Consider the following 56,720-nt stretch of genomic DNA (forward strand, 5'->3'; position numbering starts at 1 on the left):
TGCCCACGGCGATGAACACCGCATCGGCCTTGGCCACGGCCGCGGCGGCGTCAGTCTCGAAGAACAGCCGGCCAGCCGCCACATTGCGCGCCACCAGGCCCTCAAGACCCGGCTCAAAGATCGGAATGCCGCCGGTCCGCAAGCGCTCGATCTTGCCCGCGTCCTTGTCGATGCAGGTCACCTCGTGACCGAAGTCGGCGAAGCACGCCCCGCTCACCAGGCCCACATAGCCCGTGCCGATCATCGCTACTTGCATGGCAGGTTCCCGTCATTGACATGCGCGCCGCAGCCGCGAGGCCGGGCGGTCAGGGCGCTGATCTAGCCGAAACTCGACCTGCGCCGCCAGATGGGGCGTCCTGCCGGGGCGGCAAAACCTCGCCGAGACCGGCTCAGATTTCCTGGTTGTAGCCGCCGACCTGCGGATGCTTGCCCAGGCGGGGCTTCACCTCCTTGTGGAACAGGGCCCGCATGTCGTCCGCCGAGCTGGTGCTTTCCACCACCACGACGATCTCGGGCTTGTTCGATGAAGCCCGGACCAGAACCCAGGAACCGTCCTCCAAGGCCACGCGCACGCCGTTGACCGTGATCAGGTCGACAATCTTGCGTCCCAGGATCGTGCCGCCTTCGGCCCGCAGGGCCTCGTATTCGGCGACGATCTTGTCGACCACCCCATACTTTTCCTCATCCGGGCAATGGGGGGACATGGTCAGCGAGGTGTAGGCGACGGGCAGGGCCTTTTTCAGGTCCGACAGCTTCTTGTCGGGATTGCGGTCCAGCATGGCCAGGATGGCGGCGGCGGCCACCAGGCCATCGTCATAGCCGCGGCCGATAGGGTCGTTGAAGAAGAAGTGACCGCTCTTTTCGAAGCCGGCCAGGGCCTTCAGCTCAGCGGTCTTGCGCTTGATATAGGAGTGGCCGGTCTTCCAGTAGACGGTCTTGGCGCCATTGGCGGCCAGCACCTCGTCGGTGGCGTAGAGACCGGTGGACTTCACATCGACGACGAAGGTGGCGTCCTTGTGCAGCGCCGACAGGTCCCGGGCCAGCATCAGGCCGATCTTGTCGGCGAAGATCTCCTCGCCTTCGTCATCCACCACCCCGCATCGGTCGCCGTCGCCGTCGAAGCCCAGGGCGCAGTCGGCGCCGTACTGGCGCACGGCCTTGGCCATCTCGTGCAGCATTTCCTGGTCTTCGGGATTGGGGTTGTAGCGGGGGAAGGTCCAGTCCAGCTCGCAGTCCATCTCATAGACCACCGCCACCCCCATCCTGCGCAGGCCTTCGGCGGCGAAGGCCCCGGCCGTGCCGTTGCCGCAGGCGCAGACCACCTTGAGCGGCCGCTTCAGGCTGAGGCCCGCCGCCACATCGGCGATGTAGCGCTCGGCGACGCCGTCCACATGGGTCAGGCTGCCTCCGGGCCGCAGCTCCCAGGCGCCGCCGAGCACGATGTCCTTCAGCCGGCCCATTTCGTCGGGACCGAAGGTCAGGGGTCGCTGGGCGCCCATCTTCACCCCGGTCCAGCCATTCTCATTGTGGCTGGCGGTGACCATGGCCACGCAGGGGGCGTCCAGGTCGAACTGGGCGAAATAGGCGATGGGCGAGAGCGCCAGGCCAATATCCAGCACCTCGCAGCCGGCCTGGATGAGGCCCAGCGTCAGGGCCTGCTTGATCGACAGGGAGTAGGACCGGAAGTCGTGGCCGACCACGATCTTCGTCTGGCCCATCTGCTGGATCAGCGTGCCCAGGCCCATGCCGAGGGCCTCGACGCCCAGCAGGTTGATGTCAGGGCCAAACAGCCATCGCGCGTCATATTCCCGAAAACCCGTGGCTTTCACCAGGGGTTGGTTCTCATAGGCAAGCGTATTGGGGACGAGATCGGCGCGAGGGGCGAGAAGCATCTGGACTCCGCAGGTGGGTGGTCGACAGCTCGAAAGACGACCGGCCGTCAGGCCAGCTTAACGCAAAGCCGTATCGCCGGTTCGCGACGGTGGCTACATCACGCCCGCCCGAAGCAGGTCATGGACATGCAATATGCCCACGGGCCGGTCGTTCTCCACGACGAAGAGAACCGTGACCGACGGTGCGGGATCGCTCATCAAAGCCAGGGCTTCGGACGCCATCATGGCTGGCGGCGCGGTCTTCTTCGGGCCTGCGGTCATCACCTGGCCAGCGGTCTGGCTCAGCAGGCCCTCGATGTGCCGGCGCAGGTCGCCATCGGTGATGGCGCCGGCCAGTCGTCCCTGATCATCGATCACCCCGACAATCCCCCAGCGTTTCTCGGTCATCACCAGCAGCGCCTCGGGCATCGGCGTGTCGTGGGACACCAGGGGCAGTTCGCCGGCCCCATGCATCAGGTCGCCGACCGTGCGCAGCATGGCGCCCAGCTTGCCCCCCGGATGGAAGGTCTTGAAATCCTTGGCGGTGAAACCCCGGCGCTCCAGCAGGGCCACGGCCAGCGCATCCCCCAGCGCGATCTGAAGGGTGGTCGAGGTGGTCGGTGCGCTGACCTCGGCGGTGGCTTCGGGCGCATCGGCCAGCCGTAGCACCACGTCGGCCGCGTGGCCGAGCGCGCTGCCCGGCGCGGCGGTCAGGGCGATCAGCGGAATCCTGAACCGCTTGGCGTAGTCCAGAATGTCGGACAGTTCACGCACTTCGCCGGACTTGGAGAGGGCCAGGACGGCGTCCTCCTGGCCGATCATGCCCAGGTCTCCGTGGCTCGCCTCCGAAGCATGGACAAAGAAGGCCGCCGTGCCGGTGGAGGCGAAGGTGGCGGCGATCTTGCGCGCCACATGCCCAGACTTGCCGATGCCGGTGCAGGCGATCCGGCCCTTGGCGGCGTAGAGGATGTCCACAGCCTGGACGAAGGCCTCGTCCAGCGCTTCGGCCTGCAGGGTCAGGGCCGCCGACTCCGCGGCCAGCACCCGGCGGCCCACGGCCACAGCGTCGAAGTCGGGCCTCATGGCTGGGCCGCGATGGCTTCGGCCTGCATGCCGCGCATGGTTTCCCGCGCCTGATTGATGCGCTGCTGAGAGGCTTCGGTCTGACGTTTCATGGCGGCCTGCATCTCCGGCGTCTGCTGGACCGGCATGTGGCCGAACGGACCGGGCGAGCGGGCGCCTATGCCCTGGGGCCAGACGAGCGCCAGGGCGATGATCATCGCCGCGACAATGGCCATCAACGGAAAGAAGAAACGATCAAGCATTGGCTCCGATATAGCCGCTCCCGGCGCGCTCGGCCACGCCCAAGGCGGCCTGCCGGCTTGACGGGGGTGAAGCCGCGTCCTAGCCGGACGGGCGACCCCCGCCGCCCCGGAGATGCCCCATGCCGACCCTCGTCCTGCTTCGCCACGGCCAGAGCCGCTGGAACCTCGAGAACCGCTTCACCGGCTGGGTCGATGTCGACCTGACCGCCGAGGGCGAGGCCCAGGCGACCAAGGGCGGCGAACTGATCAAGGCTGAAGGCGTCCAGTTCGACCGGGTCTACACCTCGGTCCTGACCCGGGCGATCCGAACCAGCTGGCTGGCCCTGGCCGCCGCCGGCCAGGCCTATGTGCCCGAGGTCAAGGACTGGCGCCTGAATGAGCGCCACTATGGCGGCCTGACCGGACTCAACAAGGCCGAGACCGCCCAGAAACACGGGGATGAGCAGGTAAAGGTCTGGCGGCGTTCCTATGACGTCCCGCCGCCGCCGCTCAGCCACGACAGCGAGTTCGATTTCGCCGGCGACCGTCGCTACGCCGGCGCCGTCCTGCCCGACACCGAAAGCCTCAAGACCACCCTCGACCGGGTCCAGCCCTACTGGGAGGGTGAGATCGCCCCGCACCTGAAGGCGGGTGAAACCCTGCTGGTGGTCGCCCACGGCAATTCCCTGCGGGCCATCGTCAAGCTGCTGTTCCGGCTGGGGGACGAGGCGGTGATCGACGTGGAGATTCCCACGGGCAATCCGCTGCTGATCCAGCTGTCGGAAGACCTGACCCCGGTGGCGGCCCGCTATCTGGACGAGTCCCGCGCCCAATCCCTGCCCCTGGCGCCATGAGCCAGGCCGACCAAGCCCACATGCGGCGCGCCATCGCCCTGGCGCGTCCCCACCTTGGTCAGACGGCGGAGAACCCGTCGGTGGGCTGCGTCATCGTCCGAAATGGGGCGGTGGTGGGCGAGGGCGCAACCGGGCTGGGCGGACGGCCCCACGCCGAGGAGATCGCCGTGCAGGCCGCCGGCCCGGCCGCCCAAGGGGCGGTGGTCTATGTCACCCTGGAGCCCTGTGGCGCCCGCTCCTCCGGCGCGCCCTCCTGCGCCGCGCGCCTGACCCAGGCCGGGGTCGCCCAGGTGGTCATCGCCTGCGCCGACCCGTCCCCCTATGCCGACGGCCAGGGTGTGGGCCAGCTAAGGGCGGCCGGACTTGAGGTCCGGCTTGGCGTCCTGGCCGAGGAGGCCCAGGATCTCTACCGCGGCTACGCCCCCGCCAGGACCCGACGCCCAGGGCATTAAGCGTCGGAAGGGCCTCGTTAATCTTGCAGGGTTAGCGTGGACTCTCCCCGTCGCAATGGCCCCAGATGTTGTCCCCCCGTCCCGCCTCGATCCCCGAACTCCGGCGCCTGACCCAGGCAGAGGTCGATGCGGTTTGCGCGCGGCACGACCGCCTGTGGACCTCCCGGCCAGGGGGCGCCCGTGCGGTATTCTCGTGGAAGGACCTGTCGGGCCTGGATCTGCGGGGGCGCAATCTCTCCGACGCCGACTTCACCGGCGCCTGCCTGAACGAGTGCCAGATGCAGGGCGCCCGGTTGGACAACGCCAATCTGTTCGGCTGCGACATGCAGGGGGCCAATCTGACGGAGGCGTCCCTGCGCCGTGCGGATCTTCGCGGCGCCTGCCTGCGGGGCGCCAACCTGACCGCCGCCGATCTGTTCGAAGCCGATCTGCGCGAAGGCTCCATCGCCGCAGCGGACCGGGACAAGGGCCTGCGAATTCTCGAACATCTGGCGCGGCCCGGCGAGGTTCAGGGCGCGGTGCTGGCCGGCGCGAACCTGGAACGCTCGCGCCTGTCGGGCGTGATGGCCGCCCGGGCTGACTTTTCCGACGCCATCCTCAAGGACGCCAAGCTGGTCCGCGCCAACCTGAAACAGGCCAACATGTCCGGCGCCAATCTGCAGGGGGCCGACCTCTCCGGCGCCGATCTTGCCGGCGCCGATCTGCGCGACGCCATCCTGGTCGGCGCCAAGACCTATTCCTGGAACGTCAGCAAGGCCGATATGGAAGGCGTCCTCACCGACGCGCCGTCGGGGCTTGCGGTCTCGGACCTGCCCTACAAGACCATGATCCGCGAACATGCCCGCTGGTGCGAGACCGGCGGCGGGGAGGGCAGTCCCTCGGTGTTCGACGGCGCGGACCTGAGGGCCCTGGAGACAATCCGCGGGTTCAACCTGACCGCCCTGTCGGCCAAGGGCGCCGTCTTCTACGGTCTCGACATGGAAGGCGTGCAGCTCCAGGGCGCGCAGCTCGACGGCGCTGATCTGCGGGCCTGCAATCTGCGCCGCGCTGATTTGCGGGGGGCGCGGCTGATCAACGCCAAGCTCTCCGGCGCGGACCTCCGGGACGCCCAGATGGGCCCGCTGCTGATCGGCTCCGACCGGCTGCTTCCCTGCAACATGACCGGCGCAAAGCTGAAAAACACCGACTGCGCCCGCGCCGATCTGCGCCAAGCCATTCTTCAGGACGCCGATCTCTCCCGGGCCAACTTCTCCGGCGCTCAGTTGAAGCAGGTCAATATCAGCGGCGCGCGAAGGGCCGGGGCCCGCGGCCTCGCAGACGTCATTTAAAATATCGTCGGTCTCTTAACCCTTGAGTCTCTGTTCTGCGTCTAAAGGTCGCGGGTCGCCGAACAGTCAGGAGCGTTTCAGTGTCAGCCGCCATCGCACTGTCAGGCCGCCGGAAACTGTCCCGCGGCGAGATCGAGATGATTCTCGCCGCGCATGAGCGCTTCATCAGCGGTCGCCCAGGGGGCAAGCTGGCTGCCCTGCGCTTCATTGACTTCACCGGCGTGAACCTGGCTGGCCGCAACCTGCAGGACGCCGATCTGTCGTCCTCGATTTTCGACAGCGCAAACCTGTCCTGCGCCGACCTGTCCCGGGCCAATCTGTTCGGCTGCGATCTGCGCAAGGCCGACCTTCGTCGGGCCAACCTGACCCGGGCCGATCTGCGGGGCGCCTGCCTGCGGGGGGCCGATCTGAGCGAGGCCGACCTGACCCAGGCCGACTTCCGGGTGGGGCAGGTGGCCATGCCGCACCCTTCCAAGGGCCTGACCTCACTCACCCACCATCAGCGCAGCGGCGAACTCGATCACGCCAATCTCAGCGGCGCCAATCTTGATGGCTCGCAGCTCGAGGATGTCTCGGCCTTCGCCACCGACTTCACCGACTGCTCCATGCGCGGGGCCAAGCTCAACCGCGCCAACCTGAAGGACGCCAATCTGGAAGGCGCCATCATGGACTGGGCCGATGTATCTGGCGCCAATCTGGAAGGTGCGCGCCTGGTGGATGCGGTCTTGACCGGGGTGGAGATTCGCAGCGCGCGCACCTCGGGCGCCAATATGGATGGCTGCCTCTCGTCGCCAAGCCAGACGGCTATCGATATGGCTGACGAGCTGCATGCAATGGCCCTCGGCAACCAGGCCTGGTGCAAGACGGGCGGCAAGGAAGGCAAGCCGGCCAAGTTTGACGGCCTGGATCTACGGCCCCTGGACCAACGTCTCCGGGGCCTGCGTCTGTCCGTGATGAGCGCCCGCGGGGCGGTGCTTGTGGGCATGGATCTTTCAGGCGTCCATCTGCAGGGCGCCAATCTCGAAAACGCCGACATGCGCGGCATCTGCCTGCGGGGCGCCGATCTGCGCGGCGCCAAGCTGGCCGGCGCAAAGCTGACCAAGGCCGATCTGCGCGAGGCCATTCTTGGCCCATTGCCGCTGAGCGCTGACCGGGTCAACCGCGGGGACCTCCACCACGCCAAGCTGCGGTACGTAAAGGCCCAGGGCGCCGATCTCACCGGCGCCATTCTCGACGAGGCTGATGTTCGAGGCTGCAACTTCGCCGGGGCCCTGATGCGCGGCGCGAGCCTGCGGGGCGCCGACATGTCCCTGGCCCTTGGCCTCGAGCCGCCCGGAAGCTGACCTCGACCTACGAAAAAGGGCGGCGCGTCGCCGCGCCGCCCCCTCTTGGCCTGCGGACTGAGCCTCAGGCGGCCTGCTCGCCCTCGATCAGGGTCGAGCTGACGCCCGTGGTGATCTGGATCTGACGCGGCTTCAGCGCTTCAGGCAGTTCACGACGCAGGGTGACGGACAGAAGGCCGTCGGCCAGGGCCGCCTCGCTCACCACCACATAGTCGGCCAGTTGGAACCGACGCTCGAAATCGCGCTCGGCGAGACCGCGATGCAGGAAGCTGCGCGCCTCCTCATTGGCGGTCTTGCGGCCCTGCACGGTCAGGAGGTTCTCCTTGACCTCGATGGCGAGTTCGTCCGCGCGGAAGCCGGCGACCGCAATCTCGATCCGGTAGGCGTTCTCGCCCGTGCGTTCGATATTGTAGGGGGGATAGCCCGAGGCGGCGTCGGCCGCAGCGGTCTCAAGCAGGCCAGCCAGTCGGTCAAAGCCGACGACGGAGCGGTACAGGGGGGAAAAGTCGAGGGTACGCATGTGCGTCACATCCTTCTTGTCTAAGCAAGGTTGCGGTTATCGACCTGCGGCGAGCCGGTGTGGCCTCGTCAGCGGTCGGAAGGCCCGGACATCCAGCACCTTCGAGAAGGAATTTGGGGAGAGGTTCGCGGGTTTCAAGGCCTTGTTGGTCTCGAACCCTTGCCACATGCGCCCATGCCTCTAGGGTCTCCGCCTCAACGACTTGCCGGAGCTCCAGACCATGTTTCACGACAAGTTCCCCGCCCTTATCGCCGGCGCCCTCGGGGCGCTGATCCTGGGACAGGCGGCCCAGGCCGAGGACGCCGCCCTGCGCGAGGCCGTGGCGGGGCCCCAGCGCAGCGAAGCTCATCAGGCCCGCGACGCCGCCCGCAACCCCTATGACAGCCTCACATTCTGGGGGCTCAAGCCGGGCCAGACGGTGATCGAGATTTCGCCGGGCAGCGGCTACTGGACGGAGATCCTGGCGCCTTACGCCAAGGCCACTGACGGCGCCTATGTGGCCGGGGTCACCGATCTGGACGACCCAGCGGTGACCGACGCCGGCCGCCGTGGCCGCGAGGCCTTCGCCGCCCGCTACGCTGACGCAGAGGTGTTTGGTGACATCACCTATGCGGGCTTTGGCGCGGTCTCGGGCCCCCTGGGCGAGCCCGGTTCAGCCGATATCGTCCTGACCGCCCGCAACATCCATAACTGGATGTGGCGTGACGGTATGCTCGACAAGGCCCTGGCCGACTTCTACGCCGTGCTCAAGCCCGGCGGCGTGCTGGCGGTTGAAGAGCACCGGGCCGATCCCCGGCCGCAGGTCGAGGGCGCCCGTGACGGCTATGTGGCGACCGCGGTCGTTGTCGCCGCCGCCGAGAAGGCGGGCTTCCAACTGGCGGAGTCCAGCGAGGTCAACGCCAACCCCAAGGACACCAAGGACCATCCGTTCGGGGTCTGGACCCTGCCGCCGGTTCGTCAGAACGCGGCCCGGGGCGAGACCGCCAGCCCTGATTTCGACCGGACCAAGTATGATGAGATCGGCGAGAGCGACCGCATGACCCTGCGCTTTATCAAGCCGTCCTGATCCGTGTTGTTGTCGAGACTGTCCCGGCGGGGCCTGCTGCTCTCCGGCCTTGCGGCCGGCGGGGCGGCGGCCCTGACCGGCTGCAACCGCCAGGATGAGGCGGCGCCCGCCGAGCCCGCCTCGGCCATCAGCCTTGAGGAAGCCGTGGCTGGCGACTGGCGCGAGGCCCAGGACAAGGCCCGCGACGCCTGGCGTCATCCGGCGGAGACCCTCAACTTCTTCGGGCTCAAGCCTGGGATGACAGTGGTGGAGATCTGGCCCGGCGCCGGGTGGTACACCGATATCCTGGCGCCGTTCCTGGCCGCTTCGGGCGGCAAGCTTTACGCCGCCAACCTGCAGCCGAACGACCCCACCGCCGTGGAGGTCGTCGAGGCCTATCGCCAGAAGCTGCGAGCCCGTCCCCGTCTCTACGGGGATGTGGAGATCACCGCATTCGGCGCCACCAGCGGGGCCATGGCGCCGGCCGGCTCGGCTGATCTGGTGCTGACGGCCCGGAATATCCACAACTGGATGGCTGCCGGCATCGTCGACAAGGCCTTCGCCGACGCCTTCGCGGCCCTAAAGCCCGGCGGCGTATTCGGGGTCGTGGAACACCGGGCCAATCCCGGGGGCGTTCAGGATCCCGCCGCCGCCGACGGCTATGTGGAGCAGGCCTATGTGGTCCGTCTGGCCCAGGAGGCGGGGTTCATCCTCGACCAGGCCAGCGAGATCAACGCCAATCCCCGGGACACCAAGGACCATCCCTTCGGGGTCTGGACCCTGCCGCCCGTCCGTCGCACCTCGGCCCGGGGCCAGCCCGCCGATCCCGCCTTCGACAGCAGCCCCTATGAGGCCATTGGCGAAAGCGACCGGATGACCCTGCGCTTTATCAAGCCGACCTGAGTCCGATCAGAGCTGCTGACGGTAGTTGTCGATGATCTGCGCATTGGTGACGGGCAGCTTGCCGAGGTTCAGCTGGTCGGACACCATCTCCGCGCCGCTGGGCAGTACGCTGCGGTCCAGTCGTGCGTCCGGGTCCCAGAGTCGCCCGCGCATGATAGCCTTGGGACAATGGAGGAAGGCTTCCTCCACCCTGATCATCAGCACCAGGCGGGGCAGGCGGCCGAACTCTTCGAACTGGGCCAGCAGCGCCGCGTCATCGGTGGCGGTGGCTGTTCCATTGATGCGGAACACGTCATCGAAGCCGGGGATCATGAACATCAGCCCGACCTTGCCGGTCCCGGCCAGCAGGTTGCGCAGGATGTCGAGGCGATTATTGCCGGGCCTGTCGGGCAGGAACAGAGTCTTGCCGTCCTCGCTCACATGGACGAAGCCCGGCTCACCGCCCCGGGGGGAGACGTCCACCGCTCCGTCCGGACCGGCCGAACTGATCACACAGAAGGGCGCATGGGCGATGAAGGCCCGGCCATGTCGCTCCACATGATCCAACACCTTGTCCAGGACCACCTTGCCGGGGGCGCGATAGAGCTCATCCAGGTCGGCGAGGGCGAGCAGTCGCATGGGGCTTCCTCGTGGTCTTGAGAATTATTCGCAAATGATGATCGATCTTGGGCTGCATGTCACGGGGGCGGGGCCGGTTTGTTTACATCGCGCCGGGGCCGGGCCAAGGTCCAGCTCCCCCGAGAGGTCCGATGGCGACGATTGAACAGCTGACCACCCGCATCGCTGAGACGCTCCAGTCCGGCGATCCGCTGCCCCATGTGGTCAAGATCGATCTCAAGGGGGCGGGCTTCATCCATATCGACGGCGCGGCGGTGACCAATCAGGACGCCCCGGCCGACCTCGTGGTGACCATCAGCCTGGACGACGTGGTCGCCCTCGGCCGTCGGCGGCTGGATCCCATGACCGCCTTGATCAGCCGCCGCATGCGCATGTCTGACATGAGCCTGGCCATGTCCATGCAGGCCCAGATCCAGACCCTCTTCGCCCAGGCCGCCTGAAGGACTGACCATGACCGAACCGGCGCCGCTGATCGACATTCCCGCCGCTCCGGTTCCCACGGGCGGGAAGGCTGAGTGGGTCTCAGGCGCCGGGGGCGTCCGGCTTCGGGCGGCGCTCTTCCCGGCCAGGGGCCCCGCGCGCGGGACGGTGGTGCTCAGCGGTGGACGGACTGAGCCGATCGAAAAGTATTTCGAGGTGGTGGAAGACCTGACCCTGCGCGGCTTCGTGGTCCTGGCCCATGACTGGCGCGGCCAGGGGCTTTCGCACCGGGATCTGGCCGACGACCGGCTCAAGGGACATGCGGTCGGTTTTGAGCCCTTTTTGGACGATTTTGACGCGCTTTTGGCCCATTTCGAAGACCGTCTCCCGAAGCCCTGGCTCGCCGTCGGCCACTCCATGGGCGGCTGCCTGACCTTGCTGGCCCTGGCCAAGGGACAGGCCGACCGGTTCGCCGGGGCGGTCCTGTCGGCGCCGATGCTCGGCGTCCGGGTCGGCCGCTATCCCAAGGCGGTGCGGCTGCTGGTGGGCTGGAACCGGCTGACCGGGCGGGCGGGGGCCTATTGCATGGGCGATCCGGGCAAGCCCTTCGATGACACCTTCGATGACAATGTGCTGACCCACGACCGGGTGCGCTTTTCCCGCGCCCGCGCTCAGGTCGCCGCCCATCGGGACCTGGCGCTCGGCGCGCCGACCTGGGGCTGGCTGGACTTCGCTCTGCGGGCCGCCGATGTGTTCGCCAGGCCCGCCAACCTGGCGACGGTGAAGATCCCCGTCGTGATCTGCCAGGCCGAGCAGGAACGTCTGGTGGACAATGGGGCCCAGGATCAGGTGGCCCGCAGCCTGCCCGACGGCAAGCTGGTGGTGGTCAAGGGCGCCCTGCACGAAATCCTGATGGAGACCGACGACAAGCGCGCCGTCTTCTGGGCGGAATTCGACGCTCTGACGTCGCGCGTGCTCTAGGCCGTCGTCGCCGAGCGCTTGAGGGCCACCAGGGCTTCGTCCAGGCAGGCCTGGTCGCCGGCGATCACCACCTGGCCTCCAGCCTGACCCACCGGCGCCCCGCGCCAGTCGGTGACCAGACCGCCCGCGCCCTGGATCACCGGAATGGCGGCCTCGATGTCCCAGGCCTTGAGGCCCGCCTCGATCACCATGTCCATCGAACCGGCCGCGACCATGGCGTAGGCATAGGCGTCGAGGCCCAGCCTCGCCAGGCGCGAGGCCGCGCGCACCTGGGTCCAGGCGCCGAGCTCGGCGCCATTGAAGCACCCCTCAGGGTCCGTGGTGGAGATGGTGGCGTCGGTCAGCTTCGGACAGGCGCGCACCTTCAGGGGGCGGGAGCCGCCGCGCGACACCAGCCGTGAGCCGCCGGCGTGACCCAGATAGATCTCGTCCAGATAGGGCTGGCCGATGGATCCCAGAACGGGACGTCCCTCGTGGCGCAGGCCGATGAGCACGCACCACAGGGGAAGGCCGGAGATGAAGGCGCGGGTGCCGTCGATGGGATCGAGGACCCAGACGAACTCGGCGTCCGGGCGATCCTCGCCATATTCCTCGCCAATCACCCCGTGCTCGGGAAAGTGCTGGGTGATCAGCCGGCGGATCGCCGCCTCGGCGCCGCGGTCGGCGGCGGTGACCGGATCGAAGGCGTTGAGGCCGGGGGGCCCGCCCTTGTCCTCCAGGCCATGGTCGGCGCGGAACAGGGGCAGGGCCACGTCAGCGGCGGCCTGATTGAGCTCGAGGATCACGGTCTCGAGGGCGGAGAGGCGTTCAGGGGTCAGCATGACCCCGGTTTAGCGCGCCCGGCCGCCCGGTGAAATCCCGCCGACCGGCGGGACCACCGGCTCAGCCGTGTTCGCTGTCGCCATTGAGGGACTTGGCCAGATCCAGCAGACGGCGGCGCGGCCGTTCGCCCAGCTGGTAATACGCCCGGATCAGATCCAGGGTCTCCTTGCTGGCCAGGACCTCGCCACCGCTTTCGCAGGCCGCGGCCCGTTCCTGTTCGGCGGCCGAGAGACCGTCGTAGAAATAGGCGACCGGCACCTCAAGGGCTTCCGACAGCTGCCACAGGCGGGCGGCCGAGATTCGGTTGGCGCCGCACTCGTACTTCTGAATCTGCTGGAACCTGACTCCGCAGGCCCCGGCCAGTTGCTGCTGCGTCAGGCCGAGCAGGCGGCGACGACGGCGAAGACGCTTACCCAGGTGGACGTCAATTTCATTGCCCATGTCTCTTGCCCCCTTGTGGTTAAGAAGCGGAGCCGTCCCGAACAGAGACGGTATGGGTCGAACTTGGCAAGTCGCGCGCCAAGCGACTGTGGTTCGCGTTGCACAGGGCCGTGCCGCAAGACTAGTAGAGGGCATGGCGCGCGCCCAAGCCCCCCTGGTCCAGATTTTCGCCCAACGCCTGTCCTGGCGTATCGAGGTCGCGGCCTATGATGCGATCACCCTGTTGGCCCGCCTGTTTCCCATCGACGCCGTTTCGGATTTCGGCGCGGCGGTCCTGGGACGCCTGGGCCCGCTGACCAGCACCCACCGGGTGGCGGTGCGCAATCTGCAGATCGCCTTCCCAGCGCTTTCCCCCGCTGAGATCGACGCGCTGGCCGCCGAACAGTGGCGCCAGATTGGGCGAACCTTTGCGGAGTTTCCCATTATCGACCGCATCGTCGCGGCTGGCGACCGGATCGAGATCGTCAACGCAGAGCGGTTGGCCGAGATCGCCCGCACCGGCGAGCCGGTGGTCTTCGTTTCTGGCCATCTCTCCAACTGGGAGATCATGCCTGCGGTCATCGCCCATTCCGGCGTGGTCTGCCACATGACCTACCGGGCGGCGAACAATCCCTATTTCGACAAGCGGATCCGCGACAATCGCTTCCGCTACGGGGTCCGGCTGTTTGCGCCCAAGGGCGGGGACGGGGCCCGCGAACTGCTCGACGCCCTGGGGCGCGGGGAGTCGGTGGCCCTGATGAACGACCAGAAGTTCAATGGCGGCGTCGCAGCCCCCTTCTTCGGCAAGCTGGCCCACACCGCGCCTGGCCCCTCGCGCCTGGCCCTGCGGTTCGACACCGTCCTGCAGCCCATGTCGGTGCAGCGCCTGGGCAAGGCCCGCTTCCGGGTGATCGTCCATCCGCCGATCAAGCCGGTCGCCACCGGCGACCGGGCCGGCGACATCGCGCAGTCGATAGGTCGGATCAACACCTTCATGGAAGAACGCATCGCCGAGCGGCCGGCCGAATGGTTCTGGGTCCACAAGCGCTGGCCCAGCGAGGCCTACGCCCGCAAACGGCGCTGAGGCGCTCAGGCCGCGCGGAAGCCCACAAGGCTCATGGGATTGAGGTTGCGCTCGCGCCACTTCATCCGCCAGCAAAGATGCGGCCCGGTGGCGCGGCCCTCGGCGCCCACCGCCCCGATCACCTGGCCCTGGGTCACCGACTGACCGGTGGCCACGTCCAGGCGCGACATGTGCAGATAGGCGCTGATCAGTCCCTGGCCGTGGTCGAGCATGACGAGGCCGCCCTCATAGTGCAGGCCGGTCTCGGCGAAGGCGACGAGGCCCCCGGCCGGGGCCAGGATGGGCGTTCCTCGCGGGGCGGCCATGTCCACGCCATAGTGCGGCCGGGCCGGCACGCCGTTCAGGACCCGCTGACCCCCGAACCGTCCCGACAGGCGGTAGGTCGACAGGGGCAGGATGAAGCCCTCGCGGAAATCGGCGCGGGCCGCCTGGCTGGCGAAACCCGCCTGCTTGCGCAGCGCCTCGGCGCGGATGCGGGCCAGCAGCTGAGGGTTGGTCGGAGAGACCTGACTCTGTGGCAGGCCATTGATCCGCTGGACGTCGAAATCGCCCGGCTGCACCGTGAGCCTGCGCACCGCGTCAGCCCCCTGGCCTGAGACCCGCAGGACCTGCTCAGCCGGCGCGTCCCGGTCGAAGCCGATGACGAACCAGCCCTCTGCGGAGGCCAGACCGACCTGGGTGTCATCGAGAAACACCGCGGCGTCCGGCGCGGTCCGCCCGACCGCCACGCCCCCCTGCACAAACCGTCCGTCCAGCTGCAAAGGCGCCTGTCGACCCTGGGAGCCGGCCGCCCGCGGCGCGGCGAGGGCGGCAAGGCCCGTCAGCAGGGCCGCGCGACGATGGAGGGGCCGTCTCAGCTGTTGGTTTCCTTCCAGCGGGCATAGGCCTCGGTCGGCCCGGCATAGGCCTCCTGCAGCGCGGGGCTCCAGTAGCGCAGGGCCTCCAGCGGGATTTTCAGGCCCGAGACGGCGCAGACCACATGGCGGCCGGGCTTGAGGACGACGAATTCGCCGTCGCCATAGTGGAGCACAGCAAGCTCGGCGGGCTTGCCGGAAAGGTCACGATCATGGGCGTTCATCACGCCAATGTAGCGCGCTGTCGGGGCCTCGAACAGACCACCCCTAGAAGAGATCGCCCTGGGCGGAGGAGGTCGCGGTCGGCTTTTTCGGCCGGGCCTGGCGCCCGGCGTCGGGCGCGGGGCGCGGGGCGGCGGCGGGATCCCCATCGACCACGGCGCTGCGACGGGTGTCGGCGAAGACCAGCGAGACGGTTTCGCCGGCCTCCAGCGCCGCCCCCTGGCGGGCCAGGCTGCCGTCGGCCCGATGCACGCGGGCGAAGCCCCTGGACAGGGGCCGGTCGGGATTGAGCGACTGGCGAAGCTTCTCCACCGCCGCCAGCCGTTCCCCCAGGCGCTCGGTGGTCCGGGCGACGGCCGGCGTCAGCCGGGCGCCCAGGGCGTGCAGCTGTTCGCCCTGGGCCGCCTGGGGGCGAGCCAGAAGGACGGGGGTCAGGCGGACCGTCAGGCGGGCGAGATCGCGACCATGATCGGCGGCGTTGCGCTGAAGTCCGGCGCCGAGGCGGGCGCCGAGCACCCCGAGCTTCTGGCGCTGCGCCTCCTGGGGCCGCAACAGAAGCCCCGCCGACAGGCGGGACGCCACCTGGACCAGGCCCCGCTCATGGGCCGCAGCGTTCTTCTGCAAGCCCGCGCTCAGGCGGCCGGCGGCCAGGTTGAAGCGCTGGGCGGCCATCTCCATCAGGTCGGGAACCCGGGCCAGGCTGCGGCCGGCGCTCTGCACCCGGCCCTGGCGGTCCTCCACCACCTTGCCGCCGCAGCGGTGCAGGCGGGCGTGCAGGTCGCTTAAGGACGCCCGCAGCTCGGCCAGGACGGGCGTGGCCATCTCGGCGGCCGCCGTGGGCGTCGGCGCCCGGCGGTCGGAGACGAAGTCGATCAGGGTGGTGTCGGTCTCATGCCCCACCGCCGAGATGATCGGAATGTCGGCGGCGGCCACAGCGCGGACCAGGGCCTCGTCATTGAAGGCCCAGAGGTCTTCCACCGACCCGCCGCCCCGGGCGACGATGATGATGTCGGGCCTGGGCAGGTCGCCGGTGGTCGGCAGGGCGCAGAAACCGCGGATGGCCGCGCTCACCTGGGAGGCGGCCTGCTCCCCCTGAACCACCACCGGCCAGACGATGACCCGGCAGGGCCAGCGGTCGCGGATGCGGTGCAGGATGTCGCGGATCACAGCGCCCGTGGGGCTGGTGACCACGCCAATGACGGCGGGCATGCCCGGCAGGGGGCGTTTGCGGGCGGTCTCGAACAGTCCCTCGGCGGCCAGCTTGGCCTTCAGCCGCTCCAGCTGGGCCAGCAGGGCGCCGACGCCGGCGGCCTCCATGGTCTCGATGACGATCTGATAGCGGGAGCCGGCCGGGAAGGTGGTGATCTTGCCGGTGACGATCACCTCCAGCCCCTGTTCGGGCCGCACCGACAGGCCGCGCACCGACCCCTTCCAGACCACCCCGTCAATGGCCGCGCGCTCGTCCTTCAGGGTCAGATAGACGTGGCCGTTGCCATGGTGGGTGACCTTGGACAGCTCCCCGCGCAGGCGGACAAAGCCGTAGCGATCCTCCAGCGTCCGCTTCAGCGCGAAGGCGAGTTCCGAGACCGAATAGGGCTGGGCGTTGGAGTCAGGCGCGGCGTCGCTCATGGCGCGAAGCTAGCCCGTCTCGCGGTGGGGCAAAACCGGGCGCGGGGAAAAACTGGCCGGGGAGACTAGATGCGAGTGCGAGGCTAGACCTCTCGAATTGAGAACTTGATGTTCCGCGAGGTCAGGATTTCAGCGACCAGAGCCCCAATAGCTTCTGGATGGTCGCTGGCTCTGATCTGAAGCGTCATGCCGCCTTCTACGGGAATGGTCCGAACTGCTCTGACGCCGCGCAACGAGAACAACAATTGCGTTAGCTCATCGGCGCGGCTCAGCGGTACGCCGACAAGGTCAATAAGTAGCTCAAAGTCGCTACTAGCCAAGGGGTTGCGGGGGGCTAGCGCATTTTCATTGGAGTAAGGCGCGCCGTAGGCGCGAGCGTTCATTGATGAACGTGTCGTGCGCTCGATCATCGACACGCGAAACAACAGCTCGTCGAGCCTCTTAGTTATAAACTCTGTGTCAGACACCTTTTGAACTTCCATAGTTGCCGGCGTTATGCCGCTTAGGTGTTTAAGAAACGTGGAGTAATCTGGATTTTCTTGTGCGGCTTTGGAGGTAGACAAAACTCTGCTTGCCAACTCTCCACGAAACGCGACCATTTCAGCGTATCTAAGACTTCTAGGATATTCAAGATGATCGATAGAGGATATGTCGAATGAAAACGGAGTCTCGTCGTCCTTTACAATGATTGTTGGTTTGTCGAATGCGAGGCGCATACCCAACTCGAACATAACATTTGGATTTCTGGCGCTGACGTCGCAGACGACGAGTCCATCCTCATAGAGGTTATTTATTATGCGCTGATGTATAACCCCAGATGCCGTGTCTCGACTGACTAATCTTGCATCGAAACCAGCGTCCGCAATGGCCTCCCTCAGTATTGCTTCGACCGCCGCCCAGTGATCGGCCCCATAGTCGTGAAAGGCTGCGATCGGCATTATAAGTCCGCACATGGGACGATCCGTAGATTCGATCGCGGGGCTAGCTGCCTTGGGAGACGTTTTCGTATTCAATTCTCGATCTCCTACACAACGCCTCCAACTTTTCGGCCCGCGCCGAAATGGGAGAAGAGCGAGTGGTCATTCATTCGCTTCGTCCAATCTATCCCTTGAAAGCCTCGATTATTGCATTGTCAATTTATGGGCTGTTTGGGACTGGGGGGCTGAGAGTTGAAAAACGACCGCAATGATCATTGTCCAGGCGTCAGCCACGTCCAAATAGCCCCTCGCTCGGTCGCATCGGAGGTGGCCGTAAGCTGCGCCGGAGCGGTGCGATATGACGAAGGACGTGAAGGTTCAGGCGGCCGGAGTGCTTCGGGACGATCTCGTCGCGTTCAAGGACGCCTGAAAGCGTGCCAAGGCCGGCGATGACTTGCAGGCACGGGTGATCGCCTGCGCGCTCATGCGAGAGACGGCGTTCTAGCTCTGGAAATACCCCGCCGCCCGCAACCGGCGACGGTGGGCGAGAAACAGCGTGCCGGTGCTGACGCCTAACGAGAGAGCCCAAATCAAGGCATCGGGGCTGTCCCCCCAAGCCGCCAATGCCGGCCAGGCGAGCGCCCTCTCCACCGCAAGCAAGGGCAGGAGGCTAACTCCAGCAAAAACGATGTAGCTGATGAGAGCCAGCGCCTTTGGTGGTGGGCGACGCCACTCTGCAATCTTCAGCAAGGCGCTGAAGTAGGCCCAGGCGAACGCCGCAAGCGAGGTCAGGTAGAAGGCGCCTTCTATCGCGCCGACGAGCATGGGATGGGGCGGCGACATGCAGCGTCCAATCTCAAGACCACCCGGCGCCCAAGCGGGTCTGGAACCCACCTGAGCGCCGGGCCGATCTCAGATCGTCGTCAGATATACCGGCGCAGGGAGCGGGCCAGGTCGGAGCCGCCGGCGCGCTTCTTGGACTGGGCCGGCTGGTAGGCCACCCGGGCGTGTTCGGTGCAGTAGGGGCCATCGCTGCAACGGCGGCCGCAGAAGGTGAAGCCGTCGCTGGACGGGTCGCCGATCGGCCACTTGCACATGTGGGCGCCCAGGGTCAGCACGGTGGCCGAACCTGGCGCCTCGTCCACATAGCGGACCGGCGCCTGGGCCGGAGCGGCGGCCTCGGCCTCCACCGGCTCGGCGATGCGGCGCGGCGCCGAAGGGGCGGCGGCGGCGGCCCGCTGGGGCCTAGGCGCCTTGAACACCGGGCGCGCCGGCTTGGACGGGATCGCCCGTCCCGACAGGCCCAGGCGATGGACCTTGCCGATCACCGCGTTGCGGGTGACGCCGCCCAGTTGTTTCGCGATCTGGCTGGCCGAAAGGCCGTCTTGCCAGAGCTTTTTGAGTGTATCGACTCGCTCGTCAGTCCAACCCATCAGAGCCTCCCAAAACGGCCGCCTGTCTCGGTGGCCACCCCGCGCGGCCGGCCGAAACAATATCTTGTGGGGCGGGCCTTCGCCTGACCCCACGGACTACCAGATATCGTAAAGACTTCCTTAAGAGCCACAATAGGCGCCCCTGGTTCCATCCACAGGAACTACATATAGCGTCGGAAGGTCGCAGACTTGCAGGCTGCGCCCTGTGAGCGCACATGTGGCGCATGAACGATATGTCGCCCGTCCGCGCCGCCGAAATCTCCGCCGCTGTCCCGCCGGCGCCGCGGGCCTATCACGGCTTCAACTGGCCCGGCTTCCGCACCCTCTATCTGCGGGAGGTCAAGCGGTTCTGGAAGGTGGGGACCCAGACCCTGGGCGCGCCGGTGGTGACGTCTCTGCTGTATATGATGGTCTTCGTCGTCGCCGTCGGCGGGACGCGGCCGAATGTGGGGGGCGTGGCCTTCGCCACCTTCATCGCGCCGGGCCTGATCATGATGACCATCCTGAACAACGCCTTCGCCAATGCGTCCTCCAGCCTGCTGCAGGCCAAGGTCAATGGCCTGGTGGGGGACTTCATGACCCCGCCGCTGACCCCGCTGGAGCATGTGGCGGGCTTTGCGCTCGGCGCGGCCACCCGGGGCCTGCTGGTCGGCGCGGTGACCTGGATCGCGGTCATGCCCTTCGCCAACCTGCCGCTCACCCACCTGTGGGCGGTGCTCTATTTCGCCGGCGTGGCCTCGATGATCCTCGGCCTGCTGGGCATCATGGCCGGCCTCTGGGCGGAGAAGTTCGACCATATGGCTGCGGTCACCAACTTCGTCATCATGCCGATGACCTTCCTGTCGGGGACCTTCTATCTGGTCGACCGGCTACCCGAGCCGTTCCGCACGGCGAGCCATTTCAACCCGTTCTTCTATCTGATCGACGGCTTCCGCTATGGCTTCATCGGCCAGGCCGAGGGCTCCCTGCTGACCGGGGTGGGCATGACGGCGGGCATCGCCATCGCCTTCGCCTGTGTCTGCCTGTGGATGTTCGAGAGCGGCTACAAGCTGAAGACCTAGAGCGCGTTCCGTAAAAGTGGACTCCGGTTTTACGGTTGAAACGCGCTCCAACCTTGGACTCTGGAGCGTGAGGCGCTCCGACGGTTCCATCTGATTGCATCACGCTCTAGGGGCTGGTCGCCGGGACACAGGCTCGGGCCCGTCTTGCCGCGCCCCCGCGAAGTCATTGACAGAGCGCCGTTCGCGCCGGAAAACATCGAGCCTTCCAGTCCCCGTCGCCCGGCGTGCGGGGACGTTTCCTTTGGAGGCCTCCTCCCGTGACTGAAAAGACCGCGACGTCCGCCGCGACCGTTCCCAGCGACCACATCATGGGCGTGTACAACCGCGCTCCGCTGGCGTTCGAGCGAGGCGAGGGCGCGCGACTGTTCACGGCGGACGGCGAGGCCTATCTGGACTGCATGGCCGGCATTGCGGTGAACGCGCTGGGCCACGCCCATCCGCGTCTGGTCCAGGTCCTGAAGGACCAGGCCGAGAAGCTCTGGCACGTCTCCAACATCTTCAAGATCCCGGGGCAGGAGGCGCTGGCCAAGCGCCTGTGCGCCGAGACCTTCGCCGATGTGGTGTTCTTCACCAACTCCGGGGCCGAGGCCGTGGAATGCGCCATCAAGACGGCGCGGAAGTATCACTGGGCGCGGGGCAATCCTGAGCGGGTCGACATCATCGGCTTCGAAGGCTCCTTCCACGGGCGCACCGTGGCTGCGGTCAACGCCTCGGGCAATCCGTCCTATCTGGAGGGTTTTGGTCCGCCTCTGCCGGGCTTTGTCCACCTGCCCTACGGCGACCACGACGCCCTGCGCGCCGCCATCGGCCCGACCACGGCGGCGATCCTCATCGAACCGGTCCAGGGGGAGGGCGGCGCCCGCTCCCTGCCCGTGGCCTGCATGAAGGGCCTGCGCCAGCTCTGCGACGAGCAGGGCATCCTGCTGATCTATGACGAGATCCAGTGCGGTCTGGGCCGTACCGGCCGCCTGTTCGCCCATGACTGGGCCGAGGGCGAGGGCGATCCCGACATCATGTGCGTGGCCAAGGCCCTGGGCGGCGGCTTCCCCGTCGGCGCCTGCCTGGCCACCATCGAAGCCGGGGCGGCCATGAGCGTCGGCTCCCACGGCTCGACCTATGGCGGCAATCCGCTGGCCATGGCGGTCGGCGAGGCGGCCCTGGACGAGCTGGCCAAGCCAGAACTCCTGGCCCATGTCCGCGATGTGGCTGGCTATTTCAACCAGCAGATCGCCGGCCTGAAGGACCGCTATCCCGACGTGGTGGCCGATGTCCGCGGCAAGGGCCTGCTGATCGGCGTCAAGCTGGTCACCCCCAATCGCGAGTTCATGCAGCACGCCCGCGACGAGCACCTGCTGATCGCAGGCGGCGGGGACAATTGCGTTCGTCTGCTGCCGCCGCTGAACCTCACCCTGGGCGAGGCCCGCGAGGCGGTCGAGCGTTTCGAACGCGCCTGTGACCGGGCCCGCGCCAAGGCCCGCGCGGCGGCCTGATCTCCTTCACGCCCGGCCATGGGTCGGGACTCAGCAATCAAGGACCCCGCGCTCAGCTCGCGTCACTTCGGATTTCCGGCGCAAGCGCGGGGTCGTCGGGATTTCCCTTCGATGACCTCCCCTCCGAGACACTTTCTCGACCTCTGGCGGATGGAGTCCGCTGACCTGCGCGCCATCCTGGATGACGCCCGGGCCCGCAAGGCCGCCCGCGCCGGCTGGCCCAAGGGCCAGGTGGACGCCGACGCCCCGGCCCGCGACCGGGTGCTGGCCATGATCTTCGAGAAGCACTCCACCCGCACCCGCTTCTCGTTTGACGCCGCTATGCGCCAGCTGGGCGGCGATGTGATCATCTCCACCTCGGCCGACATGCAACTGGGTCGCGGGGAGCCCATCGAGGACACCGCCAAGGTGCTCTCGCGGATGGTCGACGCGATCATGATCCGGGCCAACACCCATGAGGACCTGGAGCGCCTGGCGCTGGCCGCCACCGTGCCGGTGATCAACGGCCTGACCGACAAGAGCCATCCCTGCCAGATTCTGGCCGACCTGCTGACCTTCGAAGAGCATCTGGGCCCTGTGAAGGGCCGCACCCTGGCCTGGGTGGGGGACGGCAACAATGTCTGCGCCAGCTTCATCCATGCGGCGGTCAAGTTCGGCTTCAAGCTCAACATCGCCTGTCCCACCGTCTATCACCCGGACCTGACCGACCTCGCCCGGGCCTCGGAGATGCAGGGGCAGGTGGTGATGACCGACGATCCCCGGGCCGCGGTCCGCGGCGCCGACTGCGTGATCACCGACACCTGGGTCTCCATGGGCGACACCGACCACGACGCGCGCCTGGCGGCGTTCGAGCCCTATCAGGTGGACGCCGAGCTGATGGATCTGGCGGCCAAGGACGGCATCTTCCTCCACTGCCTGCCCGCCCACCGCGGCGAGGAAGTGACCGACGCCGTGATGGATGGCCCACGCTCGAAGATCTGGGACGAGGCGGAAAACCGCATCCACGCCCAGAAGTCGATCCTGGCCTGGTGCTTCGGGGCGATCTGAGGCCGCAGAGACCGGGGGCTCGCAATCGGACCGGCTGGTCCCTATATGGCGACCCCATGTCCCAGAACCCGCTCCCCATCCCCGACGACGTCGTCGGCCCGTTCCAGATCGAGGACGCCGCGGTCCGTGGCCGCCTCGTGCGCATGGGTCCGGCCATCGACGAGATCCTGGCCGCCCACGCCTATCCCGAGGCCGTCGCCAACCTGCTGGGCGAAACCTGCGCCCTGGCCGCCCTTGTGGGCTCGGCGCTGAAGTTCGAGGGCCGGCTGATCGTCCAGGCGCAAGGGGAGGGACCCGTGCGTTATGTGGTCGCCGACTACGACACGGCGGGCCACCTGCGGGGCTATTGCCGGTTTGACGCCGACGCGGTGGCTGAGGCCTCGCAGGGCTTCGTGCGCCCTGGGGCCAAGACGCTGCTGGGGGGCGGGGTCTTCATCATGACCGTCGACCAGGGCCCCGACATGGACCGCTACCAGGGGGTGACCGCCATCGAGGGCGAGACCCTGGCCCTGTGCGCCGAGCAGTATTTCGCCCAGTCCGAACAGACCCCCACAAGGGTCCGGCTGGCGGTCGGTCAGGCTGACGTCGGCGAGGGCCTGCGCTGGCGGGCCGGCGGCATGCTGATCCAGAACGTGGCCGAGGATCAGGCCCGGGGCTCCACCGAGGAGGCCTGGACCCGCAGCCAGGCCTTCTTCGAGACCATCGGCGAGGACGAACTGCTGGACCCCAGCATTTCCGGCCAGACCCTGCTGTTCCGCCTGTTCCATGAGGACGGCGTCCGGGTGTTCGAGGACCAGGCGCTGAGCGCGGTCTGTCGCTGCTCGGAAGAGCGCATCCGCGGCGTCCTGGCCTCGTTCGAGGCTGACGAGCGCGCCGATATGGTCGAGACGGATGGCAGGATCCACGTCACCTGTGAGTACTGCGCCAAGACCTATCGGCTTGAGCCCGAGAGCCTGATTCAACGATCAGACGGTTCGGTCTGATCGCATCAGGCTCTAGGCCTGATCCAGGGCCCGCTCTACGTCGCGCTGCAGATCGCGGTCGTTCTCCAGGCCCACGCTCATCCGCACCCAGCCCTCGGTAAGCCCGATGGACTCCCGCTCGGCCGCCGGCATCGACCGGTGGGTGGTGGTGCAGGGATGGGTGGCCATGGACTTGGCGTCGCCCAGATTGTTGGAGATGTCGACGATCTGCAGGGCGTCCAGGAACCGCCAGGCCGCCTCACGGCTGCCCAGGTCAAAGGCCAGCACATTGCCGCCGCCGGTCATCTGGTTGGCGATGATGGCCGCCTGGGGGTGATCGGGACGGCCGCAATAGACGGTCTGGCGCACCTTGCTGTGGGCGGCCACGGCGTTGGCCACATGGGCGGCGTTGTCGCTCTGGCGGCGGACCCTAAGGTCCAGGGTCTCCAGGCCCTTCAGCAGAACCCAGGCGTTGAAGGGCGACAGGGCCGGTCCGGTATGGCGCAGGATGTCCTTGTAGGACTCCAGCATCAGCTCTTCGCCGCCCAGGATGGCGCCGCCCAGGACCCGGCCCTGGCCGTCAATATGCTTGGTGGCCGAATAGACGACGATGTCGGCGCCCAGAGCCAGGGGCTTCTGGAAGATCGGCGTGGCGAAGACATTGTCCACCACGAGCTTCGCGCCGCAGGCCTTGGCGATGTCGGCGACCGCGCCGATGGGGGTCACCTCAAGCAGCGGATTGGCCGGGCTCTCCACCAGGAAACACTTGGTGTTGTCCCGCACGGCGGCTTTCCAGGCTTCCGGATCGACGGCGTCCACATAGGTCACCTCGACGCCGAACCGGGGCATCCACTCCGACAGGATCCAGCGGCAGGAGCCGAACAGGGCGCGGCCGGCCACCATGTGGTCGCCCGCCCGCACCAGACCGGTCAGGGCCACATGCACCGCTGACATTCCAGACGCCGTGGCGCGGCAGAGGTCGGCGCCCTCCAGCAGGGCCAGCCGGTCCTCGAACATCTGCGTCGTCGGGTTGCCGAAGCGCTGGTAGATGAAGCCCGGCGCGTCGCCGGCGAACCGGGCGTCGGCGGCCGCGGCGCTGTCATAGGCGAAGCTCTGGGTCAGGAAGAGGGCCTCGGAAATCTCCCCATAGGCTGTGCGGGCCATGCCGCCCCGGACCAGTTTGGTCTCCAGGTTCCAGTCGCGCGGATCTTCGGCCATGGGGGCTCCTCCCGGCATGCAAGCTCGGAGTGCGCATCAACCGCCTCAGGGCTTGACGGTCAAGGGCTCCGGCGCGACGTCTCGGCGCTTGTCAGACTCAAGGCCAGCGGCGAGTGTCCCAGCGATGAATGACGCCCTGCTTTCGCCCGGCATCCTGCCCTGCCAGGCCATCGACGCCCTGGTCGCCCAGGGCGCCATCACCAGCGCCAGCCCCTTCGATCTTGACCAGGTCCAGCCCGCCAGCCTCGACCTGCGCCTGGGCGCCCGGGCCTGGCGGGTGCGGGCCTCTTTCCTGCCGGGCCTGGGGCGCAAGGTCGCCCAGCGGCTCGAGGATGTGGCCATGCACGAGCTCGACCTCGCCCGCGGCGCGGTGCTGGAAAAGGGCTGCGTCTATATCGCCGAGCTTCAGGAGGCCCTGGCCCTGCCGGCCGGGGTGTCGGCGCGGGCCAATCCCAAGAGCTCGACCGGCCGGGTGGACGTCTTCGTCCGCCTGCTCACCGACCATGGGGCGGCCTTCGACGACGTGGCCGAGGGCTATGTCGGACCGATCTATATGGAGATCGCCCCCCAGACCTTCTCCATCCTGGTGCGCACCGGCACCCGGCTCAATCAGCTGCGGCTGAAGCGCGGGGCGCCGCCCAAGCTTGATTTGCGCAGCGTCGGCGTCGACCTGACCGAAGGGGTGGCCGGTTTTCGCGCCCGGCGCCATGCCGGGGTCATCGACATGGACAAGGAAGACGGCCACGACCCCCGGGACTTCTGGGAGCCCCTGGTCCCCCGCCACGGAGAGCTGCTGCTCGATCCCGGCGAGTTCTACATCCTGGCCTCGAAGGAGGCCGTGGAGATCCCCGTCCTGCAGGCCGCCGAAATGACCCCAATTGACCCCTCTGTGGGGGAGTTTCGGGTGCATTATGCGGGGTTTTTCGACCCCGGTTTCGGCACCGAGGAGGCCGGCGGCCAGGGTTCCCGCGGGGTGCTGGAAGTCCGCAGCCACGAGACCCCCTTCCTGCTGGAGGACGGCCAGACCGTGGCGCGCCTGGTCTATGAGCCGCTGACCGAAAAGCCCGCCCGGCTCTATGGAGAGGGCGGCTCCCACTACCAGCGCCAGGGGCTGAAGCTGTCGAAACACTTCCGCCCCTGGGGCTGAGCAGGCGGCCTTAGCCCATCTTGAAGACGCAGAGCTTGTTGCCGTCCAGGTCGCGGAAATAGGCGCCATAGAAGTTGGGGATGCGGATGCCCGGCGCGCCCTCGTCGACGGCGCCGGTCTTCAGGGCCAGGCTGTGGATCTCGTCCACCAGCTCCCGCGACGGGGCCGCCAAGGCCACCATCGTCCCGTTGCCGGGGCTGGGCGCCTCACCGTCATAGGGGGCGCAGACGCTGAGCATGGGTCCCGCCCCATTGGAATAGCCCTGCATCCGGTCGCTGCCGAAGGCCGGCTTGGCGCCCAGGGGGCCAAGCAAGGTGCTGTAAAAGCTCTTGGCCCGCTCCAGGTCGCTGACGCCCAGTGTGACATAGCCGATCATCGTTAGGTCCTCCCCGTTTCTGACAGGCCATAGCCTAGCCCGGCTGACGGACGGGGAAGCAAGCCGTTCCTCAGGCGACCACGGCCTCCAGCCAGGTGGTGAGCTCGGCGATAACCTCGGCGCGATTGGTCTCGTTCAGCATCTCGTGCCGGCCGCCGGGATAGACCTTGAGGGTCAGGCTGGTGAGGCCGGCGGCCCGATAGCGGTCCATGAGCGGCGTCAGCAGGGCCAGGCCCTGATTGATGGGGTCCTTGTCGCCGACGAACACATAGAGCGGCAGGTCCTTGCGAATCTTAGCGATCTCCGCCGGGTCGCGCAGCCGGGCCAGAAGCCGGCTGAAGGACGCCTCAGACCCCGGCTTGCGGGAAAAGCCGCACAGGGGGTCTGCGATGTAGGCGTCGACCTCGGCGGGGTCCCGTGACAGCCAGTCGAAGGGGGTGCGGGGCGGCTCTCCGTCCATCGTCACCTCGTCCAGCCTGCGGGCCGGTCCGGTCCGGTCGCCAAAGGCCGCGGTGCCCGACAGGACCAGTCCATCAATGGCGTCAGCGTGATCGAACACATAGGCCTGGGCGAACATCGAACCCAGGCTGTGCCCCATCAGCACCAGGGGCAGGCCAGGGTTCGCTTCCCGGGCCAGGTCGGTCAGGGCGCGCAGGTCCTCGACGATCAGTTCCGCGCCTCTCTCGCCAAAGTCGCCGAAGGCTTCGGGCGAAGGCGCAGTACGACCGTGCCCGCGGTGATCATTGGCGTAGACGACCCAGCCCTTGGCCATCAGGCCTTCGAGCCGGGGGCGGTAGCGGCCGGCGTGCTCCCCCATACCGTGGGCCACCTGAAGGATCGCCCGCGGCGTCGTGGCGGGGTCCCGCCACAGGTACCCAGCGATGGTCGCGCCGTCCGCACCCTGGAAGCTGAAGACGTGTTCGTCACTCATGGCTGTCTCGCTTTGCGCTCCAGGATTCGCCATGATCGTGTCGCTCGCCCCAGTCCGGGTCAACATAAGCCGCCGGTTGACACGAGCCCCCTGCGCCCCCGATAGGAAGTCCTGCGCGGCCGTAGTTCAGAGGTAGAACGTCAGCTTCCCAAGCTGAATGTCGGGGGTTCGATTCCCCCCGGCCGCTCCAAGGGCCTCACCGGGGCGGTGCGCCGCTCGCGGGCGTCTGGGGCGGTTGAGGCCGGCCCCCGCCGATTCAGCCCGTCGGCCACTGGGACAGGATCGTATTGGCGTCGAAATAGTCCCGCCAATAGCTGATCTTGCCCTCCACGACCTCGAACACGCCGGTGACCGGCAGCTCCACCCACTTGTCCGCCAGCTGGTGCCGGTCGAGGCGTTCAAGGAAGACCGTCGAGCCATGGGAGGCCTCGCGCAGCAGCTTGAACTCGTTGTGCAGGGTCGGGGCGAAGAAGGGTTCAAGGAGGCCGCGGACACCGGCCGGCCCATGGACGACGGGCAGGGGCGGCGGGTTCACATACTCGCAATCGTCAGCCAGCCAGCGGATGGCGCCGTCATACTCCAGCCGCTCCATGTCTCTCAGGAATGCGCGGACGACGTCGAGGGGGGCGGGGGCGGGCATGGGAGTCTCCTGGGCTTGTTTGCAGGCCCGCAGACTCAGCGCTTCGCCTCAGGCTCGCAACGACCTGCCGGGTCGTCGGCGCTTCAGGACGCGTCGGTCTCGGCGGGGACAAGGACCGCCTGCCCCGCCCGCCTAATCGCCCAAGGCCTCCGCTGTGGAACGCTCCTGGCGTTCGGCCTGCGGTTCACGGATCAGGAGCACATCGCCGGGCGCGTACTCCAGAATTCGCTTAGCCGTGTCGCCCAGCCGCTTGTGGAGCGCCCCCGTTCGTCCGTGGGCGCCTATCACGACGAGGTCCACCTCCCTGTCGAGCATGTACTGTCGAACGAGAACCTCAGGACAGCCATTCTCAATAAGCACCTTCACTCGCGCGCGAGATGGAAAGGAGAGGTTTGAACGCGCAAGGAAGTCCTCGCAGCCTTGTTTCTCGCGCGCCTTCCATTCCGAGCGGAAGCTCGAATCTTCAAGGAACGCCGCGAACGGGGCCTCCCATCCATGCAGCACTGTCAGTGGGGCTGTCGGGAAAAAGCGGTCCGCGGCGATCAAGGCTTGTTTCGATGGTTCGGAGAAGTCGGTCGCTACCAGGATTTCCTCGTAGGGCCAGACGCGGCTCTTCACAATCAGCAACGGGGCGGGGGATTGTCGCGCCAGCTGGTCCACAGTGGAACCCAGGCGGAGCCGGCCAAACAACTCGTCCCGGGCGACCCCGACAACGATCAGGTCTGCATCAATCTCGACGGTCATCTGCGCGATGGCGTCTGCGGGCTCACCCTCGAGCACCCTGACATCGGCCTCCTGGACTATGTCACCGAACTGACGTCGGAACTGAGCCGCGGCCATCCGCGCCGGGTCAGTCGGTCGTCGCCAACGCGGCAAGTCCCAGTTCGCACCCCATTGGCGGGAGTCGTCGGGCTCGATCACCGTCAAGATAACTAGGCGGGATTTCCACAACTTAGCCAATTGAAGGGCGCGCTGCATTGCCCTGTCGCATCGGCTGCTCAGATCAGAGGCCAGCAAAATTGTGCGCGGAGGACCCTGATGCCAGGATGGATTGCTCATCTCATCTTGTCCTAGGATGATATTCATCCCAATGGTCACATGCCGTATCAAAGTAGAAATTGATTATTCGCAAGCCAGGGACATTTATATTAGAGACTTCTTATTCGTCATTGTTTGCTGTGGGTGTCATGGCGCCCGGCGCGAGCACCTCCTGGGTCAAGCTCCCGACCTGGGTGACCTGGGGGCGTCCAGGAGATGAGCGCGATCTGGGCCACGACCGCCACAGTTGCAGCTCTGCTGCTGGATCCATGGATAGGTCTGTCGCAATGGCCGTCCGAGACCCCACGGCGAAGCCGTTGAGGGACGAGCAGAGACGGCGCCCTGGGCTATCAACGCACCGCCTGCGGATCGCCCGCTCCAGCGATGGCGCTCGCTTCAGCCGCCGTCAGGAAATCCCGGACGTCGGTCCGCAAGAGTGACGCCGAGCTGGCCACCAGGTGGGCCCAGGTGCATCGATTGGCGAACAACATCCCGGAGGCGTCGAGGGCGCCGCCGCGACTTAAATACCCATGAGCGCGCAGGGCGGCCGGACCTCCGTCGATGCGGCGCAGGACGCCGGTCATGGCTTCTGGTCGGGTATGGCAAACCAGGACGCGTGGGAGGGCCGGCGGAAAGAGATCCTGCAGCGCATGATCAGAGATAACGAAGTCGGCCTCGAACTCGTCCCGTGGCGTGCGCAGACGGCCCGGCTCCACAATGCAGGTGACACGGACTTGCCGGCCGTGCTCTCGCAGGCGGTCGGCAGCGCGTCTGGCCGCCATCAACTGATAGGCGCCGATCGCGATGACCTGCAACTCGGGATCGGCGTCACTGTCGACCGTGATGGCCCCCATAGCGAAGGCGCGCTGAGCCGCGGCGGGATCGAAGACACACGGGGTCGGGCGCTTTGCGGCGATTATGCAGCCGATAACGCCACGTGCGCTGTAGATTTGACGCAGCGCCTCGACCGCCGTGGCTGCATCGGGGGGGAACATCACCCGGGAAATGTCCGACATTTCGCCGAGCAGCGCCTCGCCAATCGTGGTGTCCTGGTGGGACTGCTGGTTCTTGCCGTTCTCCCAGGTGTGAGAGGTGGCGACCAGCGGGATGCCGATCCATTGCGGACTCCGCTCAGCCTCCATCTGCTGGCGCGCAAAGATGATCTCCTGCCGAAGCGCGCCCAGCATCTTGACTGCAAAGGCCTCGTAGGAGACTGCGAGGCTCAGCCCACCCTTGTTGCCGAGGGCCGCGCCAATGGCGGCCTCCTCGTTCAAGGCGGTGATCACGGCGCCGTTGATGGCCTCTGGCACACCGGGTTCAGGACGGTTCACGCGGTGCTTCAGGCGCTCCAGCGTAGCGCCCATCTGATTGCTCTGGAGCTCATCGGGGTTGCCGATCCGGAACCGGTGGCCGGGATTGGCGTCGACAAAGGCCACGAACCACTGGTCCATCGCCGCCATGGAGGACGCCGTATCGCCCACCGCTTGCGGTGTCACCGGCGCCAGAACTGGCGCAGGTGGCGCGCGTGTCGCAAGTGAGTTGTCGCGCTCGCGGACGCGCTTCTGCTGTGCGTGGGCGGCAAACAACCGCCGCGTGGCGGCCAGTTCCGCAGTCGGCACATGGAGCACCTGCGCAGCGGCGTTGAATGCGGCCCGCGCCTCTGGATCATGGCGCGGAGAACCTTCCAACGGAAGGTTGTGCGCGCGGTTCGTGCCCGCCCCAGGGAAGCCAAATCCCTTCTCGGTGACGGCGATCGCATAGGGCAGCTTGACTGGATAGGCGGCGCGGCCGCCCTGGATCGCGGCCGTAGCAGAGCGCAGGCGCTGTTCGGATTCTAGGATTGACCAAACGAACGCAGCGGGGTCGCGACCATCGATCACGTACGGATCGAAGCCGTTTACCTCGAGGTGGCGGCTGAGCCACTCGGCGCCTCCATCCTGCGCGATCTCGGTACGCTGCTCGATCCGCCGCCCATTGAGAATCATCACCGGGGCGACCAGGCCGCAATCTTCGGCTCGCCACCAGCGCTCGGACCAGTCACCCCCGCGCTGCTCCTCGAAGGCGCCATCACTCAGGATCGCCACCAGACTCTCGCCCGGAAGTGGCATGTGAACATACTGGATCTCGGCGAACCCGAGATAGCCGCCCTCCGACAAGCCCCCCGCCGTATGCGCGCTGACATGGCTGCCCAAGGGGGCTGCCGACCGACCGTTGGCGTCAATCTCGTAGCTGTAGAAATCCGCGCACAAGCGACTGAGGCCGGCCTCGTCGGGGCCATACCGCCCTATCTGCGCGGGCGAAAGATTGTCGACCAGACAGTTGGTCGCCTCTATGGCGGCCACGCAATGGCCTTGTCCCAGCAGCCAGCCACGAGTCTGAGAGGTTAGAAGGTTGGCGGTCAGATAGCCCACATAGGCGGGCACGACGTTCAGAGCCCCGCCGGTATGTCCCTCGGGTGTCGCTTTGAAAGCTTCCGCTGGAAGCGGCGCGCCGGAGAGGTCAACTCGACCGGCATAGGTCATGTGCGCCACCAGCCACATGGCGGCGCTTGTGAGACGGTCCGCGGCGATCAGCGCGGCATAGACCGCGTCTTCGTCGGGCGCTTGCCTGTCCTCCACCAGCGCGGACGCCAATGCATGAATTCTGGCGCATGTCAGCGGAGTATGCTGAATGACGCCAAAACCCTGCATCCAGTGTTGGCGCGCAGATGATGGTTTGGGCACTGATCACCCTCCTGAACTGATTGAGTGGGGGCTCTATTCCGAGCGCTTACACGGGATAAAACCTGGATGACTCTTTCCAGGGATTGGCCTATCGGATCTTGTCGTCCGCGTAGACTATCGGGCCAATGCCGATACCACAGGGGCGGCCCGAGTTAGGTGACAGGCTCTGGCGCTTCGGCTCTAGAGTCGGGGCGATCCGACAGACGCGTCCTCGACGTCAACCTGCGCCTGCTCTCCGTGCCGACGGAGCATGTCCGCGCAATTGTTGGCATGTCTCAGCGCCAAGTCCTTCGACCAGAAGGAAGACATCATCCCTTCGTCAGATCGCACAGCCCAGCCGTAGACTTCCTTCACCACCTTGAATCGGGCCATTGGCATTGGCGCCTCCCAGGTTTCATTCATGGAGCAGCAACGGGAGTTTACGCCTCCAGCCATCTCCACGAATTGCGCCTGATCAAGAAGGGACGCGCTTTTTCCCCGCCGCGCCAATGGACGAGGTCGAGTCCTGTTCGCCCAATACGAGGCGGAGACTGTGGGAAAGCCCATCGTCCGTCAGCGACAGTCTGACCGGCAGCTCAATCGGGACGCCGTCCAGTTCCGCCGCCACCACGCCCCGGCATACGCCAGCTGGGTTCTCAACGCGGATCTCGTAGCGCGCCGCGCCGTGACGCACGGACACTTCGAAGAAGGGCCAAGAGCCGGGGATGCAGGGGTCAATCTTGAGTATGGCGCCGGCCCGGCGGAGCCCAAGAATTGACTCAAGGCCCGCCCGGTGAAGCCACCCGGCAGAGCCTGTGTACCAGGTCCATCCTCCCCGGCCGACATGGCCGGGCGCGGCATAGACATCAGCGGCCGCCACATACGGCTCGACCTTGTAGAGGTTGGCTTCGGCTCGTGTACGCGCGTGGTTGATCGGATTTAGCTTGGCGAACAAGTCCGCCGCCCTGTCGCCGTCGCCAAGTTCTGCGTAGGCCATGACCGCCCAGGCGGCGGCATGGGTGTATTGGCCGCCATTCTCGCGGACGCCCGGTGGATAGGCCTTGATATAGCCGGGGTCGAGGGGCGTGTGGTCGAAAGGTGGCGTGAACAGCAAAGCCATGGGGGGTTCGTCCAGGATCAACTCCCGGTCCACCGCTTCCATCGCCTGAACCGCGCGGTCCCGCATCGCCCCCCCTGATAGCACGGCCCAGGACTGGGCGATCTGGTCGATCCGGCACTCTTCTCTGCTGGCTGAACCCAGGGGCGTACCGTCGTCGAACCAGCCGCGGCGGTACCAATCGCCATCCCAGGCTTCCCGCTCCGTGGCCTTCAACAAACTCGCGGCGTGGGCCCGCCAAATCGCCGCCCGGGCGTCATCCCCGCGGGACTCTGCGACGGGGGCGAAATCGTTGATCGTTCGATAGAGGAACCAGCCGAGCCAGACACTCTCGCCCAAGCCTCGCTCGCCAACCCTGTTCATGCCGTCGTTCCAATCGCCCCCGCCGATGAGGGGCAGCCCGTGGCCCCCGAGCTCCATGCTCTGGTCGAGGGCGCGCGCGCAGTGCTCGTAGAAGCTTGCGGTCTCTACCGAGGTCCCTGGCAGGAAGAAGTTCTCCGCTTCTCCTGGCTCCAGTCTGGCCCCTTCCACGAAGGTTACGGGTTCATCGAGAAGGCTGACGTCCTCCGTGGTCAGGAGGTAGTGCGCGGCGGTGAACGCCAGCCAGATGCGATCATCAGAGATCCGCGTACGTACGCCCTGGCCCGAGTGGGGCAACCACCAGTGTTGGACGTCACCCTCGATGAACTGCCGCGCCGCCGCCCGCAGAAGGTGCTCCCGGGTCAGTTCGGGCCGGAGGGCGGCCAGCGCCATGCCATCTTGTAGCTGGTCGCGGAAACCATAGGCGCCGCTGGCCTGGTAAAAGGCCGAACGCGCCCAGATGCGGCAGGCAAGCGTCTGATAAAGCAACCAGCCATTGAGCATCAGGTCCAGGGGCCGATCAGGGGTTTTCACCTGCACCGTCGTCAAGAGGTCGTCCCAGACGGCGACGGCCTCCGAAAGGACCGCATCGACTTCTGCGGCTCGATACGTTCCGATGAGGTCGCGGGCGGCGTGCGCGCTGTCAGCGTCGCCCAACAGAACCACCACGTCGCGGCTCTCTCCCGGCGATAGCTCAATTGTAGTCTGCAGAGCGGCGCAAGGATCCAGACCCGCTCCGACCCGCCCGCTGAGCGCCGTCCCCTTGGCCAGGGCCGCCGGCGCAGCTAGCGATCCATTTCGACCAATGAATTCTCGACGATCGGCGGTCCAGCCGGTCTGACCCTCCATCCCGATGAAGGCCACCTTGTCCGCAAAGGCCGGCGCCCAGGCGTTGCGGGCAAAGATCGCCCCGCTGGCCTCGTCAAACTCCGTCGCGGTATGTGGCGCCGCCATGGTGCGCGCAGATCCCAGCGTCCACTCAACATATGCTGTCACAGTCAGCCGGCGCGCGCGGTTTGACCTGTTGTGCAGGCGGAGTCGGGTCACCTTGACCGGGTCCGTCGCGGGGACGAACTGCAAGAGTTCTGTGGCGACGCCATGTGTTTCGAGGTCGAACTGGCTATAGCCATGGCCGTGCCGAGCGACATAGGTCGATGTCTCATCCCGAATGGGCGTCGCTGTCGGCGACCAGACGTCTCCCGTGTCGTCGTCTCGCAGATAGAAGACCTCGCCCGCAGGGTTGGCGATGGGGTCATTGGACCAAGGGGTAAGCTGGCGCTCACGGCTGTTGGCCGACCACGTGTATCCTGCGCCCTCAGCCGAGACCTGAAAGCCGAACCTCGGGTTTGCTATGACGTTGATCCAGGGAGCTGGCGTGCTCACGCCTGGCCTGAGCACCGTGACATATTCCTGACCGTCTTTCGCAAAGCCGCCCAGTCCGTTGAACAGTTCCAGTTGCGGCATCACCAGGGCCGGCAGGGCGTCAGTGGTCGCCAGGCTCGGCCGCGCTGGTCGTTCCAGCAGGGACCGGTCCTCGGAGGCGCGCTCGATCTGATCCGCCAAGGAACCTGTGCGGGCGAAGAACACCACGCGCGAGACCGACATCAGCAATGCGCTCATCTCTGGCGCAAGCATGTCTGATCGCAAGATTACAACACGGCCAGCGGTGGCTTCGTCTCCAGTCTGGGCTCTCGACTGGCTCGCACGGACGAGCGACTCCAGTGCGATCTGCAGATCCTGCACATAGGACGATCCGTGTTCGTTGAGGATCACCAGGTCGCAGGCGAACTGTTTTGTGCGCCAATACTGGAAGGCTCGCAGGGACTGGCGGGCCACCGACAGGTTGTCCAGGCTGTCTATGCGCAGAAGCATGATCGGCAGATCGCCTGAGATACCAAGACGCCACAACTCCGGCTGCCCTGCGCGCCCTTCTAGGATCTGCTCCGATGGCGGTCGCAGGGCGGGAGACGCGTAGATCAGGTGGCTGGCCAGCCGCTGGAACAGGTTTGCTTCCCCGCGATCCACGCCGAGGTGGTGCAGGTGAACGAGGGCCTGGGTCCAGGCGAGGGCGGCGGCGCGATTGAACGCTGCCGAATCTTGGTGCTTGTCGACGAGATCGATAATCGCCTTCCGCGACGAAGCGGCCATGGTCCAGAAGGTCACGCGCGCGGTGGCGCCTGGCGCTATTCTGACACGACGGCGAAGGGAGAAGATGGGGTCCAGCACGAACCCGGTCGAGCCGGCGAGCGGCCGGCCAGCATCCAGCGCGACCGGCCGCTGGATGTCACGCCCCCGGCCGATGAAGCGTGCCCGATCGGTTTCGAATTCGGTTCGTCCAACCGCCTCCCCCTCCACAAGAGACAGGTGCGCGGCCCAGACTTCGGGCTCATCGCGCGAGCGGCGCCTACGGGTGGCCAGAACCGCGCTTGGCCCGGCGAGGTACTCGGTTTCGACAAACAGCTTCGAGAATGCCGGGTGCGCGATGTCCGCTGCCTGGGGGGCCAGCGCCAGCTCGGAATAGGAGGTGACTTCGACCTCGCGCCAGAGGGAGCTGAGGTTGCAGATCGAGACACGCCGCACCTCGGCGTCATCCTCCCCCGATATCAGCACCTCCATCGTCGTCTTCAGACTGCCATCGAGACGCTCGAACTCGCAGCGATCCTCGCTGAACACAGCATGGTAGGCGTCCGCCGCCTGTCCGCAGGGCTGGGCGGCAGTCGACCAGACGTGGCCGGTTTTCACATCACGAAGAAAGACATAGGAGCCCCAGTCGTCGCATGTCGCATCCTCCCGCCAGCGGGTGAGGGCGACCCCGCGCCAGCGGCTGTAGCCGGATCCCGCCGCCGACATCATCACTGAATAGCGGCCGTTGGAGAGTAGGTGAGTGGCCGGCGCCGCGCCGTAGGGGCCAAGCACGCGCCGACCGGCCAGGACCTCGAGCTCAAGAACCGGGGAAGTGGGCGCGGCCTCAGCCGCCCATCGCGCGCGCTCGGGAACGTCTCGGGGCATGCGCTCCTGCAACAGGAGCTCGGAAGCCTGCACCATGGGCTCGGCATGGAAGTTCGCCTGCATTGGCCCACCAAGAAGCGCTTCTCCGAGGGCCACGATCGTCATGCCCTGGTGGTGGGCCATGAACGTCCCGACGATGGCAAAATCATCGTCCGTGGGAACGCGGCTTCGCGTGAAGTCGACGGCCTCATAGAAGCCGTACCGACCGAGCGCGCCCAGGCTTGTCAGCCGTTCGAAGTTGCGAGCCGCCGCACTGGGATGGACCATGGCGGCCAGCGCAGTCGCGTATGGAGCCACGACGCTGTGCGTCGCCAGTCCACGTTTCAGCCCAAGAGTCGGGACGCCAAAATTGAGGTATTGATATGTGAATTCAAGGTCGCGAGCGTTGTAGGCGGACTCCGATATGCCCCATGGAATGCCGAGCTGTTCGCCGTAGGCGATCTGTTCTTGCACAATTAGTTGGTTCGTCTGCTCAAGTAGGCTTCCGCCGGCGGCTCGCATGATCAGCGACGGCATCAAGTACTCGAACATAGACCCCGACCAGGAGATCAACGCCGCGCCCTTGGCGGCAGGCGTCACGGCGCGACCGAGCCGGAACCAATGCTTGGCGGGAACGTCCCCCTTGGCGATCGCGAAGAAGCTCGCGAGGCGAGCCTCCGACCCAAGTAGATCGTAACAGCTGGGATCCAACTCTCCTTCTGCAGTCCTGTAGCCGATCGAGAGCAGCATGCGGTCGGGATCCAGCAGGAAGCCGAATTCCATTCCCACAGCGATGTCGCGGGCGGTCTGCTCCAGGTGAGCCAGTCGTAGATGCAGGGCTTCGGAGGCCTCGGTTGTGGCGGCGAGGTCGCGCTGGTGGTCTGCGATCGTCCTTGCCGCAGCTTCCGACCAAAACACGAGATCCACCGCAGCATCGTGTTCCACGGCAAGAGCGTGCGCTTGCTGGGTCAAGGCTTCTGTGCGGCCTCCCAGATCCGCCAACACCTCTAGGAGCGACGTCTCGGGCGCTATGGCGCGTGTCGAATTCACAAGGCCTTCGGAGGCCTCTTCGAGTTGGCGCCACACAACGGTCTGGCGGTCCCCTGGCGCGCGGAGGCTCTGCAGAGCCTCACGGGTCAATGCAAAGGCGTCGGCGATCCCGGCCAGTCGCACAGAGTCCGACGGGTTCAGACTTGTCCATTGCCGACAGATATTCGCCAGGGCGATGAGGTGGCCGGCAAGATTGCCGCTATCGACCGAAGACACGTATTTCGGCTCAAGCGGCCTCAGGTCGCCAGTGTCGTACCAGTTGTAGAAGTGGCCACGGTAACGAGGGAGTTCGGCCAGGGTTTCAAACGTGGCCTCCAGGCGTTGCACAGCCTCGTGCAAGCCGATCCACCCGAACTGGCGCGCGGTTGCGACCGACAGCAGGTAGAGCCCGATGTTTGTGGGAGACGTCCGACGGGCAAGCGCCGCGGCCGGATTGTCCTGAAAATTGTCCGGCGGCAGCATGTGATCTTCCGCCGTGACGAAGGTCTCAAAGAACCGCCATGTCCTGCGGGCGATCTGTCGAAGCCCAGGCCCATCGCCGCCTACCGCTGATAGGCCCTCGGCGAGTTTCTGGGGGCGGCTGATGGCGAAGGCCAGTCGCGGCGAGGCAGCCCATAGCAGCACCAGTGGCGCAGCCAGGAATACGGTTCCGTGGCCACTGGCCAGCGCCAGGATGAGGGCGACGCCAGCCAGCACGATAGCCGACGCCATTCGGTGACCATAGGCCCCCGGGCTTTGGCGAAGGTGCGCGGCTTGTGCGGCGGGTGACCACTCCAAGAGCCGTCTGCGCGTGACATAGAGACGCCACAAGGTCCGCCCGATCGCGTCGGCCATCAGGGCGGCCTGGTGAGCCAGAAGCGTCAGGATCAAGGCCGATTGAATCAAGGCTCGCCGAAGATCGCCCGCCAGGGCCCGGAGCCGCCGGCGCGGCGAGATGCCCACGATCCGGGGAGGGGCCAGGGTAAAGATGGGTGCAAGGGTCGGCAGGACGATCGTTGCGAGTATGAAGAGGGTCCAGATCGAGGCCGCCCCTGCTGGCAGGGTCCAGCCGGCGACCAATGCAGCGAATGCGCTCGGGGCGGACATCGACCGTCGGAGGTTATCGAGCATCTTCCAGCGGCCAATCGCCGGAATTGCGCGATGTCCCGCATTGGCGGACCCGGGGGGGCCCCGCCCGATGATCCAGGGCAACAGTTGCCAGTCGCCCCGCGCCCATCGGTGATGCCGCATGGCGGCGGCATCGTAGCGCGCCGGGAACTCCTCAATGACCTCTACGTCCGATGCGAGGCCCGCGCGGGCGAATATCCCCTCGAAGAGGTCATGGCTGAGTAGGGCGGCTTCAGGCACGCGGCCTTGCAAGGCCGCCTCGAAGGAGTCGATCTCATAGATGCCTTTGCCTGCGTAGGAGCCTTCCCCAAACAGGTCCTGATAGACATCCGAGACCGCTGAGGCATAGGGATCGATGCCGCTCATGCTCGAAAATGCTCGCAGGAAAGGCGTGACCTTTCCAGCCGCAGGCAGGTCGGGACTCACCCGCGGCTGGAGAATGGCATAGCCCTCGACGACGCGTCCGAGGTTCGGATCGAACCTAGGCTGGTTGAGGGGGTGGGCCATCTTTCCGATCAAGCGACGGACCGTGTCGCGGGGAAGACGCGTGTCAGCATCAAGGGTGATGACGTACTTCACGCCGAGCGGGACCACGGGGGGATGCCCATTCACCCCAAGGAATGTCGTGTCCCGAGCGCCACGCAGCAGCCGGTTGAGCTCATGCAGCTTGCCCCGCTTGCGCTCCCAGCCCATCCACCTCTGTTCGCTCTTGCTCCAGACCCGCCGACGATGCAGCAGGAGGAAACGATCGCCACCAGGCGCGGGACCATACTTGGTGTTGAGCTTGGCGATCCCCTCTCGCGCCGCCAGAAGAAGCGCCTCGTCGCCCTCCAGATCCACGCTTGCTGAGTCCGCCCAGTCCGACAGCAGGGCGAAGTGGAGGTGTCCCTCGGAACTCGCAAGGTAGTGGATTTCCAGCCGCTCGATCAGTTCCTCAACCAGGTCGTGACTGGTCAGCAGAACGGGGACGGCGACCAGGGTGCGCAGGCGCGACGGCGCCCCGCTGCGGAGTTCCAGCGCCGGCAAAGGCCGGGCGCGGACGCCCTGAGTAAGGCCCCGGTTGACCAGCGCCACAGCAACGTCGATCGCAGGGACGGCGCCCAGCAATGTGAGCAAGGCTAGAGCCCACCCGCCGAGCCCGATGCTGGCCAGCAGGAAAAGGGGGATCGCCAGCAGCAACAGCGCAACCATTCCGCCGACGACGACGTAGCCTGAAATCCCGAAACTGCGGATAAAACGCGCCGGCCGCCGCCATAGCTCCGGCCGGTAGCCAAGCGCCTTCTCCATGTCCGGCCGTCCGCCACCCAGGAGATGGTAGCCTGGATCTGCGCGGCGGGCGTCCGCCTGGACGTCATGCGTAGCGGCGCGTGCGACTTGCAGCGCCCGAAGGGCGACATCAATCTCGCTGAGATCGGATCCCCTCGCCAGATCCTCAATGGCGTCGCGGTATAGATTGCGGGTCGGGAAATCCATGTCGGCAAAGGCGCTGGCGTTGCTCAGCGACGCATCGACGAGACTGCAGCGCTCGAACAATTCAGACCAGTCAACATCAGAGATGAGCCGCATGCTGGTGACGATGTTTCTCACCGTCACGCTGGCGCTGACCTGGCGCTGCTGTTCGTCGCGGACCGCCGCGTCAGCGCTGCCGCCCTGTTGTGACATCCTCCCGTCCAGCCATGTCAGGGCGGCCGCGGCGGCGGCATCCTGATCACGCAGGCGCATGACCAGTTGAACGACAAAGGCGTCGCGCAACGCCCCCCGCTCGAATGCGGCAAGCACCTTCTGAGTGGGCTGGGGCGCCTCCCCCGCGACACCAAGCAGGCGGTCTGCGCAGCGGTCGGCTTCTTCCCGTGACTGGCGGCTGTCGACCACCCGTTCCGCGATCCGCCGCAAGTTCTCGACCAGGACGATGCGCAGCGTGATGGCGACGGCCCAGAGCTCTCCAATAGTAAGTGGTTGAACCCGTTGATAGGAAGTCAGAAACCGGCAGAGCATTTCCTTGTCGAAATGACTGTCAGTATGGGCGACAAAGGCCCATGCGATACTGAATACACGTGGATATCCCGCAAAGGGCCCAGTGGCGAGTTTCGGAAGTTCCTTGTAGTATTCGACGGGGAGATCCAGCCGGATTTCTCGAATCTGCTTTTCGACAATGTGGAAGTTGTCGACCAGCCATTCCGCCGCCGGGGTAATGGCTGCGCCCTGCGCCACCGTTCCGGCGATGTCGCGATAGGCCGCGACCAGGGCGACTTCATTTTCCGCCAACCGCCTGGAAAGCGGCCGCCCCCGGGCGAACCCTGGGACGATGGGCTGAGCCCTTGCGAGGCTTGCGGCATGATCTTCCAGCCGCTCGACACTGAAGAGCTCGGCGCGGATGGGTTCGTCATCCATCCAGAGCGGCGCGGGCTGTCCAAACATTCGGCGGACAATAGACGTCATTTCCGTTTCCCTAGCCTGTCGGACAGCAGCTAAATTCTCAGGCGTATCATCCCCAGCGTGGCATTTCGGGGCCTGCGCCAGAGCGCGGTCGCCGCCAATATTGCTTCTCGAACTAAAGCAAGGCGCAGTTTGCGCACAAAAATTTGGACAAAATTTGAGTGCGAACGGTATTGATATCAGGTTTCTCTGACAGAATTTTAGAAATCGAAGCTAAGTTTTTAGTTGATGACTAAAGGCGCGACGTTTTGTTCTCGCCCGCACATCCAGGCGGATGGGCGCGCGGGTCAGCGGCTGATACCTCGGGGCGTCCTCGTCGGGCGGAATGGAAACCGGCAGAGAGCACGAGATCCGGACCGGCGGGCAGTCGCTGAGAGCCAGCATGGCGACGGCTTGGGGGGCGGCAAGACCGAAGCCGCAGTCTTCGGGGCGGCCCTGATCCTTCTCATCTCGCCTTCAAGTCGGGGGACGCTCCAGCTCGGCGTCGGACACCACCCTAAGTGTCCTGGCCAGGCTCCCTGATGTTACGCTTATTGAGTCGATCCCCAGGCTGACCAGAAAACCCGCCACCTCCGAATAGTTCGCTGGGGCCTCTCCGCAAATGCCAATCGGTAGGTGGCTGGCGTGCGCGCCCGTCACGGCCTGGCGCAGCATTTCCAGAACCCCTGGATCTCGCTCGTCGAACTCGAAAGCGACCACCTCTGAGTCCCGGTCCACTCCGAGGACCAGTTGGGTCAGGTCATTGGAACCAATTGAAAAGCCGTCGAAAAATTCTGCGAAGGCCTCGATCTGAATCACATTGTTGGGGATTTCGCACATCATATAGATCTGCAGGTCGCCTTGGCCGCGGCCCAAGCCATGCCCAGCCATGGCTTCCAAGACGGTGCGCGCCTCTTCAACTCTGCGGCAAAATGGGATCATGATCTTCAGGTTCGTGAGGCCCATCTCACGCCGTACCCGCATCATCGCCCGGCATTCCAGTGCGAAGCCATCGGCATAGAGCGGATGAGCGTAGCGCGCCGCGCCACGGAACCCGATCATCGGGTTTTCCTCCAGGGGCTCAAAGCCCCGCCCCCCGAGCAGTTTCGCATACTCGTTGGTCTTGAAATCGGACAGTCGCGCGATGACGGGCCGTGGGTAGAACGCCGCGGCGATGAGGCCTACGCCTTCGGCGAGCCGCCGTACAAAATAGTCCTCCGCGGTGATGTCCTCACCGAGCCTGCGAGTGATCGCGGCACGCTCCTTTGGCGTCAGGCGCTCGGGGTGCGCCGCGGCCATGGGGTGGATTCCGATCTGCTCGCCAATTATGAACTCGAGCCGCGCCAGCCCCACCCCCGCACTCGGCAATTGAGCCGCCTTGAGCGCCAGATCAGGGCGGGCAAGATTGAGCATCACATCAGTTCGGGGCCTCGGCAGGCTAGCCAGCGACAACTGCTCGGTCGTGAACGCCACCTCGCCATCATAGACAAAGCCATCTTCACCCGCGGCGCATGAGACCGTGACAATCTGACCATCGGTGAGTTGCGCCGTAGCGTCCTTGGTCCCCACGACCGCCGGCACGCCCAATTCGCGCGCCACAATAGCGGCGTGACAGGTTCGGCCACCGCGATCGGTCACCACGGCGGCGGCGATCTTGATCACGGGATCCCAGTCCGGGCTGGTCGACGCCGCGACGAGGACCTCCCCAGGCTTGAAGGCCGCCATGTCTTGAGCTGTGCGAACAACCCGGACCACGCCGGTGGCTACCTTTTCGCCGACAGCCTTGCCGGACGTCAGGACCTTTCCTGGTGCTGACAAACTGTAGCTGATCAGTTGGTCCAGATCGCGCTGGGAGATCACCGTCTCAGGGCGCGCCTGAACAATGTAGAGCCGTCCATCCTCCCCCTGCGCCCACTCGATATCCATAGGCATCGGTCGCCCGGCCTGCTTCGAATAGTGAGCCTCGATCTCGATTGCAGCGCCGGCGAGGGCCAGCACGTCGGCGTCCGGGAGACAAAACCGCCGACGATCGATCCTTGGCGTTGCAGTCGAGCGGATTGATCCGCCACCCCGTCCTGCACGCCACGCCAAACGAACCTGTTTGGCCCCGAGTCGGCGGCTCAGGACTGACCGATGTCCCTGCAGATAGGTCGGCTTGTGCACATAGAACTCGTCCGGATCCACGAGCCCCTGGACGATGCCTTCACCCAGGCCATAGGCCCCGGTCACGAGGACAACGTCAGAGAACCCGCTTTCAGGGTCCAGGGTAAAGATCACGCCACTCGATGCTTCGTCGGAGCCGACCATGGTCATAACAGCCACGGAAAGCGAAACCTTGAAGTGATCAAACCCATTGTTCAGGCGGTAGACGATCGCGCGATCGGTGAATATTGATGCAAAACAGCGTCGGCAGGCCTCGACAACAGTATCTGCGTTCCGCAAATGCAGAAAGCTGTCATGCTGACCCGCGAAGCTGGCGGTGGGAAGGTCTTCCGCCGTGGCGGAACTGCGTACAGCCACGCTGAGCGGTCCGCCATTGGCCGCCTCGAGGGCGCGAAAAGCCTCGGAAATCTGCGAGCGGAGCTCAGGGGCGCCGGTCGCGGCGTAGACGATTTTGCGAGCTTGGGCCGCCCGCCGCGATAGTTCAGCCACATCAGAAGGGTCAAAGCCGGAAAGCAGCGCCTTAAGGTCAGGCCAGGCGCCGGCGGCTGTCAGGGCGTCGCGGTAGGCGTGGGCTGTGATTGCAAATCCGTCAGGCACGCTGATGGGGCCTGAGCCCAGGAGTTGGCGCAGTTCCCCCAGGGACGCGGTCTTGCCGCCGACCAGCGATACGTCTCCAAGCCCCAGGCCGCCAAAGGATCGGATGTAGCTCGGTCGGCCTGCCTGCGGCGGTGGTCTTGGCTGAGCCATGACGGGCGCCCCTCAATTGTGAGGCTGGAACTGTGGACCGCCCTCTCGACCGCGCCTTGAGGTCCATCAATTTTCTGTCGATACAGCCTTCTGGGCAGGGGTTTGGGGCTTCCAGCCCATTCCAAGGAGCCAGGTGTCAGATCTCCCGGCGAAGGGGAGATCTGCCGCCATCACTCCGCGCCAGCCGCAGGCCGGCGCACGCGGATCGGGGTCCCGTCCGAGACGGAGCGCCCCGGATGGAGGACCACCCAATTTCCTGGCTCGAGCCCAGCGTGAACCTCGGCATGTTCCCCATCGCTCTGGCCGATCTCGACGGGCTGCAAACGGGCTCGGTCACCCTCAGCCTTGAACACCGCCCATTGGCCCTGATGCCGAAAAAGCGCAGACACTGGCGTTCGAACCACCGCCTCCGCGCTCCAGACCGTGACCGCCGCCTCGACCCGGTAGCCGTGGCCGACCGCTGACCAGGCGGCAGGCGGATCGACAGGATCGATGATCACATTGACCCGCTGCTCCTCGACACCAAGGGCCGAGACCTTGAGGAAGCCATAGGGTTCGACTTTTCGGACGCGGCCCCGGAGCGGCGGGCCGTCGCCCCAGGCTTCGATCAGGACCGTCGCCCCCTCCGAAATTCGCGCCGCGTCGCTCGACAGCAGTTCGGCCACCACCTCAAGATCGCCTGGATCGCCGATCTCCAACACTGGAGCGCCCTGGGTGACCACAGTTTCACTCTCCTGCAGCACCCGTAGAATTCGCCCGGCTACCGGGGCCCGGATCGTCACCGCGCGGCCGCCGGAATTTGCGGCGACCGGTTCGATTAGACGCACCCGCGCCGCCTCGAGCGCCGCCTGCTGGACATCAACACTCGCCCGGGCGTTGCCGACGGCCGCGGCGGCGGTTCGAGTGTCGAGCCGAGCGCGATCAACGGCGCTACGCGAGGCGACCGATGCAGCGAACAGGGTCTCGCTCCGGCTGGCTTCCAGACGAGCATGGGTCAGACGGGCCTCGGCCCCTTCCAGCTCAGCGTGCGCGAGCGCCAGGGCGGCTTCAGCCAAGCGGACCCCGGCCCGGATTTCCTGGCGGGACCGTTCGTCCACGAAGGTTGCTGGCGCCGGCTGGATAAACGCGATCGCTGCTCCCGCCTCAACCTGTTCGCCGGCACGATTCCCGACGCGCAGCAATTGGCCCGAGACCGGCGCCGACACCACATAGACATTCCGGGCTCGCGTCTTGGCCTCGTCGCGCACCACGACTGTGAGCGGCCCGCGGGTGATCTCGCCGATGTCCGCTTGCACCGGCGGCGTTCGGAAAGTGAGAACTAGCGCCGCCGTCAGCGTCAGGGCGGCGGCGAGCCAGAACAATGTCCGGAATCGAACGATTGGCCGGGGGATTTTCACTTCGCTACTCTCCGGTCTTTAGGGCTTCGGCCATATCGAGCCGGTCGATCTGGGCCCGAACCATCAGGCTCGCCACGACGGTGATGAGCACCACCACGGCCCCGGCCACCCCGAAGGTCGCAGGCGCGATGGCGAACGGCAGGCGAAACAGGTCAGAACTCATGGCGTGGGCCAAATACCAGGCCAGACCCGTCCCGGCCGCCGCGCCCAGTGGCAAGGCGAGGAGCGTCAGGAAGGCCACTTCGCCGAGGAGGATGTAAGACACGTCGGCGCGTGAGAAGCCGAGCACACGGAGCGACGCCAATTCGCGCTGACGCTCGGCAAAGGAGATACGCACCGTATTGTAGACGACGCCTGAGGCGATCAAGCTGGCGAAGAAGACGAAGATCAAAATGGATCTGCCGAGGTTTTCGTCCAGCATGGCTGCCAGCTTCTTGGCGGCCTCAGCCTGGAGGCCCACCCCAGCGATCTGAGGGGTTTCCTTCAGGCGCGCATAGAGGGCCTCGGTCCGATCAGCATCGACGGTCAGCCATACGCCGGAGATCTGGCTTCCCTCTCCCAGCGCGCGGTTCAGATCCTGCAACTCCATTCGCGCCTGGGAGCCAATATAGCTGGTGGTGACGGACGCCACGGGAAGGGACAGCAACGGACGGCGGCCTTCGGTGACCTGCGCCTCCACGAGGTCGCCGGCCCTGACCTGGAGTTTGGCGGCAAGGTCACTAGACAGGATCAGGCCGCCAGGATGCGGCCATACTGGCCGATTGTGCCGATCGACCATCCTGGACAGGGTTCCGTCTTGCGGCGCGCCGGTGATCGCCACCCGCTCCTCGCGCGCGCCGTGGCGCAGCCGGACGGGGACGACGCGAAAGGGCTCGGACGCCAGCACCCCGTCCTCACGGGCCAGGCTGAACAAGGCCCCTCTCGAGCGGGGCTCGATGAAGCTCACCGAGACGTCGTGAGGGTTCGACACGTTGAAGCTGGAATCGATCATCACCTCGATGCCGTCCATCATTGACATCGTGCCGATGAGCAGGGCGCCCGAGGCCGCGATCCCGGCCACGGTCAGGGCGGCGCGCAACGGCCAGCGGACGATCTGGCGCAGGATCATGCGAGATTGCTGGTCGAGGACCTTAATCCGGGTAATCCAAGCACCGGCCGTGCGGGAATAGTCTGGCGGTGGCGCGGGGGTCATCGCTTCGGCCGGGTTCAGGGCCGCGGCCCGCCGCACCGCCAGGGCCGCGCCACCCATCACCGTCAGCATCGCCACGCCGACTACGGTGGCGTAGTCAGCCGGGTCCGCCTGAAACAGCAGGAAGGGGAAGCGATAGTATTCCATATAGAGCTCAGCCATGCTCCGGCCGAGCCAGATTCCCGCAGTTCCCCCAATGAGAACCCCCGTCGCGGCGATTGCCGCGACCAGCTTGAGATAGTGTCCGATGATGTCGCGGTCCCGGTAGCCGAAGGCCTTCAACAGGCCGATGCCGGCGCGCTGGACAGCGATCAGCCTTGAAACCACAACATTGACCAGGAAGGCCGCCACCAGCAGGAAGATGGGCGGAAGCACCCGTCCCATGGTCGCCAGCTGGTCGATCTCGCTGGAAACGAAGGCGTCCGAAATCTGGTCCGCCCGGCCATAGGCCCCTGGCGCGCCATAGGGCTCCAGAAGGCGATCGAGCTCGGCGATGACCGCTGGCTCCGAGGCGTCGCGGGAGAGGCGCACCACCGCCTCGTTGAAGGCCTCGTCCTGATTGACAGCCTGCGCCAGGGCGCCACGGCGCATCCAGAGAACGCCGAACAGACGGTCATCGGGAACGAACTGGCCGGGGCCGATGGCGTAGACGTGCTCCGGCGACAGCGCGATCCCGACTACGGTTAGACGCCGTCGACCGCCATAGAGGGTGGCTGGAACCGTGTCGCCGATCTCGAGCCCGTGCGCGTCGGCGAAGGCCTGCAGGGCGACCGCCTCGCTCCGCTGGCCCGGCGCCGGAAGACGGCCGCGGACCAGATGAAGTCGATTGACCGCCGCCTCTCCGACGTCCGGCAACGACAGCACCTCCCCGGTGGCCGGCGCGCTCATACCTTCCATGGCGAAGAGGGCCGGAACCCGGATGCGGGTGGTCGCGGCCTGGACGCCCTCAATCCTCCTGATGTCGGCGATCAGGTGCTGCGGCGCACGCACCGTGGGCGCCCAGATGTCAGCAAACAGATAGCGTTCGTAGTAGGTGCGCCGGGTCTCCTGCAGCGAACTCAACATTCCGGCGGCCAGCAAATGGACCGCGACGCCTCCGGCGATAACGAAGGCGATGGCGAGCGCCTGAATCTTCATGCGCCAGAGCTCTCGCACCAGCTTGCGGTCTAGCGCCCCCATCCATCTCGGCAGGCTGTTCACCAGGAAATCTCTCCGGGCAGCCGCTTGTCGGCGTTCTTGCGCACCTCGCGCACCCGCCCGTCGGCGAATATCACCACGCGGTCGGCGATTGCCGCGATCGCGGCGTTGTGGGTGATCAGTAGGGTCGTGGCGCCTAGGCTGTCGTTGACGGTCTTGAGCGCCTCTAGCACCCGCACGCCCGTCGCAGAGTCCAGTGCGCCTGTGGGCTCGTCGCACAGCAGGACGGACGGTTGCTTGGCCACAGCGCGAGCAATCGCCACGCGCTGTTGCTCGCCGCCAGACAGCTGTGCGGGAAAGTGATCCAGCCGGTTTTCAAGGCCAACCATGGCCAGGGCCGCTTCCGGCGTGAGAGGAGCCTCGGCGATTTCGGTGACGAGGGCGACATTCTCCCGCGCGGTCAGGCTCGCCATCAAATTGTAGAATTGGAAGACGAACCCGACGTGCCGCCGGCGATACTCTGTCAGTTGGCGCTGATCGGCCCGGCTTATGTCGACGCCCCGGAACAGAACCTCCCCGCTGGTCGGCGTGTCCAGCCCACCGAGGATGTTGAGAAAAGTCGACTTGCCGCTCCCAGAGGCGCCGAGCACCACCACCAGTTCGCCGTCGGGCAGGTCGAGATCCACGCCGCGCAGCGCGTGAACGGTCGCGGCGCCGGAGTTGTAGATCCTGGTGACGGCGCGGGCGCGAAAGCAGAGGCCCGGTCTCTCCGACGGGTCACTGGCGCACATCATGGATAAGCCCCTGCAATCGGCAGTGATGCTTCAGCCTGAAGGTCTGATCCGCGCCACGTGGGCGCGGCAGCTCGGGCCGAGCAGTCGACAGGGTAGCAGAGGCGGGAATGGGGGGCTTGTGATCAGGATCAAGGGTGACTGCTGCCGACCCGTATCAATCAACACTACAGACAGCGAGCAGCGAGCCTGATGCGCCCTGGGTCAATGGTCTCTTGCCTCCGCCTTTGGCGGCGCACGTCAGGGGCGATGGGCGGGGTAGGCGCGATCGGGCTTGGCGAGTTCTTCAACAATGAACCTGGCGATTTTCGCTCGCTCCGCCACGTCTGTCGTCCGGGTAAGAACGCGCTCGAAGTGCTCGATATTCAGTCTCTTGAGGTCAGCAGGCGACATGAGCGCCTCCGTAACGCCACGCGTTGGAGGCGTTCACCAGACGCGCTATCGGCGCCAATAGCAACCGCCCCAGACTCGCTTCGTCGTCGGGCAGCGATCATTGGCGCCGCCCCCACGAGGTTTGAAGGCCTGGTCCGGGGGAGGGCTATCGCGTCCGCGACCTAGCGCCCTCCAAATTGAATCGGATCCCCATTGAGGTCGAAGGCGGCGTATCGACCCACGCCACCGACGTGGATCGCGTCGACCATCCCCTGCAGCGCTACCTCGACCTGCGCCTGGCTCGGGGGCTTTCCGCCCTGGCCCGAAAGAGCGGCGGCGAAAACGATCTGCCATGGGGGGCCGGCCAGCTTGGCCTCGGCTGCCAATGCGGCGAAGTCAGCGAGGTCGGAAGCGGCCTTGTCGACGCACATCAAAGGCGACAGCGTGCCCCCTGCGCCCGCGAGGAAGTGTTCACGCTGAGCCTCGGTCGCATCGGCCGGCAACTCAGCGGCGGTAAATACGAACAGCAGCCGCTGCGGTTCCGGCTGGCTGGCGGCGGCCTTCAGCAGTTGGTCGAAGTGTGAGTCCGTCATGGCAATATTCCTGCGTTTGTCGGAGACCGCCTGATCCAGGCAGGGCTCTATACCCCAGCGCGACAGAGTTATATCCCGGCCAGCCGCATGGGGGAAAAGTCGCGGGGGGCTGGGCCCCCCATCCGCCCGGCGCCCGGGGGCTTGGCCGCCAGAAAGAGCGCGGCGGCCAGACGCCCGGCGGCGGGCGCAGTCTGGACGCCATATCCGCCAAGCCCGGCGAACCAGAAAAAATTCGGGGCGCGCAAGTCCCAACCGATCACCGGCAAGCGGTCTGGGGCGAAGCTACGCAATCCCGCCCACTGATGCTTGATGCGTCGGGGCTCGTGGCCGGTGGCCCGTTTCAGCCGGGCGACAGCCAGGGCGATATCCTGGGTTTCTGGCTGCGCATCGGTTGGCGCTGACGGCGTCTCGTCACAGGGCGAGACCAGCAGATCCTGGCCGAAAGGGCGAAAGTAGTAGGTGTCCGCCATGTCTTTGACGATCGGCCCCTCAAGCACCGGCTTGCGGGGCTCAGGCGGATCGACGAGCACGACCGTCCGCCGATAGGCGGAAAGCCCAAGCGGCGTCAGGCCACAGCCCGCCGCAGTGTCATCGGCCCAGGCTCCAGTGGCGTTGATCAGGGCGGAGCAGCTGAGCTCCTCGCCCTCGATCTGCAGGCGCCAGGCGTCGCCGTCATGACTGATTTTGTGCGGCTGGACGCCGAGCCGCAGCGCGCCCCCCCGGCGGATCGCCGTGGTGATCAGCCGCTGGTGAACCCCTACAGCGTCGAGCTCGCCAGTCCCACGCTCCAACCAGGCCGATTTGAGGTTGTGCGTCCTGAGTATGGGGCAGAGTTCACGGACTTTCGCCTGGCTGACCCATGTGGCCGTGGGGCTGGGCGCGGCGCGGCGTCGGGAGGAGACATGCAACACTGCGCGGGGGGTCAACAGAGGCGGGCGTGATCCTGGCGCCGCCTCGAAATAGGATCGACTGGCTTCAGCCAGTGCGGCGATGGCCGGCCCTCCATAGGAGGGGATGAACATGCCGGTTGATCTTCCGCTGGCGTGATGACCGGGATGCTCTTCCTTCTCCAGGATCAGGAGGCTGACCCGCGACGCCAGCTCGGCGGCGAGCGATGCGCCGGCAAGGCCGCCGCCCAGTATGATGGCCCCATAGGGCGGGCTCATAGGTCGGCGGCCAGACGCATGCCGGGGGCGCCCTCCAGATAGCCATCGACCAGGGGGCCCGGCAGATCACAGGCGCGAAGCTGAGCCAGCAGCCGTCCTCGGTCTCCAGTCTCGAAATAGCGGCCATACGCCGCGATCACGGCCGACATGTCGCAGGCGTGCGGCGAAAGCCGCACGGCCCGGACGCCGGCGGTCCGCAGGTCCTCAGGGGATGCGGCGACCGTGTGAACGCCGTGGGACAGGGTCTGAATACCGTTGATGCTGAGGAAGGCCGCGCCCTCCAGGGTCTGGACCGTCTGGCCGTCGGGATCGCGATCACAGACAAATCGGCAGGTATCCTTGGACAGTCCGGCCTGCCGCGCATGATGGCAGCGCGCCGAGAGCGCCAGGGGGAGCCGGCCAAAACCGAAGATCTCGATCTCAAGATCAGGACAGGCCCGATGGATTTCCCCAATCGCGGCCAGGGACAGCTCGATATTGCCGCAGAGGCGCTCACAGCCGCGGTCGATAAGGATCTGGGCGGCCGAGCCATTGTAGATATTGAGCAGCGGACCTGCGACGAAGGTGCGATCTGGGGGAAGCAGGCTCATGGCGGCGAGGTCGTTCAGCTCCAGCAGCTGCAGTTCATCCTGCTGCGCGATGCCCTGGAGCAGGCGTCGGTCCCTCGGCGTGGAGATCAGGCCAAGGGTCGACCAGACCACCTCCTTGCCAGCGTCGCGCAGCAACGCCGCCGCCGCCAGCAGAGTGGCGGCGGCCAGAGGCTCGCGCTTCCCGCACACGACCTCGCCGAGATAGATGCGGCGCACCAGAGGCTCGCACGCCATGCGCTCATAGAAGGCTGCGATGTCCTCGGCGGGCCAGTTGAACAGCAGGGGGCCAAGGGTGATCTCCAAGGTCATGTCACCGCCACCGCTTGTTATAGGCGCCTTCGGTCTCTCGCCCCCCCTCGGCCAGATCGGTCAGCATGTGCTCAAAGGGCGCGGTGCTCTCGCCGCGATCGAGGGCGTCGATCGCCTTGCGGAAGGCCCGCGTCACGCGCGCCACATAGGCCTTCCCGCGTTGGCGTCCCTCGATCTTGACGGCTTTCACCCCGGCCTGCCGCAGGCTGGCCAGCAGGCCCATGGCGTTAAGGCTGGTCGGCTCTTCAAACAGATAGGTGGCGTCTCCGTCGGTCGCGAAACGCCCCTTGCACAGGGTGGGATAGCCGGCTGTGGCGCCAGGCGGGGTCTTGTCGAGGGCCAGACCGGACAGGCGTGACACCATGCCTTCGGCGGTGCGCTCGAAACTCACCGCCTCCGGGGGTGAGCATACGCCCGAGAGGTTAGGGGACTGGCCGCTGACATAGGATGAAAGCGCGCAGCGACCTTCGGTCATGACGCAAAGCCCACCAAAGACGAAGGCCTCGATCTCGGCCGGCGACTCCTTGATCAGGTCGGCGATCTCCGATGCGGACATGACCCGGGGGACGACAACCCGCCGGACACCGAACGTCTCCACATAGAACCGGATCGCCTCAGGGGTGTTCGCGGCAGCCTGCACCGACAGGTGCAGCCGCACGGTCGAGCTCAGTTCCCGGACATGGGCGAGGACGGCGAGGTCGGCGGCGATGATCGCATCGGCGCCGGCCGCGACTGCGGTCATCACAGAGGTCCGCCACCGCTCCTCGCCGCCGGCGCGGGCGAAGGTGTTGATGGCCACCAGCACCTTGGCGCCCTTCTGATGAGCGAAGTTGACGGCGCGCCTCAATTCAGCGGCGTCGAAGTTGAGGCCCGGAAAGTTCCGCGCATTCGTTTCGTCGCGCAGACCGCAATAGACACTGTCGGCGCCCGCCTCGATGGCCGCCTCCAGCATGGCCGGCGAGCCGGCGGGACAGACGAGTTCAATGGACCCCATGGGGCTTGCCTCCCGTGCGCCTGGCCGCGCGGCGCCAATCAACAATTCGCTGCAAAACAGGATCAAGCCCGGGGGCCAGGGCGGCAGGAACCAGCAGGTCGGCGAGGCGAAGGTCGGCCGCTTCCAGGGCGTTATGGAGGGCCAGCACCGCCCCCGTATCGCCACGTACGGTGAGCCCGCCGGCGAAGAAGGTCGCATCTGCATCGGCCGAGCCGTCGAAGAGCGCCAGCAGATCCATGAGTTCACCCGAGATCTCGGCCACGTAGCCCAGGGGCTGAAGGGGGCGGCGGACCACCTTCACGGCGCCGCCATGCGCATTCAGGGTCAATTCAAAGGCGACGGGGAGGTCTTCCGGATCGATCAGATAGGGGTGGCCCTGAAAGCGGCCCAAGCGTCCGAAGGCGTTGGCGGAGCGCTGCCAGGCCCGCCTGACGGCGAGATTGAGCAGCATCTCCACGGGAGGTCTTAGGGCGAGGGTCAGGTCGGTCAGAACGCGCGCAAACAAGCGCTCCGCTGAGAACGGCATATTCGGCCTTTCCGGGCGAGAACAGGCGCCCGGAAGAGGTTTAAGGCGAGGGGGAATGACGACGAATGTCGTCCATCAACACGCCGTTCGCCTTTGGTCAGACTGGGGGCTTCAAACCGTCATCCGCTCAGGTTGGTTTGGCCAGGCCTCAAGCAGGGCCTTGCCCCGACCACGCATGTCGTCAGGGGCGTGATTGTCGATCAGGGCGTCAGGCTTGGCCAGGCGTGTCAGGACCACGAGCCGGCCGATGGTCACGAGCGGGCCATTCACGACCACCCCATAGTCAGCGAGGCTGGCGAAGGCGCGGGACAGATTCTCAGGGGTCATGCCCAGCAATGAAGCCAGCACGCGCTTCTCATGGGGGAGCGTGATTGTCTCCGCATTCCCCTGGCGCACGCGCTGGGTGATCAGATAGTTGGCCAGGCGCTCGATCCCGCCGCGGAGCTTCTGGCTCTTCATGGAGCGAACCAGACCGCGGTAGCAGCCCGCCAGTTCCTGGGACACGGCGAAACTGAAGGCGGCGTCCTCATGCATCACCCGGCGAAGGGTCTCACCTGAGATCATCAGGATGTCGGAGCGATCCCGAGTGGTGGCGCTCATCAGGGCGCTGGCGTCCAGGACAACGGCGGCCAGAATGAAGGTCGACAGGGGCCCAAGGAGGGCGAGGATGGTCTCCTTGTCGTTCCAGGTGCCTGAGAGTTCGACCGTTCCATCGAGCACGATGTAGAGAAAATCGACGCTGTCACCTTCGGTGAGCAGGGTTGTCCCGGCCGGAAAGCGTTGAAGAAAGGCGCCCTGAATCAGGCGACGGAAAGTGTCTTCGCTGGCGGCCTTTAGGAATGGCAACTCCCTGACGCGTGCGAGATCGGCCTCTTTGATCGGCATCCATGGTCCTCCGTCAGTGTGGAGCATGACGCCTTTGCACGTTCCAGCCTTGATCTATGTCAGGGACGATGTGGGTGGTCGTGCGGTCGACGGGCCCCTAGCCGGCCAAGTCTTCTGGCGTGTTCATGTTCAGAAACAGGCGCTCGCGTGGGTCCGCCCACAGAACCTGGCGGGCCTTGAGCTCCGCAAGCGCCCCGCGAAGTGACAGGCGGCCGGACTGGGCGTAGCGCAACAGAGGCTCAAGCGCCTCGACGCGCCACAGGGTGCAGGTGGGGTGGTCCTGGCGGCTGTCACTCGCCGAAGCGGCGAGGGCCGCAGGATCCCGGGCAAGGGCTTCCTCCAGCCTCAGGTACAGATCGCCGGGCAGATGGGGCGCATCGCAAGGGATGGTCAGGACGTGAGCGGCCCCAATGGCCACCCCGTGAGCCAGGCCGCTGGCGATCCCGGCCAGGGGCCCTTGAATCTCCGGCGGATCAAATAGGAGCTGGACCGGCGGGAGCGCTTCGGCCTGACGCCGCTCGCGGACCGATAGAGCCACATGGTTGGCGAAGCTCGCCGCCAGAGACAGGGCGTGTTCACCGAGAGCGCGAGCCTGATAGAGGCGCTGTGGTTTATCGCCGCCCATGCGGCGTCCCGCCCCGCCGGCCAGCACTACACAAAGCCGCATCAGCGCTTCCTTGCGACGGCGCCACGGGTGTCGCCGCTCTTGGTTTCCCACAAGGCCCGCGCCCGCTCGACCCGGCCAACAGACACTTCCAAATCCCGCAGCAAGCCGTCCTGGATGGAGTAGATCCAGCCATGAACCTCTAGAGGCTGCTTCTTGCGCCAGGCGTCCCGTACGAAGGGGTTGGCCGTGATCTGCCGAACCTGTTCGATCACATTGCGCTCGCAGAGATCGTTCACCCTGGCCTCAGGGTCGGTGATCATGGAGAGCTCATGCTCACAACGCCACGACAGGCTTCTCACCGGGGTCAGCCAGTGGTCGATCAAGCCGTGGCGCTCGTCGGAGAGGGCGGCGCGGACGCCCCCACAGCCATAGTGTCCACAGACGATGACATGTCGGACCTTCAGGACTTCCACCGCGAACTGAAGGACCGAGAGGAAATTCGCATCCTGCGGCGGCGCAAGATTGGCGACGTTCCGATGAACGAATAACTCCCCGGGGTCGAGACCCACGATCTCGTTGGCAGGCACCCGGCTGTCTGAGCATCCGATCCAGAGGTAGGAGGGAGCCTGCTGGCTCGCCAGACGCCGGAAATACTCTGGATCGACGCGAGCGCGGGTGGCCGCCCAGCGGATGTTGTTGTCGAACAGCTCCGAGATCATGGCCGGGCGTCGAGGACGAGGCCCCGCCTCGCGGCCAGTCGCCGGCTCAAGGCGGTCAGATCAGCAGCCGTCAGTCTCAGCCGGGCGATCGGCAGAACCACGGCGTTCTCCAGCGCCAGATGGTGCAATTCGTGCCGGGCGAACGTGAGAAGCAGCGACCTGGTCTCTGGATCCAGGGCCGGCGGCCGCTGGGTTGTCAGCGAGGACTCCAGTCGATCGCGAACGACCTGCGATTGGGTGACATCGGCGCGGTGCTCTGCGGAAAGCCGACCCAGGACACTCTCGATTTCGTCTTCAGGCAGGGCGCGACGGCGCAGGAGGGGAAAGAGATCCTCCTCCTCATCAATGATGTGCAAGGCAAGATCGTAGCGGATGAAGTCGATGATCTGGCTGATGGGGCCGGGACCGAAGACACGGCGGGCGGCTACCTCTTCAATCATCCGACAGAGCTGCCTGTGGCGATAGTGCTCGGCGAAGAACCAGTCGAGGGGCTCGTGGAGCAACTCTCGGGGGATCTCTTCAATGTCCGCAGGCGGGGCGCTAGGCATGGCCGGCTCTCCAAGGACGCTCAGTAACGGTAGTCGAGGCTGATCCAGATCTTGGTGCGGTCGCCGTAGCCAGGGCGGTCACCTTCGAACCAGGCGAGCTTGGTTTCGAACGCAAGTTGCTTGGTCAGTGGGGCAGAGGCCACAAGGTCCAGCTCCGTCCCAAAGTCAGCGCCGCCGTCAGGGGCGGTGAAACGGTGGACCGCTGCGGCAAGGCGGATGGGAGGAAGGCCTGTGGGCCTGAGGGTGGCGCCCACTTTGGCGTTGAGGTCCTGGACGCCGCCGGGCGGTGTGGCCAGGAACACATCGGCCCAGCCCTGAAACGCATGGAGCGTGGCCAAGGGCGTGGCGAAGCCGCGACCCCCGTCACCATCCAGGCGCTCCACCCCGACGCTCGCCCAGGTGTCTCCCTGCCGAAGGCCGAGGGTGAGCGCGGCGTAGTCCAGATCGAAGTCTGCAGGGTTGCCAGCATAGTCCGCCTGCCGGGCGTAGGCCGCCTCAAGGCTCCCTTTCAGCCCGCCCGCCGAAAGCGGCCGTTCCATGCGCAGGCCTGCGCCCAAGGTTGCGCTGGACTGGGCAGGGGCGTTGGCGAAGTCGAGCCATTCACCGTGAAGGGTGACCTGCCCCCAGGCGGGTTTCCAGTCGGCTTGCGCCAGATGACTGTCAGAGCGCCAGTCGCCCTGTGGGTGATCATCGCCAAAGATGCGCTGCACGCGGTCCACATAGGCGTAGGTGAGCGCCAACTCTGGGGTCGGTTTAAAGTCCAGTCGGGCGGCGTCGAAGGTCTGTTCGTTCTGTCGGAACCCGACGTTACCCACGAACCGGGCCGAGCCGAGGATGATCCGCTGGCGCCCGACGACGGCGGCGGCCTTGTCGCCTGTCCAGGAGATCTGCAGCCGATTGAGCTCGGTCGTCTCCGGATCAGGGACAATCGGATAGGCGACCTTGCCGTTGGTGGTGGAGTTGTACTCGTCGCTGAGGGCGACAACATTCTCGCCCTCGATCAGGAACCGAACGCCCTCCCAAGCCGCGGTCTCGAATCCGAGACGGGTGCGCAAGGTGAGCGCCGAGGCGGTGTTGTTCAGTCCGCTCTGATCGACCGCCTCATGCCGAAGACGGGTCTCGAGGATGAGCGTCGGCGCCTCCGAGGCGCGCGCAAGCCCCGGGGCGACCAGGATCGCCAGACTGAACGCGACAGTGGTCAACCGCATGGCTTATCTCCGCTTGATGAGCGTGTAGGTGTGCTTGTGCTCGGGCTTGGGTGTCAGCCGCGCCTTCAGCAGCGAAGCCATCGCCGCCACCGCTGGATCGGCGGCTCCCT

The 56,720-nt window shown here is 66.2% G+C and carries 51 protein-coding genes and 1 tRNA gene (1 of these 52 running past the window's edge); 15 read left to right on the plus strand and 37 right to left on the minus strand.

The window, feature by feature from the left end:
• From Q8K84_RS02730 to Q8K84_RS02745, 4 genes are all read right to left on the minus strand, one after another.
• Positions 1–256, minus strand: a 256-nt coding sequence (locus Q8K84_RS02730; RefSeq protein WP_305280477.1) for a 2-dehydropantoate 2-reductase N-terminal domain-containing protein, incomplete at its 3' end; no start/stop codon positions are given.
• 133 nt (positions 257–389) lie between these two features.
• A complete protein-coding gene (locus tag Q8K84_RS02735; RefSeq protein ID WP_305280479.1) occupies positions 390–1,892 on the minus strand; it encodes a phosphomannomutase/phosphoglucomutase in 1,503 nt (500 codons plus the stop codon).
• 93 nt (positions 1,893–1,985) lie between these two features.
• A complete protein-coding gene (locus Q8K84_RS02740; protein ID WP_305280481.1) occupies positions 1,986–2,954 on the minus strand; it encodes an SIS domain-containing protein in 969 nt (322 codons plus the stop codon).
• Positions 2,951–3,196 carry a hypothetical protein gene (locus Q8K84_RS02745; RefSeq protein WP_305280483.1) on the minus strand — a complete coding sequence of 82 codons (246 nt, stop codon included), beginning with the start codon at positions 3,194–3,196 and terminating at the stop codon, positions 2,951–2,953. The genes Q8K84_RS02740 and Q8K84_RS02745 overlap by 4 nt, the downstream gene beginning before the upstream one ends.
• Before the next feature lie 119 nt (positions 3,197–3,315).
• Between Q8K84_RS02745 and gpmA the strand changes: the two genes are divergently transcribed.
• The 4 genes from gpmA to Q8K84_RS02765 all read left to right on the plus strand — a co-directional run bounded on the left by gpmA (position 3,316) and on the right by Q8K84_RS02765 (position 7,152).
• Positions 3,316–4,029, plus strand: coding sequence for a 2,3-diphosphoglycerate-dependent phosphoglycerate mutase (gene gpmA / locus Q8K84_RS02750; RefSeq protein WP_305280485.1), 714 nt, complete (start codon positions 3,316–3,318; stop codon positions 4,027–4,029).
• A complete protein-coding gene (locus Q8K84_RS02755; RefSeq protein ID WP_305280487.1) occupies positions 4,026–4,481 on the plus strand; it encodes a bifunctional diaminohydroxyphosphoribosylaminopyrimidine deaminase/5-amino-6-(5-phosphoribosylamino)uracil reductase RibD in 456 nt (151 codons plus the stop codon). Before gpmA ends, Q8K84_RS02755 begins: the two co-directional genes overlap by 4 nt.
• A 65-nt stretch (positions 4,482–4,546) precedes the next feature.
• Positions 4,547–5,809: a pentapeptide repeat-containing protein gene (locus tag Q8K84_RS02760; RefSeq protein ID WP_305280489.1), complete on the plus strand. Its 1,263-nt coding sequence runs from the start codon at positions 4,547–4,549 to the stop codon at positions 5,807–5,809.
• Positions 5,810–5,889: 80 nt separating this feature from the next.
• Positions 5,890–7,152, plus strand: coding sequence for a pentapeptide repeat-containing protein (locus Q8K84_RS02765; protein ID WP_305280491.1), 1,263 nt, complete (start codon positions 5,890–5,892; stop codon positions 7,150–7,152).
• 64 nt (positions 7,153–7,216) lie between these two features.
• Here the strand turns inward: Q8K84_RS02765 and Q8K84_RS02770 are convergent, their stop codons facing one another.
• Positions 7,217–7,672 carry an Hsp20 family protein gene (locus Q8K84_RS02770; protein WP_305280493.1) on the minus strand — a complete coding sequence of 152 codons (456 nt, stop codon included), beginning with the start codon at positions 7,670–7,672 and terminating at the stop codon, positions 7,217–7,219.
• A 220-nt stretch (positions 7,673–7,892) separates the two neighbouring features.
• Here Q8K84_RS02770 and Q8K84_RS02775 point away from each other — a divergent pair, with 220 nt between their 5' ends.
• Both Q8K84_RS02775 and Q8K84_RS02780 read left to right on the plus strand, forming a co-directional pair.
• Positions 7,893–8,738 carry a class I SAM-dependent methyltransferase gene (locus Q8K84_RS02775; protein ID WP_305280495.1) on the plus strand — a complete coding sequence of 282 codons (846 nt, stop codon included), beginning with the start codon at positions 7,893–7,895 and terminating at the stop codon, positions 8,736–8,738.
• A gap of 6 nt (positions 8,739–8,744) precedes the next feature.
• Positions 8,745–9,620: a class I SAM-dependent methyltransferase gene (locus Q8K84_RS02780; RefSeq protein WP_370867818.1), complete on the plus strand. Its 876-nt coding sequence runs from the start codon at positions 8,745–8,747 to the stop codon at positions 9,618–9,620.
• A gap of 6 nt (positions 9,621–9,626) precedes the next feature.
• Here the strand turns inward: Q8K84_RS02780 and Q8K84_RS02785 are convergent, their stop codons facing one another.
• Positions 9,627–10,238, minus strand: a complete 612-nt coding sequence (locus Q8K84_RS02785; protein WP_305280499.1) for an MSMEG_1061 family FMN-dependent PPOX-type flavoprotein — start codon at positions 10,236–10,238, stop codon at positions 9,627–9,629.
• A 131-nt stretch (positions 10,239–10,369) separates the two neighbouring features.
• Between Q8K84_RS02785 and Q8K84_RS02790 the strand changes: the two genes are divergently transcribed.
• Positions 10,370–10,678, plus strand: coding sequence for an SCP2 sterol-binding domain-containing protein (locus tag Q8K84_RS02790; RefSeq protein WP_305280500.1), 309 nt, complete (start codon positions 10,370–10,372; stop codon positions 10,676–10,678).
• 10 nt (positions 10,679–10,688) lie between these two features.
• Positions 10,689–11,639: an alpha/beta fold hydrolase gene (locus tag Q8K84_RS02795; protein ID WP_305280501.1), complete on the plus strand. Its 951-nt coding sequence runs from the start codon at positions 10,689–10,691 to the stop codon at positions 11,637–11,639.
• Here Q8K84_RS02795 and hisN read toward each other — a convergent pair.
• Positions 11,636–12,460, minus strand: a complete 825-nt coding sequence (gene hisN / locus Q8K84_RS02800; RefSeq protein WP_305280504.1) for a histidinol-phosphatase — start codon at positions 12,458–12,460, stop codon at positions 11,636–11,638. The two genes, Q8K84_RS02795 and hisN, sit on opposite strands and share 4 nt — an antisense overlap.
• A 61-nt stretch (positions 12,461–12,521) precedes the next feature.
• Positions 12,522–12,902 (minus strand): helix-turn-helix domain-containing protein, encoded by a 381-nt coding sequence (locus tag Q8K84_RS02805; RefSeq protein ID WP_305280506.1) that lies wholly within the window; start codon positions 12,900–12,902, stop codon positions 12,522–12,524.
• Positions 12,903–13,035: 133 nt separating this feature from the next.
• Between Q8K84_RS02805 and Q8K84_RS02810 the strand changes: the two genes are divergently transcribed.
• Positions 13,036–13,965: a lysophospholipid acyltransferase family protein gene (locus tag Q8K84_RS02810; protein ID WP_305280507.1), complete on the plus strand. Its 930-nt coding sequence runs from the start codon at positions 13,036–13,038 to the stop codon at positions 13,963–13,965.
• A 5-nt stretch (positions 13,966–13,970) separates the two neighbouring features.
• Here Q8K84_RS02810 and Q8K84_RS02815 read toward each other — a convergent pair whose 3' ends face one another.
• The 6 genes from Q8K84_RS02815 to Q8K84_RS02840 form a co-directional block, all read right to left on the minus strand.
• A complete protein-coding gene (locus tag Q8K84_RS02815; protein ID WP_370867821.1) occupies positions 13,971–14,720 on the minus strand; it encodes a M23 family metallopeptidase in 750 nt (249 codons plus the stop codon).
• A gap of 98 nt (positions 14,721–14,818) precedes the next feature.
• Positions 14,819–15,043 carry a DUF2093 domain-containing protein gene (locus Q8K84_RS02820; protein WP_305280511.1) on the minus strand — a complete coding sequence of 75 codons (225 nt, stop codon included), beginning with the start codon at positions 15,041–15,043 and terminating at the stop codon, positions 14,819–14,821.
• A 43-nt stretch (positions 15,044–15,086) separates the two neighbouring features.
• Complete coding sequence (gene xseA / locus Q8K84_RS02825) at positions 15,087–16,670, minus strand: exodeoxyribonuclease VII large subunit (RefSeq protein ID WP_370867819.1); 1,584 nt, start codon at positions 16,668–16,670, stop codon at positions 15,087–15,089.
• 83 nt (positions 16,671–16,753) lie between these two features.
• Positions 16,754–17,608 carry a hypothetical protein gene (locus Q8K84_RS02830; protein ID WP_305280513.1) on the minus strand — a complete coding sequence of 285 codons (855 nt, stop codon included), beginning with the start codon at positions 17,606–17,608 and terminating at the stop codon, positions 16,754–16,756.
• 480 nt (positions 17,609–18,088) lie between these two features.
• Positions 18,089–18,430, minus strand: a complete 342-nt coding sequence (locus tag Q8K84_RS02835) for a hypothetical protein (protein ID WP_305280515.1) — start codon at positions 18,428–18,430, stop codon at positions 18,089–18,091.
• A gap of 80 nt (positions 18,431–18,510) precedes the next feature.
• On the minus strand, positions 18,511–19,020 hold the full coding sequence (locus Q8K84_RS02840) for a GcrA family cell cycle regulator (RefSeq protein WP_305280517.1): 510 nt from the start codon (positions 19,018–19,020) through the stop codon (positions 18,511–18,513).
• A gap of 224 nt (positions 19,021–19,244) precedes the next feature.
• On the opposite strand from Q8K84_RS02840, the gene Q8K84_RS02845 reads away from it, so the two are divergent.
• From Q8K84_RS02845 to Q8K84_RS02860, 4 genes are all read left to right on the plus strand, one after another.
• Entirely contained in the window at positions 19,245–20,081 is an 837-nt protein-coding gene (locus Q8K84_RS02845; RefSeq protein ID WP_370867820.1) for an ABC transporter permease, read from the plus strand.
• A 308-nt stretch (positions 20,082–20,389) separates the two neighbouring features.
• The gene (locus tag Q8K84_RS02850; RefSeq protein ID WP_305280683.1) at positions 20,390–21,571 is read left to right on the plus strand and encodes an aspartate aminotransferase family protein; all 1,182 of its coding nucleotides are present in this window, start codon (positions 20,390–20,392) and stop codon (positions 21,569–21,571) included.
• Between the two features lie 111 nt (positions 21,572–21,682).
• Positions 21,683–22,618: an ornithine carbamoyltransferase gene (gene argF, locus Q8K84_RS02855; protein WP_305280519.1), complete on the plus strand. Its 936-nt coding sequence runs from the start codon at positions 21,683–21,685 to the stop codon at positions 22,616–22,618.
• A 56-nt stretch (positions 22,619–22,674) separates the two neighbouring features.
• Positions 22,675–23,601, plus strand: coding sequence for an Hsp33 family molecular chaperone (locus tag Q8K84_RS02860; RefSeq protein ID WP_305280521.1), 927 nt, complete (start codon positions 22,675–22,677; stop codon positions 23,599–23,601).
• A gap of 12 nt (positions 23,602–23,613) precedes the next feature.
• Here the strand turns inward: Q8K84_RS02860 and metZ are convergent, their stop codons facing one another.
• The gene (gene metZ, locus Q8K84_RS02865) at positions 23,614–24,798 is read right to left on the minus strand and encodes an O-succinylhomoserine sulfhydrylase (RefSeq protein WP_305280522.1); all 1,185 of its coding nucleotides are present in this window, start codon (positions 24,796–24,798) and stop codon (positions 23,614–23,616) included.
• A gap of 124 nt (positions 24,799–24,922) precedes the next feature.
• On the opposite strand from metZ, the gene Q8K84_RS02870 reads away from it, so the two are divergent.
• On the plus strand, positions 24,923–25,945 hold the full coding sequence (locus tag Q8K84_RS02870) for a 2'-deoxycytidine 5'-triphosphate deaminase (RefSeq protein WP_305280523.1): 1,023 nt from the start codon (positions 24,923–24,925) through the stop codon (positions 25,943–25,945).
• Positions 25,946–25,955: 10 nt separating this feature from the next.
• Here Q8K84_RS02870 and Q8K84_RS02875 read toward each other — a convergent pair whose 3' ends face one another.
• Positions 25,956–26,321 carry a VOC family protein gene (locus Q8K84_RS02875; RefSeq protein ID WP_305280524.1) on the minus strand — a complete coding sequence of 122 codons (366 nt, stop codon included), beginning with the start codon at positions 26,319–26,321 and terminating at the stop codon, positions 25,956–25,958.
• Between the two features lie 70 nt (positions 26,322–26,391).
• Complete coding sequence (locus Q8K84_RS02880) at positions 26,392–27,252, minus strand: lysophospholipase (RefSeq protein WP_305280526.1); 861 nt, start codon at positions 27,250–27,252, stop codon at positions 26,392–26,394.
• A gap of 115 nt (positions 27,253–27,367) precedes the next feature.
• On the opposite strand from Q8K84_RS02880, the gene Q8K84_RS02885 reads away from it, so the two are divergent.
• Positions 27,368–27,442 (plus strand) — tRNA-Gly (locus Q8K84_RS02885).
• Between the two features lie 66 nt (positions 27,443–27,508).
• On the opposite strand, the gene Q8K84_RS02890 is transcribed toward Q8K84_RS02885, so the two are convergent.
• The 20 genes from Q8K84_RS02890 to Q8K84_RS02985 all read right to left on the minus strand — a co-directional run.
• Complete coding sequence (locus Q8K84_RS02890; RefSeq protein WP_305280529.1) at positions 27,509–27,892, minus strand: limonene-1,2-epoxide hydrolase family protein; 384 nt, start codon at positions 27,890–27,892, stop codon at positions 27,509–27,511.
• Between the two features lie 132 nt (positions 27,893–28,024).
• A complete protein-coding gene (locus Q8K84_RS02895) occupies positions 28,025–28,951 on the minus strand; it encodes a universal stress protein (protein WP_305280532.1) in 927 nt (308 codons plus the stop codon).
• Between the two features lie 329 nt (positions 28,952–29,280).
• Complete coding sequence (locus tag Q8K84_RS02900) at positions 29,281–31,653, minus strand: xylulose 5-phosphate 3-epimerase (protein WP_305280535.1); 2,373 nt, start codon at positions 31,651–31,653, stop codon at positions 29,281–29,283.
• A 454-nt stretch (positions 31,654–32,107) separates the two neighbouring features.
• Positions 32,108–40,693: a GH36-type glycosyl hydrolase domain-containing protein gene (locus tag Q8K84_RS02905; RefSeq protein ID WP_305280538.1), complete on the minus strand. Its 8,586-nt coding sequence runs from the start codon at positions 40,691–40,693 to the stop codon at positions 32,108–32,110.
• Between the two features lie 453 nt (positions 40,694–41,146).
• Positions 41,147–43,579 carry a phosphoenolpyruvate synthase gene (ppsA, locus tag Q8K84_RS02910; RefSeq protein ID WP_305280541.1) on the minus strand — a complete coding sequence of 811 codons (2,433 nt, stop codon included), beginning with the start codon at positions 43,577–43,579 and terminating at the stop codon, positions 41,147–41,149.
• A 170-nt stretch (positions 43,580–43,749) separates the two neighbouring features.
• The gene (locus tag Q8K84_RS02915; protein ID WP_305280543.1) at positions 43,750–44,940 is read right to left on the minus strand and encodes an efflux RND transporter periplasmic adaptor subunit; all 1,191 of its coding nucleotides are present in this window, start codon (positions 44,938–44,940) and stop codon (positions 43,750–43,752) included.
• Positions 44,941–44,980: 40 nt separating this feature from the next.
• Complete coding sequence (locus tag Q8K84_RS02920) at positions 44,981–47,365, minus strand: ABC transporter permease (protein ID WP_305280545.1); 2,385 nt, start codon at positions 47,363–47,365, stop codon at positions 44,981–44,983.
• Positions 47,362–48,093 (minus strand): ABC transporter ATP-binding protein, encoded by a 732-nt coding sequence (locus tag Q8K84_RS02925; RefSeq protein WP_370867822.1) that lies wholly within the window; start codon positions 48,091–48,093, stop codon positions 47,362–47,364. The genes Q8K84_RS02920 and Q8K84_RS02925 overlap by 4 nt, the downstream gene beginning before the upstream one ends.
• 240 nt (positions 48,094–48,333) lie before the next feature.
• Positions 48,334–48,486 (minus strand): hypothetical protein, encoded by a 153-nt coding sequence (locus Q8K84_RS02930; protein WP_305280550.1) that lies wholly within the window; start codon positions 48,484–48,486, stop codon positions 48,334–48,336.
• A 161-nt stretch (positions 48,487–48,647) separates the two neighbouring features.
• On the minus strand, positions 48,648–49,058 hold the full coding sequence (locus Q8K84_RS02935; RefSeq protein ID WP_305280552.1) for a ribonucleotide reductase subunit alpha: 411 nt from the start codon (positions 49,056–49,058) through the stop codon (positions 48,648–48,650).
• A gap of 68 nt (positions 49,059–49,126) precedes the next feature.
• Positions 49,127–50,224 carry an FAD-binding oxidoreductase gene (locus Q8K84_RS02940; RefSeq protein ID WP_305280555.1) on the minus strand — a complete coding sequence of 366 codons (1,098 nt, stop codon included), beginning with the start codon at positions 50,222–50,224 and terminating at the stop codon, positions 49,127–49,129.
• Positions 50,221–51,123 (minus strand): U32 family peptidase, encoded by a 903-nt coding sequence (locus Q8K84_RS02945; protein ID WP_305280558.1) that lies wholly within the window; start codon positions 51,121–51,123, stop codon positions 50,221–50,223. Before Q8K84_RS02945 ends, Q8K84_RS02940 begins: the two co-directional genes overlap by 4 nt.
• A 1-nt stretch (position 51,124) precedes the next feature.
• Positions 51,125–52,117 (minus strand): peptidase U32 family protein, encoded by a 993-nt coding sequence (locus Q8K84_RS02950; protein ID WP_305280561.1) that lies wholly within the window; start codon positions 52,115–52,117, stop codon positions 51,125–51,127.
• Complete coding sequence (locus Q8K84_RS02955) at positions 52,104–52,622, minus strand: SCP2 domain-containing protein (protein WP_305280564.1); 519 nt, start codon at positions 52,620–52,622, stop codon at positions 52,104–52,106. Before Q8K84_RS02955 ends, Q8K84_RS02950 begins: the two co-directional genes overlap by 14 nt.
• 132 nt (positions 52,623–52,754) lie before the next feature.
• Positions 52,755–53,528: a cyclic nucleotide-binding domain-containing protein gene (locus Q8K84_RS02960; protein WP_305280566.1), complete on the minus strand. Its 774-nt coding sequence runs from the start codon at positions 53,526–53,528 to the stop codon at positions 52,755–52,757.
• Positions 53,529–53,625: 97 nt separating this feature from the next.
• A complete protein-coding gene (locus tag Q8K84_RS02965; protein WP_305280568.1) occupies positions 53,626–54,195 on the minus strand; it encodes a molybdenum cofactor guanylyltransferase in 570 nt (189 codons plus the stop codon).
• Positions 54,195–54,854, minus strand: a complete 660-nt coding sequence (locus tag Q8K84_RS02970; RefSeq protein ID WP_305280571.1) for a carbonic anhydrase — start codon at positions 54,852–54,854, stop codon at positions 54,195–54,197. Before Q8K84_RS02970 ends, Q8K84_RS02965 begins: the two co-directional genes overlap by 1 nt.
• The gene (locus Q8K84_RS02975) at positions 54,851–55,402 is read right to left on the minus strand and encodes a hemerythrin domain-containing protein (protein WP_305280573.1); all 552 of its coding nucleotides are present in this window, start codon (positions 55,400–55,402) and stop codon (positions 54,851–54,853) included. The genes Q8K84_RS02970 and Q8K84_RS02975 overlap by 4 nt, the downstream gene beginning before the upstream one ends.
• Before the next feature lie 20 nt (positions 55,403–55,422).
• Positions 55,423–56,610, minus strand: coding sequence for a hypothetical protein (locus Q8K84_RS02980; RefSeq protein ID WP_305280576.1), 1,188 nt, complete (start codon positions 56,608–56,610; stop codon positions 55,423–55,425).
• A gap of 3 nt (positions 56,611–56,613) precedes the next feature.
• Positions 56,614–56,720, minus strand: partial view of a peptidylprolyl isomerase gene (locus Q8K84_RS02985; RefSeq protein ID WP_305280577.1) — the 3' portion only. 1,012 nt of this gene lie beyond the right edge of the window; only the last 107 of its 1,119 coding nucleotides appear in the window; the start codon falls outside the window, past its right edge; its stop codon occupies positions 56,614–56,616.

The sequence above is a fragment of the Phenylobacterium sp. genome (assembly GCF_030679875.1).
GTDB lineage: Bacteria > Pseudomonadota > Alphaproteobacteria > Caulobacterales > Caulobacteraceae > Phenylobacterium.

Excerpts from the sequence above, each read along its gene's own strand:
- Q8K84_RS02735 (WP_305280479.1), bottom strand. The coding sequence starts at position 1,892 with ATGCTTCTCGCCCCTCGCGCCGATCTCGTCCCCAATACGCTTGCCTAT.
- Q8K84_RS02740 (WP_305280481.1), bottom strand. The coding sequence starts at position 2,954 with ATGAGGCCCGACTTCGACGCTGTGGCCGTGGGCCGCCGGGTGCTGGCC.
- Q8K84_RS02745 (WP_305280483.1), bottom strand. The coding sequence starts at position 3,196 with ATGCTTGATCGTTTCTTCTTTCCGTTGATGGCCATTGTCGCGGCGATG.
- gpmA (WP_305280485.1), top strand. The coding sequence starts at position 3,316 with ATGCCGACCCTCGTCCTGCTTCGCCACGGCCAGAGCCGCTGGAACCTC.
- Q8K84_RS02755 (WP_305280487.1), top strand. The coding sequence starts at position 4,026 with ATGAGCCAGGCCGACCAAGCCCACATGCGGCGCGCCATCGCCCTGGCG.
- Q8K84_RS02760 (WP_305280489.1), top strand. The coding sequence starts at position 4,547 with ATGTTGTCCCCCCGTCCCGCCTCGATCCCCGAACTCCGGCGCCTGACC.
- Q8K84_RS02770 (WP_305280493.1), bottom strand. The coding sequence starts at position 7,672 with ATGCGTACCCTCGACTTTTCCCCCCTGTACCGCTCCGTCGTCGGCTTT.
- Q8K84_RS02775 (WP_305280495.1), top strand. The coding sequence starts at position 7,893 with ATGTTTCACGACAAGTTCCCCGCCCTTATCGCCGGCGCCCTCGGGGCG.
- Q8K84_RS02785 (WP_305280499.1), bottom strand. The coding sequence starts at position 10,238 with ATGCGACTGCTCGCCCTCGCCGACCTGGATGAGCTCTATCGCGCCCCC.
- Q8K84_RS02790 (WP_305280500.1), top strand. The coding sequence starts at position 10,370 with ATGGCGACGATTGAACAGCTGACCACCCGCATCGCTGAGACGCTCCAG.
- Q8K84_RS02795 (WP_305280501.1), top strand. The coding sequence starts at position 10,689 with ATGACCGAACCGGCGCCGCTGATCGACATTCCCGCCGCTCCGGTTCCC.
- hisN (WP_305280504.1), bottom strand. The coding sequence starts at position 12,460 with ATGCTGACCCCTGAACGCCTCTCCGCCCTCGAGACCGTGATCCTCGAG.
- Q8K84_RS02805 (WP_305280506.1), bottom strand. The coding sequence starts at position 12,902 with ATGGGCAATGAAATTGACGTCCACCTGGGTAAGCGTCTTCGCCGTCGT.
- Q8K84_RS02810 (WP_305280507.1), top strand. The coding sequence starts at position 13,036 with ATGGCGCGCGCCCAAGCCCCCCTGGTCCAGATTTTCGCCCAACGCCTG.
- Q8K84_RS02820 (WP_305280511.1), bottom strand. The coding sequence starts at position 15,043 with ATGAACGCCCATGATCGTGACCTTTCCGGCAAGCCCGCCGAGCTTGCT.
- xseA (WP_370867819.1), bottom strand. The coding sequence starts at position 16,670 with ATGAGCGACGCCGCGCCTGACTCCAACGCCCAGCCCTATTCGGTCTCG.
- Q8K84_RS02830 (WP_305280513.1), bottom strand. The coding sequence starts at position 17,608 with ATGCCGATCGCAGCCTTTCACGACTATGGGGCCGATCACTGGGCGGCG.
- Q8K84_RS02835 (WP_305280515.1), bottom strand. The coding sequence starts at position 18,430 with ATGTCGCCGCCCCATCCCATGCTCGTCGGCGCGATAGAAGGCGCCTTC.
- Q8K84_RS02840 (WP_305280517.1), bottom strand. The coding sequence starts at position 19,020 with ATGGGTTGGACTGACGAGCGAGTCGATACACTCAAAAAGCTCTGGCAA.
- Q8K84_RS02845 (WP_370867820.1), top strand. The coding sequence starts at position 19,245 with ATGAACGATATGTCGCCCGTCCGCGCCGCCGAAATCTCCGCCGCTGTC.
- Q8K84_RS02850 (WP_305280683.1), top strand. The coding sequence starts at position 20,390 with ATGGGCGTGTACAACCGCGCTCCGCTGGCGTTCGAGCGAGGCGAGGGC.
- argF (WP_305280519.1), top strand. The coding sequence starts at position 21,683 with ATGACCTCCCCTCCGAGACACTTTCTCGACCTCTGGCGGATGGAGTCC.
- Q8K84_RS02860 (WP_305280521.1), top strand. The coding sequence starts at position 22,675 with ATGTCCCAGAACCCGCTCCCCATCCCCGACGACGTCGTCGGCCCGTTC.
- metZ (WP_305280522.1), bottom strand. The coding sequence starts at position 24,798 with ATGGCCGAAGATCCGCGCGACTGGAACCTGGAGACCAAACTGGTCCGG.
- Q8K84_RS02870 (WP_305280523.1), top strand. The coding sequence starts at position 24,923 with ATGAATGACGCCCTGCTTTCGCCCGGCATCCTGCCCTGCCAGGCCATC.
- Q8K84_RS02875 (WP_305280524.1), bottom strand. The coding sequence starts at position 26,321 with ATGATCGGCTATGTCACACTGGGCGTCAGCGACCTGGAGCGGGCCAAG.
- Q8K84_RS02880 (WP_305280526.1), bottom strand. The coding sequence starts at position 27,252 with ATGAGTGACGAACACGTCTTCAGCTTCCAGGGTGCGGACGGCGCGACC.
- Q8K84_RS02890 (WP_305280529.1), bottom strand. The coding sequence starts at position 27,892 with ATGCCCGCCCCCGCCCCCCTCGACGTCGTCCGCGCATTCCTGAGAGAC.
- Q8K84_RS02895 (WP_305280532.1), bottom strand. The coding sequence starts at position 28,951 with ATGAGCAATCCATCCTGGCATCAGGGTCCTCCGCGCACAATTTTGCTG.
- Q8K84_RS02905 (WP_305280538.1), bottom strand. The coding sequence starts at position 40,693 with ATGACGTCTATTGTCCGCCGAATGTTTGGACAGCCCGCGCCGCTCTGG.
- ppsA (WP_305280541.1), bottom strand. The coding sequence starts at position 43,579 with ATGGCTCAGCCAAGACCACCGCCGCAGGCAGGCCGACCGAGCTACATC.
- Q8K84_RS02925 (WP_370867822.1), bottom strand. The coding sequence starts at position 48,093 with ATGTGCGCCAGTGACCCGTCGGAGAGACCGGGCCTCTGCTTTCGCGCC.
- Q8K84_RS02930 (WP_305280550.1), bottom strand. The coding sequence starts at position 48,486 with ATGTCGCCTGCTGACCTCAAGAGACTGAATATCGAGCACTTCGAGCGC.
- Q8K84_RS02935 (WP_305280552.1), bottom strand. The coding sequence starts at position 49,058 with ATGACGGACTCACACTTCGACCAACTGCTGAAGGCCGCCGCCAGCCAG.
- Q8K84_RS02940 (WP_305280555.1), bottom strand. The coding sequence starts at position 50,224 with ATGAGCCCGCCCTATGGGGCCATCATACTGGGCGGCGGCCTTGCCGGC.
- Q8K84_RS02945 (WP_305280558.1), bottom strand. The coding sequence starts at position 51,123 with ATGACCTTGGAGATCACCCTTGGCCCCCTGCTGTTCAACTGGCCCGCC.
- Q8K84_RS02950 (WP_305280561.1), bottom strand. The coding sequence starts at position 52,117 with ATGGGGTCCATTGAACTCGTCTGTCCCGCCGGCTCGCCGGCCATGCTG.
- Q8K84_RS02960 (WP_305280566.1), bottom strand. The coding sequence starts at position 53,528 with ATGCCGATCAAAGAGGCCGATCTCGCACGCGTCAGGGAGTTGCCATTC.
- Q8K84_RS02965 (WP_305280568.1), bottom strand. The coding sequence starts at position 54,195 with ATGCGGCTTTGTGTAGTGCTGGCCGGCGGGGCGGGACGCCGCATGGGC.
- Q8K84_RS02970 (WP_305280571.1), bottom strand. The coding sequence starts at position 54,854 with ATGATCTCGGAGCTGTTCGACAACAACATCCGCTGGGCGGCCACCCGC.
- Q8K84_RS02975 (WP_305280573.1), bottom strand. The coding sequence starts at position 55,402 with ATGCCTAGCGCCCCGCCTGCGGACATTGAAGAGATCCCCCGAGAGTTG.
- Q8K84_RS02980 (WP_305280576.1), bottom strand. The coding sequence starts at position 56,610 with ATGCGGTTGACCACTGTCGCGTTCAGTCTGGCGATCCTGGTCGCCCCG.